At 37.9% G+C, this 57,671-nt stretch carries 61 protein-coding genes and 1 rRNA gene (1 of these 62 running past the window's edge); 27 read left to right on the top strand and 35 right to left on the bottom strand.

All coding sequences use genetic code 11. The features are described 5' to 3' along the window. Nucleotides 1-177, top strand: the 3' end of a protein-coding gene (locus tag MNY27_RS06415; protein ID WP_346392017.1) for a hypothetical protein. The gene continues 204 nt to the left of window position 1, outside the view; only the last 177 of its 381 coding nucleotides appear in the window; the start codon falls outside the window, past its left edge; the stop codon is at nt 175-177. Between the two features lie 3 nt (nt 178-180). Here the strand turns inward: MNY27_RS06415 and MNY27_RS06410 are convergent, their stop codons facing one another. From MNY27_RS06410 to MNY27_RS06380, 7 genes are all read right to left on the bottom strand, one after another. Beyond that, nucleotides 181-1,578 (bottom strand): MBL fold metallo-hydrolase, encoded by a 1,398-nt coding sequence (locus MNY27_RS06410; protein WP_346392016.1) that lies wholly within the window; start codon nt 1,576-1,578, stop codon nt 181-183. A gap of 56 nt (nt 1,579-1,634) precedes the next feature. Continuing rightward, nucleotides 1,635-3,296, bottom strand: a complete 1,662-nt coding sequence (locus MNY27_RS06405) for a GMC family oxidoreductase (RefSeq protein ID WP_152184074.1) — start codon at nt 3,294-3,296, stop codon at nt 1,635-1,637. Continuing rightward, on the bottom strand, nt 3,289-3,783 hold the full coding sequence (locus MNY27_RS06400; RefSeq protein WP_152184075.1) for a gluconate 2-dehydrogenase subunit 3 family protein: 495 nt from the start codon (nt 3,781-3,783) through the stop codon (nt 3,289-3,291). The genes MNY27_RS06405 and MNY27_RS06400 overlap by 8 nt, the downstream gene beginning before the upstream one ends. Continuing rightward, nucleotides 3,764-3,949 (bottom strand): hypothetical protein, encoded by a 186-nt coding sequence (locus MNY27_RS06395; protein WP_152184076.1) that lies wholly within the window; start codon nt 3,947-3,949, stop codon nt 3,764-3,766. The genes MNY27_RS06400 and MNY27_RS06395 overlap by 20 nt, the downstream gene beginning before the upstream one ends. Nucleotides 3,950-4,030: 81 nt before the next feature. Further along, on the bottom strand, nt 4,031-5,782 hold the full coding sequence (locus tag MNY27_RS06390; protein WP_152184077.1) for an FMN-binding glutamate synthase family protein: 1,752 nt from the start codon (nt 5,780-5,782) through the stop codon (nt 4,031-4,033). Nucleotides 5,783-5,786: 4 nt separating this feature from the next. Continuing rightward, entirely contained in the window at nt 5,787-6,227 is a 441-nt protein-coding gene (locus tag MNY27_RS06385; RefSeq protein WP_346392015.1) for a DoxX family protein, read from the bottom strand. Between the two features lie 139 nt (nt 6,228-6,366). Then, nucleotides 6,367-6,615, bottom strand: a complete 249-nt coding sequence (locus tag MNY27_RS06380) for a hypothetical protein (RefSeq protein ID WP_152184079.1) — start codon at nt 6,613-6,615, stop codon at nt 6,367-6,369. A gap of 219 nt (nt 6,616-6,834) precedes the next feature. On the opposite strand from MNY27_RS06380, the gene MNY27_RS06375 reads away from it, so the two are divergent. The 3 genes from MNY27_RS06375 to MNY27_RS06365 are packed head-to-tail and all read left to right on the top strand — an operon-like array spanning nt 6,835 to nt 10,205. Further along, nucleotides 6,835-7,620, top strand: coding sequence for a DUF234 domain-containing protein (locus tag MNY27_RS06375; RefSeq protein ID WP_346392014.1), 786 nt, complete (start codon nt 6,835-6,837; stop codon nt 7,618-7,620). 3 nt (nt 7,621-7,623) lie between these two features. Further along, nucleotides 7,624-9,642: an EAL domain-containing protein gene (locus MNY27_RS06370; RefSeq protein ID WP_346392013.1), complete on the top strand. Its 2,019-nt coding sequence runs from the start codon at nt 7,624-7,626 to the stop codon at nt 9,640-9,642. Nucleotides 9,643-9,653: 11 nt separating this feature from the next. Beyond that, nucleotides 9,654-10,205 (top strand): alpha/beta hydrolase, encoded by a 552-nt coding sequence (locus tag MNY27_RS06365; RefSeq protein ID WP_152184082.1) that lies wholly within the window; start codon nt 9,654-9,656, stop codon nt 10,203-10,205. Here the strand turns inward: MNY27_RS06365 and MNY27_RS06360 are convergent. The 4 genes from MNY27_RS06360 to MNY27_RS06345 form a co-directional block, all read right to left on the bottom strand. Then, nucleotides 10,196-10,414, bottom strand: coding sequence for a hypothetical protein (locus tag MNY27_RS06360; protein ID WP_346392012.1), 219 nt, complete (start codon nt 10,412-10,414; stop codon nt 10,196-10,198). The two genes, MNY27_RS06365 and MNY27_RS06360, sit on opposite strands and share 10 nt — an antisense overlap. A 52-nt stretch (nt 10,415-10,466) precedes the next feature. Further along, a complete protein-coding gene (locus tag MNY27_RS06355) occupies nt 10,467-12,149 on the bottom strand; it encodes a diguanylate cyclase (protein ID WP_152184084.1) in 1,683 nt (560 codons plus the stop codon). Nucleotides 12,150-12,260: 111 nt separating this feature from the next. Continuing rightward, nucleotides 12,261-13,628 (bottom strand): ATP-dependent RNA helicase DbpA, encoded by a 1,368-nt coding sequence (dbpA, locus tag MNY27_RS06350; RefSeq protein ID WP_346392011.1) that lies wholly within the window; start codon nt 13,626-13,628, stop codon nt 12,261-12,263. A 3-nt stretch (nt 13,629-13,631) separates the two neighbouring features. Next, entirely contained in the window at nt 13,632-14,408 is a 777-nt protein-coding gene (locus MNY27_RS06345) for a TrmH family RNA methyltransferase (protein ID WP_188109467.1), read from the bottom strand. A 36-nt stretch (nt 14,409-14,444) separates the two neighbouring features. Between MNY27_RS06345 and MNY27_RS06340 the strand changes: the two genes are divergently transcribed. Continuing rightward, nucleotides 14,445-15,098: a response regulator transcription factor gene (locus MNY27_RS06340; protein WP_152184087.1), complete on the top strand. Its 654-nt coding sequence runs from the start codon at nt 14,445-14,447 to the stop codon at nt 15,096-15,098. Next, on the top strand, nt 15,091-16,233 hold the full coding sequence (locus tag MNY27_RS06335) for a HAMP domain-containing sensor histidine kinase (RefSeq protein ID WP_152184088.1): 1,143 nt from the start codon (nt 15,091-15,093) through the stop codon (nt 16,231-16,233). The genes MNY27_RS06340 and MNY27_RS06335 overlap by 8 nt, the downstream gene beginning before the upstream one ends. On the opposite strand, the gene MNY27_RS06330 is transcribed toward MNY27_RS06335, so the two are convergent. From MNY27_RS06330 to MNY27_RS06315, 4 genes are all read right to left on the bottom strand, one after another. Beyond that, complete coding sequence (locus MNY27_RS06330; RefSeq protein WP_246153833.1) at nt 16,214-17,455, bottom strand: HDOD domain-containing protein; 1,242 nt, start codon at nt 17,453-17,455, stop codon at nt 16,214-16,216. The genes MNY27_RS06335 and MNY27_RS06330 overlap by 20 nt on opposite strands. A 53-nt stretch (nt 17,456-17,508) precedes the next feature. Beyond that, nucleotides 17,509-18,096 (bottom strand): 2OG-Fe(II) oxygenase, encoded by a 588-nt coding sequence (locus tag MNY27_RS06325; protein WP_152184089.1) that lies wholly within the window; start codon nt 18,094-18,096, stop codon nt 17,509-17,511. Nucleotides 18,097-18,153: 57 nt separating this feature from the next. Further along, nucleotides 18,154-19,134: an iron-sulfur cluster assembly scaffold protein gene (locus MNY27_RS06320; RefSeq protein WP_152184090.1), complete on the bottom strand. Its 981-nt coding sequence runs from the start codon at nt 19,132-19,134 to the stop codon at nt 18,154-18,156. Between the two features lie 175 nt (nt 19,135-19,309). Then, nucleotides 19,310-20,533 (bottom strand): NifS family cysteine desulfurase, encoded by a 1,224-nt coding sequence (locus MNY27_RS06315; RefSeq protein WP_152184091.1) that lies wholly within the window; start codon nt 20,531-20,533, stop codon nt 19,310-19,312. A 212-nt stretch (nt 20,534-20,745) separates the two neighbouring features. Here MNY27_RS06315 and MNY27_RS06310 point away from each other — a divergent pair, with 212 nt between their 5' ends. The 16 genes from MNY27_RS06310 (at nt 20,746) to MNY27_RS06235 (ending at nt 32,699) form a co-directional block, all read left to right on the top strand. Then, a complete protein-coding gene (locus MNY27_RS06310) occupies nt 20,746-22,005 on the top strand; it encodes a 3-isopropylmalate dehydratase large subunit (RefSeq protein WP_152184092.1) in 1,260 nt (419 codons plus the stop codon). 63 nt (nt 22,006-22,068) lie between these two features. Beyond that, nucleotides 22,069-23,202 (top strand): OmpA family protein, encoded by a 1,134-nt coding sequence (locus MNY27_RS06305; RefSeq protein ID WP_152184093.1) that lies wholly within the window; start codon nt 22,069-22,071, stop codon nt 23,200-23,202. A 1-nt stretch (nt 23,203) separates the two neighbouring features. Then, a complete protein-coding gene (gene mobA / locus MNY27_RS06300; protein WP_152184094.1) occupies nt 23,204-23,782 on the top strand; it encodes a molybdenum cofactor guanylyltransferase MobA in 579 nt (192 codons plus the stop codon). 43 nt (nt 23,783-23,825) lie between these two features. Continuing rightward, nucleotides 23,826-24,296, top strand: a complete 471-nt coding sequence (moaC, locus tag MNY27_RS06295) for a cyclic pyranopterin monophosphate synthase MoaC (protein ID WP_152184095.1) — start codon at nt 23,826-23,828, stop codon at nt 24,294-24,296. Further along, entirely contained in the window at nt 24,277-24,552 is a 276-nt protein-coding gene (locus MNY27_RS06290) for a DUF493 domain-containing protein (RefSeq protein WP_152184096.1), read from the top strand. The genes moaC and MNY27_RS06290 overlap by 20 nt, the downstream gene beginning before the upstream one ends. 10 nt (nt 24,553-24,562) lie before the next feature. Then, the gene (locus MNY27_RS06285) at nt 24,563-25,591 is read left to right on the top strand and encodes a DUF6781 family protein (RefSeq protein ID WP_152184097.1); all 1,029 of its coding nucleotides are present in this window, start codon (nt 24,563-24,565) and stop codon (nt 25,589-25,591) included. 92 nt (nt 25,592-25,683) lie between these two features. Then, nucleotides 25,684-26,283 carry a DUF2231 domain-containing protein gene (locus MNY27_RS06280; RefSeq protein WP_152184098.1) on the top strand — a complete coding sequence of 200 codons (600 nt, stop codon included), beginning with the start codon at nt 25,684-25,686 and terminating at the stop codon, nt 26,281-26,283. A 5-nt stretch (nt 26,284-26,288) separates the two neighbouring features. Continuing rightward, nucleotides 26,289-26,429 (top strand): hypothetical protein, encoded by a 141-nt coding sequence (locus MNY27_RS06275; RefSeq protein ID WP_188109468.1) that lies wholly within the window; start codon nt 26,289-26,291, stop codon nt 26,427-26,429. Further along, nucleotides 26,429-26,698 (top strand): hypothetical protein, encoded by a 270-nt coding sequence (locus MNY27_RS06270; RefSeq protein WP_152184099.1) that lies wholly within the window; start codon nt 26,429-26,431, stop codon nt 26,696-26,698. The genes MNY27_RS06275 and MNY27_RS06270 overlap by 1 nt, the downstream gene beginning before the upstream one ends. Nucleotides 26,699-26,976: 278 nt before the next feature. Further along, a complete protein-coding gene (soxC, locus tag MNY27_RS06265; RefSeq protein ID WP_246153834.1) occupies nt 26,977-28,350 on the top strand; it encodes a sulfite dehydrogenase in 1,374 nt (457 codons plus the stop codon). A 2-nt stretch (nt 28,351-28,352) separates the two neighbouring features. Further along, nucleotides 28,353-29,498 carry a c-type cytochrome gene (locus MNY27_RS06260; RefSeq protein WP_152184101.1) on the top strand — a complete coding sequence of 382 codons (1,146 nt, stop codon included), beginning with the start codon at nt 28,353-28,355 and terminating at the stop codon, nt 29,496-29,498. Between the two features lie 19 nt (nt 29,499-29,517). Then, nucleotides 29,518-29,970 (top strand): thiosulfate oxidation carrier protein SoxY, encoded by a 453-nt coding sequence (locus tag MNY27_RS06255; protein ID WP_188109469.1) that lies wholly within the window; start codon nt 29,518-29,520, stop codon nt 29,968-29,970. Between the two features lie 45 nt (nt 29,971-30,015). Continuing rightward, nucleotides 30,016-30,330: a thiosulfate oxidation carrier complex protein SoxZ gene (soxZ, locus tag MNY27_RS06250; RefSeq protein WP_152184103.1), complete on the top strand. Its 315-nt coding sequence runs from the start codon at nt 30,016-30,018 to the stop codon at nt 30,328-30,330. Nucleotides 30,331-30,494: 164 nt separating this feature from the next. Continuing rightward, nucleotides 30,495-30,935, top strand: a complete 441-nt coding sequence (locus MNY27_RS06245) for an MOSC domain-containing protein (protein WP_152184104.1) — start codon at nt 30,495-30,497, stop codon at nt 30,933-30,935. 56 nt (nt 30,936-30,991) lie between these two features. After that, complete coding sequence (locus MNY27_RS06240) at nt 30,992-31,948, top strand: hypothetical protein (RefSeq protein WP_346392010.1); 957 nt, start codon at nt 30,992-30,994, stop codon at nt 31,946-31,948. Nucleotides 31,949-31,958: 10 nt separating this feature from the next. Continuing rightward, a complete protein-coding gene (locus tag MNY27_RS06235; protein ID WP_152184106.1) occupies nt 31,959-32,699 on the top strand; it encodes a DUF4395 domain-containing protein in 741 nt (246 codons plus the stop codon). Between the two features lie 6 nt (nt 32,700-32,705). Here MNY27_RS06235 and aroC read toward each other — a convergent pair whose 3' ends face one another. From aroC to MNY27_RS06195, 8 genes are all read right to left on the bottom strand, one after another. Beyond that, a complete protein-coding gene (gene aroC, locus MNY27_RS06230; protein ID WP_152184107.1) occupies nt 32,706-33,779 on the bottom strand; it encodes a chorismate synthase in 1,074 nt (357 codons plus the stop codon). Beyond that, nucleotides 33,779-34,459 (bottom strand): ribonuclease III, encoded by a 681-nt coding sequence (gene rnc / locus MNY27_RS06225; RefSeq protein ID WP_152184108.1) that lies wholly within the window; start codon nt 34,457-34,459, stop codon nt 33,779-33,781. The genes aroC and rnc overlap by 1 nt, the downstream gene beginning before the upstream one ends. Before the next feature lie 12 nt (nt 34,460-34,471). Then, entirely contained in the window at nt 34,472-34,900 is a 429-nt protein-coding gene (rnhA, locus tag MNY27_RS06220; RefSeq protein WP_152184109.1) for a ribonuclease HI, read from the bottom strand. Beyond that, nucleotides 34,875-35,921: a tetratricopeptide repeat protein gene (locus MNY27_RS06215; protein ID WP_152184110.1), complete on the bottom strand. Its 1,047-nt coding sequence runs from the start codon at nt 35,919-35,921 to the stop codon at nt 34,875-34,877. Before MNY27_RS06215 ends, rnhA begins: the two co-directional genes overlap by 26 nt. Next, nucleotides 35,921-36,388, bottom strand: a complete 468-nt coding sequence (locus MNY27_RS06210; RefSeq protein ID WP_152184111.1) for a hypothetical protein — start codon at nt 36,386-36,388, stop codon at nt 35,921-35,923. Before MNY27_RS06210 ends, MNY27_RS06215 begins: the two co-directional genes overlap by 1 nt. Nucleotides 36,389-36,486: 98 nt before the next feature. Continuing rightward, complete coding sequence (locus MNY27_RS06205; protein WP_152184112.1) at nt 36,487-37,551, bottom strand: YeiH family protein; 1,065 nt, start codon at nt 37,549-37,551, stop codon at nt 36,487-36,489. Between the two features lie 551 nt (nt 37,552-38,102). Next, nucleotides 38,103-39,548, bottom strand: coding sequence for a cytochrome c oxidase accessory protein CcoG (gene ccoG, locus MNY27_RS06200; protein WP_152184133.1), 1,446 nt, complete (start codon nt 39,546-39,548; stop codon nt 38,103-38,105). A gap of 19 nt (nt 39,549-39,567) precedes the next feature. Further along, entirely contained in the window at nt 39,568-40,203 is a 636-nt protein-coding gene (locus MNY27_RS06195) for a recombinase family protein (protein WP_152184113.1), read from the bottom strand. 201 nt (nt 40,204-40,404) lie between these two features. On the opposite strand from MNY27_RS06195, the gene metH reads away from it, so the two are divergent. Next, nucleotides 40,405-43,887 carry a methionine synthase gene (gene metH / locus MNY27_RS06190; protein ID WP_152184114.1) on the top strand — a complete coding sequence of 1,161 codons (3,483 nt, stop codon included), beginning with the start codon at nt 40,405-40,407 and terminating at the stop codon, nt 43,885-43,887. Here metH and MNY27_RS06185 read toward each other — a convergent pair whose 3' ends face one another. The 7 genes from MNY27_RS06185 to glmM form a co-directional block, all read right to left on the bottom strand. Continuing rightward, entirely contained in the window at nt 43,888-45,396 is a 1,509-nt protein-coding gene (locus tag MNY27_RS06185; protein WP_152184115.1) for a YifB family Mg chelatase-like AAA ATPase, read from the bottom strand. Nucleotides 45,397-45,476: 80 nt separating this feature from the next. Then, nucleotides 45,477-46,007, bottom strand: coding sequence for a peptide deformylase (gene def, locus MNY27_RS06180; RefSeq protein WP_152184116.1), 531 nt, complete (start codon nt 46,005-46,007; stop codon nt 45,477-45,479). Between the two features lie 16 nt (nt 46,008-46,023). Further along, nucleotides 46,024-47,079, bottom strand: a complete 1,056-nt coding sequence (locus MNY27_RS06175; protein WP_152184117.1) for a GGDEF domain-containing protein — start codon at nt 47,077-47,079, stop codon at nt 46,024-46,026. A 12-nt stretch (nt 47,080-47,091) separates the two neighbouring features. Further along, nucleotides 47,092-47,682 carry an ATP-dependent Clp endopeptidase proteolytic subunit ClpP gene (clpP, locus tag MNY27_RS06170; protein ID WP_152184118.1) on the bottom strand — a complete coding sequence of 197 codons (591 nt, stop codon included), beginning with the start codon at nt 47,680-47,682 and terminating at the stop codon, nt 47,092-47,094. A 1-nt stretch (nt 47,683) separates the two neighbouring features. After that, nucleotides 47,684-48,979, bottom strand: coding sequence for a trigger factor (gene tig, locus MNY27_RS06165; protein ID WP_346392009.1), 1,296 nt, complete (start codon nt 48,977-48,979; stop codon nt 47,684-47,686). Nucleotides 48,980-49,028: 49 nt separating this feature from the next. Next, complete coding sequence (lspA, locus tag MNY27_RS06160) at nt 49,029-49,484, bottom strand: signal peptidase II (protein ID WP_346392008.1); 456 nt, start codon at nt 49,482-49,484, stop codon at nt 49,029-49,031. Next, nucleotides 49,477-50,817: a phosphoglucosamine mutase gene (glmM, locus tag MNY27_RS06155; protein WP_346392007.1), complete on the bottom strand. Its 1,341-nt coding sequence runs from the start codon at nt 50,815-50,817 to the stop codon at nt 49,477-49,479. The genes lspA and glmM overlap by 8 nt, the downstream gene beginning before the upstream one ends. Nucleotides 50,818-51,023: 206 nt before the next feature. On the opposite strand from glmM, the gene rpsT reads away from it, so the two are divergent. Then, a complete protein-coding gene (gene rpsT, locus MNY27_RS06150; RefSeq protein ID WP_152184122.1) occupies nt 51,024-51,284 on the top strand; it encodes a 30S ribosomal protein S20 in 261 nt (86 codons plus the stop codon). Nucleotides 51,285-51,296: 12 nt separating this feature from the next. Beyond that, a complete protein-coding gene (gene prfA, locus MNY27_RS06145) occupies nt 51,297-52,364 on the top strand; it encodes a peptide chain release factor 1 (protein ID WP_152184123.1) in 1,068 nt (355 codons plus the stop codon). 11 nt (nt 52,365-52,375) lie between these two features. Here the strand turns inward: prfA and dapF are convergent, their stop codons facing one another. From dapF to MNY27_RS06130, 3 genes are all read right to left on the bottom strand, one after another. Continuing rightward, the gene (gene dapF, locus MNY27_RS06140) at nt 52,376-53,134 is read right to left on the bottom strand and encodes a diaminopimelate epimerase (protein WP_346392006.1); all 759 of its coding nucleotides are present in this window, start codon (nt 53,132-53,134) and stop codon (nt 52,376-52,378) included. A gap of 104 nt (nt 53,135-53,238) precedes the next feature. Further along, nucleotides 53,239-53,835, bottom strand: a complete 597-nt coding sequence (gene coaE, locus MNY27_RS06135; RefSeq protein ID WP_346392005.1) for a dephospho-CoA kinase — start codon at nt 53,833-53,835, stop codon at nt 53,239-53,241. Beyond that, nucleotides 53,835-54,383, bottom strand: a complete 549-nt coding sequence (locus tag MNY27_RS06130; protein WP_152184126.1) for a spermidine synthase — start codon at nt 54,381-54,383, stop codon at nt 53,835-53,837. Before MNY27_RS06130 ends, coaE begins: the two co-directional genes overlap by 1 nt. Before the next feature lie 195 nt (nt 54,384-54,578). On the opposite strand from MNY27_RS06130, the gene MNY27_RS06125 reads away from it, so the two are divergent. Next, a complete protein-coding gene (locus tag MNY27_RS06125; RefSeq protein ID WP_152184127.1) occupies nt 54,579-54,779 on the top strand; it encodes a DUF2892 domain-containing protein in 201 nt (66 codons plus the stop codon). After that, complete coding sequence (gene purM / locus MNY27_RS06120) at nt 54,779-55,777, top strand: phosphoribosylformylglycinamidine cyclo-ligase (RefSeq protein WP_346392004.1); 999 nt, start codon at nt 54,779-54,781, stop codon at nt 55,775-55,777. The genes MNY27_RS06125 and purM overlap by 1 nt, the downstream gene beginning before the upstream one ends. A 154-nt stretch (nt 55,778-55,931) precedes the next feature. On the opposite strand, the gene MNY27_RS06115 is transcribed toward purM, so the two are convergent. After that, entirely contained in the window at nt 55,932-57,143 is a 1,212-nt protein-coding gene (locus MNY27_RS06115; RefSeq protein ID WP_346392003.1) for an outer membrane protein transport protein, read from the bottom strand. A gap of 418 nt (nt 57,144-57,561) precedes the next feature. After that, a 5S ribosomal RNA gene (gene rrf, locus MNY27_RS06110) occupies nt 57,562-57,671 on the bottom strand; the annotation flags it as partial.

The following is a 57,671-nucleotide window of genomic DNA, read 5'->3' as shown; positions in this document are numbered from 1 at the left end:
GATTGTGTACTTCAAGCCAGAACGACAAAAGCAACCTATGACTGCGTGAGAGACCCAAAAACAAAGAAAATGATACTGAAGTGTGGAGAAGGTAAATGTGGAACCGCCATGAAAGCACCAAAACCTGCAATGAAATGTGGTGTCGGTAAATGTGGTAGTGGAGAGAGTGGTATGTAAGACCTAGAGTATTATCTTCTCTCCATAGGCAACAATATGTGCATCAAGCTGCAACTTCTCTTTGAGCACTTTTTTAAATATTTTTTGGGTCTCTTTTTCACCATGGACTAAAAAGACTTTTTTAAGCTCTTTCATATTTGAAATCCATTTAATGATGCCATCTTGGTCTGCGTGGGCAGAAAAACCGTTAATGGTATGAATAGAAGCTTTGACAATAATATCTTCACCAAATACATTGATCCACTGCGCACCCTCTACTATCTCTCGTCCCAATGTTCCCTCAGCTTGAAAACCTACAAAAACAACAGCATTTTTCTTATCCCAGATACGATGTTTAAAGTGGTGTGTAATCCGTCCACCGTTACACATTCCACTACCGGCAATGATGATAGCTTTACTTTTAATATCATTTATACCTTTGGAAGCTTCCGGAGTTTCGGTATAGACAAGTGAGTTAAAATTAAAAACCGTACCATCCTCTTTAACATTTTCCTGACACTGTTTGGTAAGTTCCTGAGCATAGTTTCTGTAGACTGCTGTAGCTCGTGTTGCCATCGGAGAATCAAGAAAGACTTTACACTTTGGCAACTCACCACTCTTATACATCTCACGTAACAGACAGAGCAGCTCTTGTGTCCTCTCCACTGCAAAAGAGGGAATCAAAACGTTTCCGTGAGAATCCAAGGTCTTTACTATTACATCTTTAAACTCCTCAATTGTCAAAGAGATAGGCTGATGTTCTCTGTCTCCATACGTTGTCTCTACATAAAGTGCTTCGGTTTTACTACACTTCTGTAAATCCGGAAGTACAAGTTGATTGTTGTTACCAATATCACCAGAAAAGACAATCGTATGCGAATCCTCATCCTCCATATAAGAGAGCTCTATAAAAGCAGAGCCCAAAATATGTCCGGCATTTCGGTAGATAAAGCTGACACCCTCACACAGTTCATAATAGACATCATATTCTGGATTAATCCACTCTATCATCTTAAAAGTTTTATCGACATCAAGTGGTTCATAAAGAGGTTTGGAGAGTTTTGTCTCTCTCCCTTTTCGTAGTGCTTTTCTATACTTTGTCTGAAAATCTTCACTCATGATTTTTGCACTGTCCAGCAAAATAATCTCTGCTAACTCCATCGTTGCTGCAGTAGCATAAATCTTGCCCCCAAAGCCCTCTTTGACAAGTTTTGGAATACGTCCGACATGATCAAGGTGTGCATGTGTTACAAGAAGGTAGTCAATCTCTTTGGCATCAAAACCAAAGGGTTTTTCATTCATCTCCTCCTCTTCGCCCTGAAACATGCCGCAATCTATCAAGATTTTCACATCACCGATTTGTAAAAGATGACATGAGCCTGTTACTTCCTGAGTCGCTCCATAAGAGTGTACGGTTGCCATAACTATTCCTTAATTATTCTGCATAAAATAATTATACTCCCTCTTTCATTAATGGGCTATTGTTTTACATCAAGTACTTTTTTTATGGCATCTGCTACACGAAAAGAGTTCGCATAAATCGTCCATGTATAAGGGACACTTCCCCCTGTTGGCATAAAAGAGGCATCTGTAACATAAAGGTTCTCTAAGTCATGTGCTTTGCAGTTTTTATCTAAAACGGAACTTTTTGCATCATTACCGAAACGGCATCCCCCTGCAACCAAATTTGGAGGTGGAGAAGCCGAGATATCATAATCTATCTCTACAGCGCCCATCTCACGCAGTACTTTTACGGCCTTTTGTGCCAAATATTCACCGACTTCTAAATCATGTGGATGTCCATAGAGATTAATCACACCAACGGGCACACCATACTTGTCTTTTGCCTTCTTATCAACACTTACAAAACACTTATCTGTCGGCAACCAGTCATTAAAGACCTCAAAGGTTAGTACCCGTGAAGTAGTAAGACGTTTTTGCACTTTTTTAGCCAGTGCCTCACCCCACATGAGATTGCCATGATTATCATAAACCTCACGCATGACACGAGAAATAATATTTTGATGCTCAAAGAGAAAATCTATAGTTCCCCCTTTTTGCTTTCTCTTGCCATCTTTATAATCGTACCACTGTTGCAGACTTCGGTTAAAAAAAACACCCACTTCCATCAGCTCTTTTTGTTGTGCTTGCGTAAGCTTTTCAAATACAAAACGCCCACTGCCGCTTCCCCCGGCAGAGAAAATAAGGTTTTTCCCGACCTCTTTGCTTGAATTTGCCAAACCATTTGGGAAAAACTTATTTGTAGAGTTCAGTAGCAGTCGTGAGCTCTCTATCGCCTGTGCTGCCAAAACAAAGATCTTTGCTCGTATGACATGGACAGCTCCCAACCTTGTTTTATAGTAAGCTTTCCTTACTCTTTTGTCATCACTCTCCAGTTTATAGACAAAAGCATCCGTAATGATTCTCGCTTTACACTTCTGCAGCAGTGCTGCCCTTGCACTCCCCTTTGCTCCACTTGCACAACCATAAGAGCCACAAAAGTTAGAGTAGTAACAGCCATTACGTGAGAGAGCATTTTGAGAAAGAATGGCTCGCGGTGTCGGTATCGATTCAAATCCAAGCTGCTCACATGCCGCATCAAACCATTTAACTGCACCATTGATAGTAAGTTCCAGATATGGAAAATCTACACTAGAGCGCGGTTCCTGCTGAGAATGATTTACAACTCTTCCACTCACACCGATAATCTTTTCTACTTTTGTATAGTAAGGTTCCAAATCTTCATATGATATCGGCCAATCCACTACATTGGCACCTTCTATCGCACCATAAGTAGAAAGAAGTTTAAAATCATTTGGCTTAAGACGATGAAAATAACCGCTCATCAGATTCGATGAACCTCCAACCATATTCCCATTCCAAAAACTCCAATGATACTCCCGTCCATCATAACGTTTGTATGTACCATCTTTTTGATACTCATTGATGATATGAAACTCATCTTCAAGTTTTGGAGTAAAGATATCTCTGCGTGAGACAGCAAGCTCATCCTTGTTAAAATCAGCTTCGGTATAATTTTTTCCTTTTTCAAGTACTACAACCTCAAACCCAGCAAGACTTAGCTCATAGGCAATTGGTGCTGCTCCCGCACCACTGCCGATAATACACACATCAACCAAGGTAAGGCTCCTTCGGTCGTGGCAGGCCACCTGTAAACTTCAGCCATTCCCAACCGGCTTGCTTATTGTTCCCACCATATACAGGGTCTCCAAGCATTGCTTCAAACATATAACCCATCACATCATACAAAAAGCTCTCTCCCCATTCTGTTTTAGATATTATCTGCAAAATTGCTTCTCGCTCTTTGGATGAAAGCTTTTTATACTCTTTCTTGTATCCTATTATTGCCTCTTCATTAAGCCACTTAATACCGTTTTTTATAAAGTCTTTGTCTGCTTTGGAAATTTTTGGATGGTTAAAAACAACAGTCATATATGAAGCTGTTTCAATGCCAAGTGCTTGTGCTTTAGGAAAGAGGTCTTGGTGCAATACTCTCAGTGTCTCGATAGGTGTAGTTACTCCAAACAAAGAGCATCCGTCCATCAAAAACAGAGCACCAAATAAAAAACTCGATTGTAAGAATCTTCTACGAGAAAAGGTTGTCAAAGAAGGAACCTTTTTTCTTTGGAGTATAGGCTTCTATTCCCTCATCCACAAAATCAGGATCACCTTTTTCAAACTCTCTCTGCGAGACTTTTTTTATATGTTTTTTCGGTTTTGTTTCTACATAACCGTTATCTTTTGAGCTCATGACTCCATAAGGAATACACATAACATCCTCCTTTTTCTTTTCTTAACTCAATTATACAAAAGTTTTGTGTATCTTCTGTGTACTTACCATCCTACAGCAATATTAATCGACAAGTGCTTCTACAAAATAACAGTCAACATCCATATAGGTCTTTCCGGTCTGATCCTTAAAAATCAGTTTGCTTTTGTCAAGTTTTGCAAGTTCATCAACACCGACAACTGCTAAAAGCTGTCGTATTCCTGCTAAGAGCTGTGCATGATATGAGGCAATGTTTCTTGCTTTTTTCTCAACTAAAAAAGAAGCACGTTTTTTCTTATCTTGTGTAGCAAGTCCAACAGGACAGGATCGGCCATATGCACCTGAACACTCACGCGCTCGTATACATCCGGCACTCATCATAAAAGCCCTTGCAATCGCTACATAGTCAGCACCAAGCCCAAAGAGTACGATAGCATCATCCGGAGTAAGTACTTTCTCACTCGCAATAATTTTCACCTTCTCTCTAACACCTGCCTCATGCAATGCACTCTCAACGATATAGAGTGCTTTTGCTATTGTCATACCTACACTCATCATCATCTCTAAAGGTGCTGCACCACTTCCGCCATCGCCACCGTCAATGGTTAAAAAATCAGGATAGGCATCAGAGTTCTGCTGCACTCTTTTTTGAATGAGACTTGCATACTCTGCAAAGTTCTCTTTGGATGAGATGACAATTTTCACACCGACAGGTTTGTCGGAGAGTTTTTTGAGCCTGCCTACAAAATCAAATAGCTCCTCCAAGCTGTTTGCAAAGGGAAATTTATTTGGAGAGAAGAGATCTTTATGTGCCTCTACACCACGATAATACGCTATCTCCTCACTCACCTTCTCTGCTAAAAGTCTCCCACCTGTCTGTTTAGCACCCTGTGCCATTTTTATCTCAGTCATACGGCAAAAACGCATTGTCTTTTTATAACGCTCTTCATCAAAGTTACCATCAGTATCTCTGACACCGTAAAGACCGCTTCCAATTTGTAAAATAGTATCAGGAATATCATCGGGGATTTCAGAAGGAAAAACATCAAGAGGTGCACTCCAGTCCACTCTGTAAAAAAGTATCTCTTCTTTGTCAAAAAGATAGCTGTCAGCAGCACCACAGAGGACTACCATATGTCTGTAGACTTTTTGTGCTATTGCACCGTTAAGCAAAAATTTTAAAGTTTTATAGACACTTTTGGCAAAAAACGTACCCTCATATATCTCAAAAAATTTGCACTCTCTTGTATATTTATGAGTGTATAAAAAGTTTGAAGTAAAACCGCCTTCTCCTGTGTTGATAGGAAATCTACCAAGATAAGCTCCCTTTGTAAAAGCTCGTGTTCCCTCAGGTGAGATTGCACCATCGCTCATAGCACTTCTGCCAAAAACAGAATGCGTTACAAAAGGCTTTGGAGAGTTTTCTCCAAAAGTAACAGAAAAGTTATTACTGACATCTTCGGTATTTAAAACACAGTTGGCATTTTTAATGGCAAGTCGTGCACTCTTTTGCGGTTGTCCCGGGGAAAATGAAGCGTAGGCAGATCTTCTCTCAGCTGAATCATAAACCCACTTAACCTTATCAAAGGAGTCATAGAACTGTTCATCTCCAAAATATTGTCGCATTGGATTACGCAAAGCATAAAAGAGATAGCGCAATCTTCCGATAAGCGGATAGTTGATAAGCAGTTGATTCTCTCTTTGAATATATCTATCATAGATAAAAATTACAATAGAGAGAGCCAGAATGAGAATGACAAATGCCTTCATCAAAAACATCATAATGGGAAAATTGATATGTCCTATCTTATGTGTAAACTCTACTAACTCTTCCATCTACTTAGCTTTTCTCTCCAAAGATAATTCTGTCAAGTGAAAATCTTCCCGCACCGTGTGCTATAAAGATAATCAAAAAGAGCATATAGTAAAGCGGTATCTCAAAACCGTTATTACCTGCCTCAAAACCATTAGGAAGGTGTACAGTTACAATAGCCACTATCATAATAACAATCAGTGGAATGGAGATAAGACGTGTCAAAAATCCAAACGTTAAAAGTACTACACCTGTTATCTCTGTAGTTGCTGCCATATAAGCATTGAGCGTTGGGAAAGGTATACCGATAGAGCCAAACCATTCAGCAACAGAGCCTATATCACTCCACTTCATCATAGCCGGTTGGTAAAATCCGTAAGCAACAACAAGCCGTGCTAGTAACAAACTGACAGACTGCAGATACTCGCTCAAACGGGAAAACTCTAAATAAATTTTTTTGATATTCATAATAAACTCCTTCGTTTATAAAAGATAAGTCTACCTTTTATTTGTGTAGGAAGTGTGTAGAAGATTTTTAGAAGCAAGGTATAGACTTCTTGCTTATCTATAATTATGCAAGAAGTCTAATAGGGGAAGTAATATAACTCTATTTGTTACCGCCACATTTACCGACACCGCACTTCATAGCTTTTTTCTTTGCTTTTTTTGCATCGCCGCACTTTTTCGCCTCTGCTTTATCCATTTTAGCACCACACTTCATCTTCTTAACCGGCTTTTCCATTTTAGAACCACATTTTCCAGCTCCACACTTCATGCCCTCTGCACTCGCAGTTGTTCCAAATCCTACAAAAAAAGCCGCTGCTAAAAGCATTGCTGCTACATTTAATCTTTTCATCTTCTCATCCTTTGATTTTAAGTTGAACAAGTGTAACACAAAATAAGAAATATTTATGTGACACTTGTTACATTGGAACTATTTTATAGAAATAGTGTGTAGTATTTGTGTAATGGTGTATAATTAGATAATTTATTTAAAGGCTTCCCTATTCTATCAAAAAAAGAGACTCTTCAAGAGCAATTCAAAAACTTTTACAAAGAACACAAACCAAAAAGCATGGAAGATGCAGTAGAGAAATTTGCCATCTTTGGAGGTGTTTCCTGGGGGGAAATCGATACTTCCAAACCATCTTTTGAGCTTATTGAGAAGCTTATTTTGGATGATTACTCCTACATTCGTAACGATATCAATGAACTTACAGATGGGCAACCACTTTACCACTCTATTCTCACAGCTATTGCACTGAGTGATGGTAAAGCTCATGCGGTCTATAAACGTGCCCATGTTGAAGAGAGTGTTGGAGAAAAAGCAGTTGAGACGCTTCTTGAGCGTGGACTTATTCGGTTCAAACGCTCTAAAGGTGCAGATGACAGATTTAGCTTTACGTTGCCCTTTTTACGTTTTTGGTTTGCCTTTGTATCACCTCTTTTTAAAGGGATTCGTGATGGAGAGTACAAAGAGGTAAAAGAGCGTTGGCAAAGTTACGAAAATGAGTTTACCCATCCTGTTTTTACAGAGCTCTCACACGCACTTCTGCGAAAAAAACTCAAAGATGACTCCATTATGGAGATATCAGAGTATTGGAAAAATGATGGTCTTACACTCGACATCTATGCGAAAACAAAAGGCAAAAAGCGTATAATCGGCTCATGTAAATATACAAACTCCAAAATAAAAAAGAGTGAACTTTCAAAGCTTGCAGAACTTGCACAAAAAGCAAATATTGATGCCGATATGCTTGTTATCGTTGCTAAAACAGGTTTTTCAAAAGAGCTAAAAGCACTCAAAAATGAAAACCTAAGACTCTATACACTCAAAAACTTTAAAGAACTACTGGGCTAAAGAATGAAGCTTTTACATAAACTTTTACTTGGATATATTCTAATTATTATTTTTATTGGTTCCTTTTCAACGCTATTGCTAATCTATACAATAGACAAAAACTCCTCTTATCTTGTAGCATACAGAGAAAGAGAAACTACCTCCTTTGTAAAAGTCCTCAATGCTGTTATTCTTGAAAAGAACAAACTTAAAGATACACAAACTATTCAAAAGCTTTTTGATGAAACAGTAGAAAAACTTCCTCATGTAAAACGTTTAACATTACATGTACAAAATCCTGAAAATGGGCATTTTAAGCCTATCGTCAGTACTGTTAGAAAATATTTGCAGATACCTTCTCATCAAGAAGATATTGATGCAATACTTTATAAGAAAACAACACTTTTATATGAAAAGGGTAAAAATGGAGGACAGTTACTTGATATAACCTATCCCATTACTGATAACAATCTCAAAGCTATAGCAGCAATAGGGGCTACTGTTTCACTTTATGAATCAGACAAAGTTCTTGCGAACGCAATTCAAAAAATGAAAGAAGATACGCTATACAACATCCTTTTAATTATTATGACTGCTTTGATTCTCTCCCTTATTATCGGTCTACTTGTTATACGTAAAATTATCTCCCCTTTACATACTTTAAAAAATGCTATTGGATCTTTTTCAAAACAAGAGTTTACTCCAATTGAAATAGCTTCCAATGATGAAATAGGAGAGTTAGCAGCCACATTTAATATTATGGCTGATGAACTTCATATACTGTACAATTCAATGCAAGAACAGATAGATATAAAAACAAAAGAACTCCAAACACTATATCTTGTTGACTCACTAACAACTCTGCCAAATAGAAATGCCCTTTATGAAGATATGAAAAAATTCTCATCTTTTCATCTGGCAATTTTAGATGTCGCATCATTTAGAGATATTAATGACTCCTATGGTGTTGATATAGGGAACCGTGTTTTACAAGTTTTGGCACAAAAAATAAAATTCTATCTTGATAATACACAACTTAAGATATATCGACTTGGTGGTGATGAAATAGCCATTATCAACTATGAATATAATGCAAAAAAGTTTGTTCAAATTATCCAACAGCTTATTAAAAGCCTTGAGCATGAAACAATTTACTTTGAGGATAAAGATCTTGAAATTAATGTTTCCCTGCATGCGGGAATATCTTTAAATCAAAAGTCTGCACTTGAACATGCCAATATCGCTTTACTAGAAGCTAAAAAAAGCTATGTTGATTTACGTGTTTTTAATGAAAAAACTCATACTGAAGATATACAAATACAAAATTTGAAAATGATTAAAAAAATTAAAGATGCTGTTAATCATGATAATTTTATAGCCTATTACCAGCCTATTCTTAATAAACAAAAAGAGATTGTTAAATACGAAGCACTTGTACGCATGCAATATAATCATGAAATATTATCACCTAGCAGTTTTATTGATATTGCTAAAAAAACCAAGTATTATAAATATATTACACGTAGTATTATCGCTCAAGCTTTTCAAGAGTTTAAATCATCAACACTCTCCTTTTCGATAAATATATCAGGGGATGACCTTATCAACCAAGAAACATTTGGTTTTATCCAGTATCATTTAGAAAATTTTTCAGATACTTCTCGTGTCATCTTTGAAATTGTAGAGAGTGAAGATATTCATCATCTTCCAAACCTTCAAAAATTTATTGCACTCATAAAAAAACATAATGCAAAAATTGCCATCGACGATTTTGGGACTGGTTACTCTAACTTCTCTTATCTCTTAGATTTAGAGCCTGATTATATCAAGATAGATGGCTCTTTAATTAAAAATATAGATCACGATGACAAGTCTTACAATATAGTAAAAACAGTTGTATCTTTTGCCCATACACTTAATATCAAGGTTATTGCAGAGTTTATTCACTCCAAAGAAGTACTTGCAGTTTGTGAAAGTTTAGGTATTGATGAGTTCCAAGGATACCTCTTTGGTGAACCATCTCTTACAATAGTCTCAAAATAAAGGATCTTCTCATGTATAAAAAAATTTTACTGCTTCATGGTTGGGGAGGAAGTGATTTTCCTCATTGGCAGAGCTGGCTTGCAGGTGAATTGGCACGTGATTATGGCTGTGTAAATTTTTTGCGTTTTTGGGATTTTGACAATCCTAAACTTGATATCTGGTTGCGTGAGCTTCAAGATGCACTACAAGATTTCAGACCCGACATTGTTATCTGTCACTCTTTGGCAAATACACTTTGGTTTCATCTTTGTGCGAAAAAAGAGCTGCGTGAAATAGAAAAACTCTACCTGGTTGCACCACCTAGTTTGAATTGCACTATTACAGAATTAAGTGAATTTTTTCCTGTAGATATACCGCCAAATCTTTATGCCAAAGAAACACTGCTTATTACCTCAACAAATGACCCTTATATGACCCAAAAAGAGGCAAATGATTTAGAGAAAAAGCTAAACATTCCTATGAAAGTTATACAAAACGGTGGTCATTTAAATGCAGACAGCGGTTATGGTCAGTGGGAGTGGATGCTTCAAGAGTTAAAAGCTGTTACCACATCTCACGCATAGATATCAAGTTGATTGCTACTGAGAGTCGGTTTTACTTCCTGTTTGAGTGATTCTTGCACGATTTTGGCTTTTTGCACTGTTTCATTTTGGGCATTGAAGCCTTGCGAACTATTTTTTGTATTATCATCTTTTACAGAATTAGGGTCTAATCTCCCTACCTGCATAGAGCTAGGATATGGAGATTGAAATGTATACTGTGCCACTTTCATATCATCCTCCTTTGTGCCTATATAAAAATTATAGCACAAAAATCATAAAAAATTAACCGATTATATACTGATCTCTTCCATTATGCTTCGCCATATAAAGTGCATTATCCACTCGTTTAAAGAGCTCTTCATAGTCATCTCCCTTTTTATATGTTGTCAAACCAAATGATGCTGTAATCTTTGGAACAGGTGAAAATACAACTTTAGCTATTTTCTTTTGCAATTTTTCAACTAAGTGCACCAACCCCTCTTTATTGGTATAGTTAGCAATAATAATGAACTCTTCTCCACCCCATCGTGCTACAAAATCATCCTCTCTTACATTTTTCTGCAGAACCTTGGCAAATCTTTTTAAAACTTCATCACCAATCTTATGTCCATAATTATCATTAACAAGTTTAAAAAAATCTATATCAACAAGTATCAATCCAAACTCACTACCATAGCGCTGTGCGCTTTTTATCTTTCTTTTAATCGTTTGCAAATACTCACTACGATTATAAAGGGAGGTTAAAGCATCATGTGTTGAGAGATTTTCCAACTCTTTTGTTGTCACTTTGACAAGATGGGTCAAAGCTTTTTTAATAGGGTCAAAATCTTTCGTATCTACAGTAATTAACCTCTTCTCTTTTAAGCTCTTTTTAGTCTCTGAAAGCAGCATAAAAGTAGTAGTGACATTTAAAAGCTCTGCTATTTTTCCTGCGTGAAAATACTCTCCAAATGTGAAAAAACCAACCGTAGGAGCAAGTGATTCCAAAATATTTATCTCATCCCTCAGCTTATCTTCCAGCAGTGCCTTTCTTGCGGCACAAGAGTAGATATAGACAGCTTCGGCGGCTTTTGTTTTAATCTTTTCAAAATATTCATAAAGATTATCTGTCAACTCTTCAATATTTGCAAAACTAAAGCGAACACTATCCCCTACATCAAATTTTCCTGCATACATCAAAGCATGATTCTCTGTAACAGCGACAGGATCCCTTGCCACCAAAACACCCTCTTTATCTAAGAGTAATGGAAAAGCCATACAGGAAGCCGGAAGATTGTTTACAACATCATCACCAAGATACTTTCTATACACATCAATAATCGCAATACCATCAAGTTCATAAAGAGTAGAACCGTCTGCTTTTGTAACACTCATCTCTTTGCCAATAGGAGTCCATTTCAATATATAATCACTATTAACGAAAAGTTCATCCCCACTCAGTGTCGCTATAACGCAACCGTTGTCACTATACTCTTTTTCTGTGAAAACATATGTTTGCTTGAAGCTTTTATCTGCTGCTCGACCACCTGCAATAACAATGTCAGGAGCCATCTTATAAATATCTTTTAGCAGTGTTTCTGCATCACTTTTAAGCCCATCACTAAAAATTATCATTGCCTTTGTATTATCACTTAAAAGCTCTTTTTGAATATCTTCAAGATGGAAATTCTTGTCTAATTGATAGAGTTTTGATTTTATGGATGTCTTGTTAAATATACTAAATGAGAGTGTCACCGTATTATCATACATTGCACCATTACAGATTTCACCACTTGTTGTAGTACCAATAATATTGGCTTTTGGTAGTCTTTCTTTAACTACTCCAGCTAATTCCAGACAATACTCTGCATCAACAATACCACTGAATATCTGAACAAAAAGCCTCTCTTCTTTTTCTAGTTCATGAAGTTCTATAAATCTTTGAAGCTCTGCTTCATTTGTATATACCGTGTTATAACTTGTCACAGACTCTCCTTTTATAAGGGAATCTAAAAGATATCCTTAGATCTTATAGACTATTATATCATTCAAGCAACATAAAAAAACTTAAAGTATCACATTTTGCCTCATAGATTTTTATAATGTCCAAACCGAAAATTTACGGTTTTTAATTTTTCCACTTTTTAAATACTTAAATGCACGATCAATATCATCACTTGCCACAGCTACATAAGCTTGCCTCTCATAAATATCTATCTTACCGATTGAACTACCTGCAAGCCCTGCTTCACCACTCAACGCTCCTAAAATATCCCCAGCACGCAGTTTATCTTTCTTACCGCCTTCAATCACAAGCGTTACAAACTCCGGCGTCATCTCAAAAGAGTCCACTTCTTCTATATCACTAGCATCAAGAAACTGCCGTTTTGCCTCCTCTTTATACTCTGCTACTTTTTCCTCTTCAAAGTTCTCATAAAGTGTAAGTGCAACTCCTTTTGCACCGGCACGTCCAGTACGTCCTATACGGTGTGTATAGGTCTCTTTTGTATGTGGCAGATCATAATTGACTACCATGGAGAGTGCTTTGATATCAAGTCCCCGAGCTGCAACATCCGTTGCCACCAAGATAGGTGTTGAGCTGTTTGCAAACTGTACAAGTACATCATTTCTCTCATACTGTTCCAAATCCCCATGGAGTGCAAGCGCATCTATCTTGCGTGTAACAAGTTTCTCTGAGAGCTCTTTTGCTTCGAACTTTGTATTGGTAAAGATAATGACATTTTTTGGCTTTGTACTGCCAAGCAGATTAATCAGTGTACTCAGCTTATCATCAGTTTTGTAAAAAAGCTCCTCTATATCATTTGGAGTTTCTTCTGTTGTTGTTTTGATATGCAGCGCATTATCCAAAAGTTTGTGTGCAACTGCTTTAACCGCATCATCATAAGTAGCAGAAAAAAGAAGTGTCTGGTGATATCGGGGTAAAAACTTCATTATCGACTCTACCTCTTCCATAAAGCCCATATCAAGCATTCTGTCTGCCTCATCAAGTACAAAAGTATTCAGATCTTCTAGTGATAGACTCTCTTTGTTCAGGTGTTTGAGCACACGTCCGGGAGTTCCGACAACTATGTGTGCCTGATGAGAGAGTGAACCGAGCTGTTTGCCAAAGGACTCACCACCCGTGAGCATCAAAATCTTGATATTATGTGCAAATCGTGCCAAACGGCGCAGCTCTTTTGCCACTTGGTCTGCAAGCTCACGTGTAGGACAGAGCACCAAAGCCTGCACTCTAAATTTTTTCACATCCAGATTATGTAAAAGCCCAATACCAAAAGCAGCTGTCTTGCCACTGCCTGTTTTGGCTTCTGCCATGATATCCCTGCCTTCTAAAACAGCAGGCAGTGCCTCTGCCTGAATAGGTGTCATCATTTTATAATCAAGTGTATCAAGGTTTTGAAGCATTGCTTGCGTGAGGGGAAGTTTTGAGAATTTTGAGAGATTCATATTTTATCTTTTTTTGAAATTATACATCATTATTGAAGCTGCTATGGCAACATTGAAACTTTTTACATCTTCTTGCATCTCAATATTTACGACTTCATCACATAACGCTAAAATATCTTCGGCTATTCCAAAACCCTCATGACCCATAATAAGCACCCATTTCTCTGCTGTTTTTACACAAAAGAGCGGCTGGGAATTCTCTGTCACCTCTGCCGCATAAATTGTATACCCTAACTCTTTCAATGCTTTTATGCTCTCTTTTATATCTTCATAAACATGAATCTTGAGCATTGCGGCATATCCCATCGAAACACGGAGTGCTCTTCTGTTAAAAGGATGTGGTGAGGTTTTTCCAAGCATTAAAGAGTTCACGCCAAGTGCTGCCATACTCCGTGCAATCGCTCCGACATTCTCACTCGATGTGATGTTATCAAGCAGTACAATATTATCATCCAACTCCTCTAAATTAACATCAACCGGGCGTTTTGCATGCATCATACAGTTATGGTGGATCTTGTGTCCTACGATCCTGCTCATCTGCTCTTTACCTGCTTCATAAAGTAAGGGAACCTCACGTGAACCTATCAATGCTTGATACATTTCAAAATATTCACGTGTAGCTAAAATGCTCTCTATCTTGATATCTGTTTTTTCTAAAAGAAGATTCACTACCTTCGGCGAGTCGGCAATAAAGCTCCCGTCATTTAATATTCCTTTATCACGCAGTGCATGATACACTTTTAGTCTTTTATCTTCAATATTTTCTATAGCTACTCTCATAATGGCATTATATATTATTATGATAAAATGGTTCCTATGAAATTACTACTTATGGAAGATGACCCCGTTTTATCTGATATTTTGCTTGATTTTCTGCGTGAGAGCTGGGAAGTTGATTATGCTTTTAATGCCGAAGAGGTTTACGAACTGCTCCAAAACAAACAGTATGACCTTTTTATCTTTGATATCAATGTAACAGGGCAAAACGGTCTTGAACTTCTGCAAGAGTTACGCTCTTTTAGTGATACCACACCTGCTATTTTCATCACAGCTTACGCTGATACAAAGCACCTGCAAAAGGCTTTTGATGTCGGTGCCCACGATTACATCAAAAAGCCTTTTGCTCTTGAAGAGTTGGCACTGCGCATTCAAAATACAAAACGCCTCTTTCACATAGAAGAGAGTGATACCTTGCTCATTACAGAAGGTATCTACTTCCACCCACAGACAAAAGAGATTCGTAAAGAAGATAAATCTATCACTTTAGGCAATAAAGATGCTCTTCTACTGAGTTATTTTCTCAAAAACAGAAAAAGACTTATCTCCAATGAAGAGCTTATACAAAACATCTGGGACTTTGACTCCCTGCCAAGTGATGCAACACTCCGTTCACATATCCGTACTCTGCGTGAAATCATAGGGAAAGAGAAGATAAAAACCATTCGTGGAGAAGGCTATCTCTATGAATAAAATCACAAAAAAATCTTTCTACTCCTTTTTGGCACTCTATCTTGTCAGCTCTTTTATCTTTCTTACCCTTGCTGCTTACTGGTTTTATACCTCACAGGTTGCCATGGAGAAAAATGCCAACTTCTACAAGATGAATCACATAGCAGACCTTGTCAGTGCCGAGGTAATTCACGCACAAATGGAAGAGAGACCGTTTAAATTACAAAAATTTGAGCGTGCTGTTGTAGGCCTTTATGACAAAGAACATAAACTTCTCTATGGTATGAGTGTTCAGGATGTCGATTTTTCCAATGATTTTTATATGAAAGAGGGCATCTTTACCCTTGTTTCTCAAAGGACAGCAGGACATCTTGATGTACAGTATGTAGTTGTACAGAGTAATGAGTGTGTCAAAAATGTAGAGAAGATAAAAAACAAGATTGCCTATGCTGTCATTATCACAGCTATCCTTATTATTCTTATCGCTATTTTTCTCTCCTATATCTTTTTAAAACCCATCAAAGAGAAAATGGAAGAGATTGAATCTTTTGTAAAAGATACTACCCATGAGCTCAATACTCCCTTAACAGCTCTTATGATGAGTACCTCACGCATAAAATCAAAAAAAGAGTATGATGAAAAAATTGTCAAAAACATCTCTATCAGTACAAAACAACTCTATGATATCTATGCCTCACTCAGCTTTTTGAGCTTTGATTCCCAAAGTGAAGCAGCGCAAAAACTTCGATTTGACAATGTCATAAAAGAGGATATTAATTACTTTAGCGAACTTTTAGAGAAAAAGAACATTCAGCTCAAAGCCAATCTTGAGCCTTGTGAGATTACTATTGCTCCGACAAAGTCTAAAATGCTTATAAACAATCTCTTAAGCAATGCTATCAAATATTCAAAACCAAAAACTACCATATCCATTACAACGACAAGTGACTCTTTTATCATTCAAGATGAAGGTATTGGCATAGAGAAAGAAAAGCTAGATTTGATTTTCCAGCGGTTTGTCCGTGCAAACTCTTATGCAGGAGGATTTGGGGTGGGTTTAAATATCGTAGACTCTATTGTCAAAGAGTATGGCTACAAAATTGAAATAGTGTCTGAGAAAAACAAAGGTACAACGATTACGCTACACTTTCGTTAGTATTTTCAAGTTTTGCGACCTCTTCAATACAACTCACGATAATATTTTTGATTCTGTTGGGTGCAAGCTTATACTTCATCTCAAAATCTACAATTGCATTGATATCCATATGCTCCATACTGCGAACCACTTTATAGATATCACCAAAAATACCCTTCTGTTGTAAGAGTGCCTCTTCAACCTCATCGGAGATATTGATATTTTCGAGTATCTCTTCAAGTGGCATCGAAAAAAGCGTATCCATCAACGAGAGTACTCCAACCATGTATGCTTCGCCTAGCATATTTGACCTTGCATCCGGTCGTATCTCTTTTAAAATCCTCTCCATTAACTCCGTTCTGTTTTTTACCATCAGCATCAAAGGCGATATCTCAAAATTTGAAGCAACCGACTTGGAATAGATCATCAGCATCAGCCATTTTGCAAGCTGAATTCTTCCAATGAGCACAATAATATGATGAATAGAGGAGATTTTTTTTCGAAACGAAAATGCTGCAGAGTTGATAAACTGCAGAAGTTGCACCGTAATTTCAGGATTTTTCTCAAACTCGTCTGCTGCTTCATCAATGTTTCTGTCTTCCATCAGCATATTGTAAAGCCGTAGTACCGCCATACGTGTCGGATTGTACTGTGCATTTTCTATGATTTTTGGCTGTGCGAAGAAATAACCCTCAAATGCATCACAGCCAAAAGCTTTTGCCTTCTCATGTCTCTTTTCATCTTCTATCTTCACACCAATGATTTTTATACCGTTGGCATGCAGTTTCTCCATGCTCTCTTGTATACCCTCTTCAATAAATACTTTACAGTAGGTAAAAGTATCTAACACAGATATATACTTCTCAAATACTTCGTCATTGAGTTTTATATTATCTATAGCCAGAATATAGCCCTTTGTATGGAGTTGATGGAGTCGTTCAACGACCCGTTCATTCATTGCAACATTGCTAAAGATAGAAAAAACAAAAAACTCCTTTGGAATTGAAAAAATAATATCATTCAGCAGGAACTTCTCATCTATTTTGACAAAAGCCCTTTTATCTCCAAGCAGTTGTTTCGTACCGAATTTATTGAGTACACTGCTAACGACAGCAGCACTTGCATATCTGTCATTGTCTATTTTGGTACTTTTTGGAGAATCCCGATAGAGTATCTCATAGGCAAAAATATTAAAGTTTTTATCTAAAATCGGTTGTCTTGCAACATATACATGTTTTATCATTTTTATATCCTATAAAAACATTATACAACATTTTTTTATTAGGTTGCTAAAATCTATTTGTCTATGCGATACCATCCTGCAATTGAATAACGGTCTTTTTTTGCAATATCAACTGCGTGAGGGAACTCTTCGCTCATAAATACAACGAGAGTATTTTGCTTTGGAAGTACTTTTTTGATGAGCTTGTCCTCTTTATCATAGATGAGCAGTTCTCCACCATCTCTCTGATTCCACTCCTCATTGAGATAATAAACCGTAGTGACAACTCTGTTTTTGGAGTTCTTAAAAGCATCAAGATGTTTTTCATAAAAATCACCCTTTTCATAGTGAGCAAAGTGTGCTTCGTAATATGTAAGACCAAGGAACAAAGAGCGATTGAGATACTCACGCAAGCCCGATGCAAAAGTAAGAAATTCACTCACACTTTCGCCATCTTCATCTAGCCAGACTATCTTATCACGACGCCTCTTTTTATCAAGATGCAAAGTATTACTGCTTGATATGCCTGCCTCTTTATAGTTCTGTTGTTTTTGTGCTTTTTGGAGTAGTTTTTGTGAAAGCTCTTTATCTAAGGCATCTTCAATAATAATATAACCCTCATTTACAAGAGCATCGGTAATTTTTTCGTAGAGTATTTCCATACAGGAAGTTTACACTGACACCCCTACGGGTGTCAAGTAAAAAAGAAAAAGGAGCTGTTAGATTGGTAAAACTCTGATTTTTGGAGAGAGTTTTTCTTTGAGCGTTGACTCGATTGCATAGAGTGTACCTGTAGCAGATGAAGCACAACCGTTACATGCACCAAGATATCTGATATAGATATCGATATAGTCATCATTTTTCTTAATATCGATGATTTCCATATCGCCACCATCCATGATTAAGAACTGACGAACATTCTCATCGATTACTGCATCAACAGCTTTGATCTGCTGAACAAGTGTCATCTCTTCGAAGTTTCCACCACCAGCTGCTTGCGCATCTGCCGCTGCTTTCATCTTCTCTTCATCCATCTCTTTGCGTGTCTGTTCCAAGATATCAACAAGGTAGTATTCTCTGTCTTCATGACCACCCGGTTTGATACAAGATTTACAAAAGCCACCTGCTTTTGTGTAGTCTGTGATCTCTTCAACCGTTTTAAGGTCATTGAGACGAATTACCTCTTGGATAGTACCAAGTGATACACGAGCACATTCACAAACAATGATCTCATCTTCAAAGCTCTCTTCATCAACACCTAGGTAAAGTGAAGCTGCTTTTTTGATAACATCATACGCCATAACAGAACAGTGCATCTTTTGCGGTGGAACTGCCGGAGTATCCGGATCATCACGCAGTGCTTTTTCAACATCAATATTTGTGATTTTTACTGCTTCTTGAACAGTTTTACCAATACAAAGCTCTGTCATAACATCACTTGATGCGATAGCAGTACCACAACCAAAAGATTTAAACTTAGAGTTTACAATCTTGTCTGTTTTTGGATCAACTTCCCAGTAAAGTCTTACTGCATCACCACAGCTCTCAGCACCAAAATCAGCAACAATAAGCTTGTTACCATGTGCCTCAGCTTCCTCAGGAGTAATCTCTCCTTGGTGTTGTGGGTTATTCATTAAGGTTGTTACTTTATTTGAGTACGCATCCCATAAAGAAGCGCCTAATAAATCATCTTTAGCCATAATATTCTTCCTTTAAATTTTTTCAAAATTTTAAGGGAACCTTTTTATCTTATTCCCTTTTTGTCACGTCAAAGGAAGCAATTCCTTTGCCTACGCTAACGATTGGTTTCACTCTAAAGGGCACTTACATCCTCAGCGGAAAGCTCACGCGACTAGTCACTTTTTAATAGTTTAATTAATGTGCCATATGGTGAGGAATGTGACATTCACCTGCTTCACCACCTGGAGTTGGTTGCACTTTTGCAAATGAGCTAGAAATCGCTCTTAGACGTGCAACTGCTTTTTTAAACTGCTCTATTGTGTAGTCAATCTCTTCATCTGTTGTAAAACGAGAAAGAGAAAGACGAATACCTGTGTGAGCCAATTCATTATCAGCACCGATTGCAAGCATAACTGTATTTGCTTCGAGGTCTTCTGAAGCACAAGCAGAACCAGTTGAAGCTCCAATCATTGAGTTGTTCAGATCCCAAAGCATACCTTCACCTTCAACCCCACGGATCGAGATTAAAATAGTATTTGGTGTACGGTTCTCACGTGAACCAACTACAAAAGTATCACTCAGCTCTAAAAGAGCATCTTCTAAACGGTCACGTTTTTCTCTGATTTTTGCCATTGTCTCTTCGATGTTTGTAGTAGCAAGCTCTATCGCTTTACCCATACCAACAATATATGGAACATTGAGTGTTCCTGAACGACGATGACCCATCTGCTCACCACCATGAAGCAGCGGAGAGAGCGCTTGAGAATTTTTAATGTAAAGTGCCCCTATTCCTTTTGGACCATGGAACTTGTGAGCTGACATTGAAACAAAGTCAACATGAACATCTTGCAGATCAACAGGAATCTTACCAATAGCCTGAACACCATCAGAGTGGAAAAGTACGCCATTTGCTTTACAGATTTCACCAATCTCTTTAATAGGAAAGATCATCCCTGTCTCATTACTTGCCCACATAACAGAAACAAGTGCTGTTTTGTTTGTAATAAAACTCTTTACAACATGCGGCTCCACAATTCCCTCTTCATTAACAGGAAGGTAAGTAACCTTTACACCTTGCTCTTCTAACCATCTACAAGTAGAAAGCACTGATGGATGCTCTACCTCTGTTGTAATGATATGGTCTTTTTCACCACCAACGATTAGATCATTAAATACTGATTTTAAAACCCAGTTATTTGACTCAGTCGCACATGAAGTGAAAACGATATCATCATCATCACTGGCATTCAGTGCAGTATATACCTGATCTATCGCTTTTTTTAAGTAAGGGTGTGTTGCCGTACCAAACTTATGAAGTGAACTAGGATTTCCGTAAAGTTCACTAAAAAATGGTTGCATCACTTCTACTACTTGTGGATCACACATCGTAGTAGCATTGTTATCTAAATATACTTGCATATTTACCTCTTTAAATTTAAGAATGATTATCACTCTTTTTAAATAAGACAATTTTTGTCCTCTTTTACTTATGACATGATAATAGCTTTGTCATTATGATTAGCTTAAGCCTAACTGAGTTTATCTTTGGCTTAAGTTTTTTATGCAGTTATTCTTAAATTGCACTATGCTATAATCGCACAATTATTAATACTATAAAAGGTTTACATACTATGGGTCAAACTATAACTGAAAAAATATTTTCTGAACATGTCGGTCACGATGTATATGCAGGTGAGATTGTTCGCTCACCTATCGATATGGTTATCGGAAATGACATTACTACGCCTATCTCTATCAAAGCTTTTGAAGAGAGCGGTGCAGCATCTTTGGCAAATCCAGACGGATTCTCAATTGTACTGGACCATTTCATCCCTGCAAAAGATATCGCTTCGGCAAATCAGGCAAGAATTTCTCGTGATTTTGCAAAAAAACATAATCTTAAAAACTTTTTTGATGAAAAAGATATGGGAATCGAGCATGCACTTCTGCCTGAAAAGGGTCTTGTAGTTCCTGGTGATGTTATCATCGGAGCTGACAGCCACACTTGTACACACGGAGCTCTTGGAGCATTCTCAACAGGAATGGGTTCAACAGACCTTGCATTTGCAATGATTACAGGAGGCAACTGGTTTAAAGTTCCTGAGTCTATCAAAGTAGTACTCTCTGGTAAACCTGGAAAATATACAACAGGAAAAGATATCATCTTAGAGATCATTCGTATGATTGGTGTTGATGGTGCACTTTATAAGACATTAGAGTTTACAGGAAGCACGATTGAGCATCTTAGTATGGATGACAGATTTTCTATGTGTAATATGGCAATCGAAGCAGGTGCTAAAAGTGGTATCGTTGCATATGACGACATTACAAAGGAGTTCTTGAGCGATAAAGATTTGGCACGTGAGCCTCGTATTCACTACTCTGATGATGATGCCTCGTACTCACAAATTTTAGAGATCGATGTTGCAAACCTAGACCCGGTTATCGCGTATCCGTTCTTACCATCAAACGGTCACTCAGTTGTTCAGGCAGTTGCAGACAAGATCAAAGTAGATCAGGCCTTTATCGGAAGCTGTACCAATGGTCGTTTGGCTGATTTAAAAGTCGCAGCTGAAATTTTAAAGGGCAAAAAAGTGCACCCTGATGTCCGTCTTATCGTCACACCGGGAACACAAAAGATCTTGCGTGAGGCAAATCACTTAGGCTATATCGACATCATCGTCGATGCAGGTGGTGTTGTTAGTAACCCTACTTGTGGTGCTTGTCTTGGAGGATACATGGGGATTTTAGGTGATGGCGAAGTAGCAATCTCTACAACAAATAGAAACTTTGTCGGTCGTATGGGCTCACGCAGTTCGAAAGTCTACCTTGCCAACTCGGCAGTTGCTGCAATCTCTGCGATTACAGGCTATATCACAGATCCACGATAATGAGCTCACCCAAAGCTCATTATTCTATGTTATAATTTTGTTATCACATTTTAAGGACAATTTATGAAACGTTTACTTTTACTCCCTGCACTACTTTTTGGCAGTGCTTCGTTTGCAGTTGATGCAAGATATGAAATCTCTCCAATGATAGGCTACAACCTTGCAGAAGGCAATGTTGGCATCAAAGGTGATGACCATTACTTAGGTGCTCTTGAACTACAGTACAACTATAAAGATTCAAAAATTTCTCCGGAAATCTCTGTTCTTTACTCTCCAAGTGCAGACTATGATGGAGGCGGAGACACTTCTGTAACTCGTCTTTTATTAAATGGCGTTTATGCATTTGACAAAGTAGGCAAAATCACTCCTTTTGCAAAAGCCGGTCTTGGTTATGAGTTTGTTGGTACTGAAGTTCCAAATCAAAATGAAGATGGTCTTGTACTTGATGCTGGTGCCGGTCTGAAAGTTCCATTTGCACCATCTTGGTCATTCAAAGCAGAAGCACTTTACCTTGCAAAAGTAAGCAGTGCACATAATGACAATGCAGACAATAATCTTGTCGCAATGCTTGGTCTTACATATACATTTGGTGCGACACAGACGAAAGAGGTTCCAAAAGAGGAAGTTGTTGAAGAAGTTGTAGAGGAAGCAGTTATTGTAGCGCCAAAAGAGATAGATAGCGATGGCGATGGTGTGTATGATGCACTTGACAAATGTCCAAATACTCCAGCAGGATCAACTGTAGGTGCTGACGGATGTGCAATCTCTTTAGATGATGATAATGATGGTGTTTTAAATGAAAATGATATCTGTCCAAATACACCTGCCGGTGAAGCAGTAAACTCTGATGGTTGTCCAGCAACTGTAAACCTTCATATTAATTTTGAGAACAATTCGGCAGAAATTCTTTCAAGCTCCAATGCAAAACTTGACAAATATGCAGATTTTCTGAAAAAGCATACAAACTACTCTGCAAAAATTGTAGGCTACACCGACAGCAGAGGGAGTGAGAGTTACAATAAAAAACTCTCTCAAAGACGAGCAGCTGCTGTTATGAAAGCATTGGTCAAAAGAGGAGTAGACCCTTCTCAACTGAGCGCTCTTGGAATGGGTGAAGCAAATCCGGTTGCTAGCAATGAGACTGCAGAAGGCCGTGCAAAAAACAGACGTATTGAAGCAGAGTTGACACGTAACTAATATGCTTACAATTCCCTGTGTCATCTTTGCAGGTGGCAAAAGCTCACGGATGGGAGAAGACAAAGCACTTCTCCCCTTTGCGGGCCACTCTACATTAGCAGAGTATCAATATACAAGACTCTCAAAAATCTTTCAAACTGTTTATATCTCATGCAAAGATGCTTCTGTTTTTCCTTTTGAAGCAAACTTTATCGAAGATGATAAAAAAAGTGATGTATACGCACCAACGGCAGGTTTTGTAGCAATCTATAAAGCCATCCCTGATGAGCGTTTTTTTGCAATCAGTGTTGATTCTCCCTTTATAGATGAAAACATCATCACAAAACTGCTCCATTGCGATAGAGATAATGTTGATGCTACCATTGCAAAAACCCCTGAAGGTATACAACCACTCTGCGGTATCTATCACAGAAGTCTTGAAAAAACTTTTCAAACAATGCTTGATGAAGAGAACCATAAGCTTGGACTTTTACTCAAAAATGCAAAAACAGCCTACTGTCTCTTTGAAGAGAGAAAATCTTTTTTAAATATGAATCACCCTGAGGATTATAAAAAAGCCCTCAGCCTTATACATTGTTAACACCTCTTTGCTATAATAGTAAAAAAGCAAAAAAGATATACTTATGAACCTAACACATTTAGATGAAAACCAAAGACCTAAAATGGTCGATGTCAGTGAGAAACAAAACACAACCCGCGTTGCTGTAGCAAGTGGTATTATAGAGATGAGTCAAGATGCCTATGATGCCATTGTAAGTGAAAAGACAAAAAAAGGTCCCGTTTTGCAGACTGCTGTAATAGCGGCGATTATGGGAACAAAAGAGACAAGTAGGCTCATCCCAATGTGCCATCCACTCAATCTCAGCGGTATCAACTGTGATATTGTGGAGCTTCCAAAACTTCCTGGATTTAAACTCACAGTCACTGCAAAACTTACAGGACAGACCGGAGTTGAGATGGAAGCGCTCACTGGAACATCTATCGGACTTTTAACTATCTATGATATGGTAAAAGCGATTGACAAGGGAATGATAATCAGAAATGTGCAACTAGAATCCAAATCAGGAGGAAAAAGTGGAGACTTTAAACGATAAGCTTGAAGGTAAAAAACTCGAACTGGAGTACCCTTGTAACTGGTGTTATAAAGTAATAGCCAGTGAGAGAGAAGCACTGCAAAATGCTATCAAAGATGTTATTAACGAAAGAGAGCACAAATTAAGTGACTCTAACAAATCAAAAACAGGCAAATATATCAGTATGAATCTTGATTTGCTTGTACATAATGAAGACGATCGACAATTTATCTATGATGCTCTAAAGAAACATCAACATATCAAAATGGTACTGTAAGGAGTTCATAATGGAATTAGAAAAACTACAAAAAGCATACAACAAACGCTATAAGAGTATTGAAAAAAGAGTAACTACTGCTTTTCGTGATGCCCAAATAGATGAAGAGCATCTCTCCCTTGAAGATATAAAAGCAATAGCAAACCTTATTATAGAAAAAGAGACACAGAATCTAGAAAATGATGTTGAAAAGCTTTTGGCACAAAAAGAGGCAATAGAGCGCGCACTAGAGAAAAAGTCTGAAGAGCTTCAAGAGAAAAAATATGAAGTATTTAATGCGCTTGAAGAGGAGTTCAAAGCTGACAACTCGCTTCTTGTAAAACTCCATCAGATAAAACTCCAATCAATTGATCTGTATGACATTCTCTCAGAGATGGTAGAGTCTACGATCATTACCGCACTTGAAAAAGACAGAGACGGTGATATTACAGAACCAGTAAAAGAGGTAATCAAAGAGATCACATTTGAATCTATCAAAGAGGGCTCACTCAATACCATTCGTGTGAGAAAAATACTCTCAACTATTTTGGCCTCTGCTATAGATGTATCAGAAGCAACACCAAATCGTGCCGATGAAATTTTATCGGCAACGCTCAAAGGTATGCGTGCTGGACTTATTCAGTCCATTGACAGATTTAAAAAACGCCTTGCTTATATGCCGGTAGAAGCAAAACACATCCTTATAGAAGATTATGACACGATCATAGAAGATCTGCATCAGACCGATACGCTCTTTGCTCAGGTTGTGGTTACTCAAGCAAGTGAGAGCTCACAAACGATTCGAAAAATTCTTCTCGATATAAACAATGAGATGAAATATGACCTCGAAGAGCTTGTACATATCTCTAAAGAGACAGCTGAAGTGATGAAAGAGCGTTTCTCATCATTTGCAAAGCTTGCAGTCAAAAAAGCTGATTCAGCACTCAACTCTCCAAAAGCGAAAGAGGCAAAACGTATGGGAATCCAAGCGTTCACAGTTGCCAAAGAGGCTTTGGGAAATGCTATTAAATCAGCAAAAGATGTTATAGATAAAAAATAGCTTAAAATAACAAATTATTATATTAAACTAAAATATCATTTCAATATTTTTAATATAATATTTGCAAAACACTAAAAATAAAAGGACATCTAATGATGATACATCCAGCTTCCGTTCACTTTGCTATGGTTTTACCTGTTGTAGCAGCAACTTTTGGTTTAATCTATCTGGCAACAAAAAAAGAAGGAATGTCAAAAATAGCAGCACGTACAACCCTTATCGCAGCACTTGCTATGATAGCAGCCTGGTATACAGGAAATCAAGCAGGACCGGAGATATTTGATTATCTCTCCAAAGAAGGCAAAGAAGAGCTTCTTGAACATAAATCTCTCGGGCTCTATCTTGCTATTGCAATGGGCGTTATTGCACTTCTGCAAATCGTAGGATGCAAACTTAAAAAATTCGGTCTTGAAGCACTTGCGATTATTCTGCTTATTGGAGCGATGGCAACAACCTTTTTACAAGGAAAACATGGTGGAGAAATAGTTTACAACTATGGTATGCCTTTTAAAGCTTACCTGATCGAAGATACTCTTAAAGAGGCTGTTGCAACGGCTGAAGAGTCTGAAGAGGATGACGCAAAAGTTGAAGCGTATGAAGATGCAATAGATGAAATTAGTACAATTTCTGAAGAGGTAGATGCAATCTATGGAAATACTCATGAAGATGATGATGAAGAGGATGATGAATAGCAGCAATGTCTACACAAATCGATAAAAGCGCACAAACTGCAATGCAAAAGGCATTAGAAGCCTATAAAAAGGATAAAAGCTCTGCTAAAGAGTTTTATCCTTGTTCACAGGAAATCTCACTCTGGCTCAAGGAGAAAAAGAAGTAATGCAGATACTCTGTACAAATAGTTTTGAGAGACAGCTTAAAGCACTCCTTCAAGAGTATGCCAAAGAGGATTTTTCAGCGACTAAGAACTATAAAATGTATCTTGATACTATCATTTTAAATATGCCGACAAAAGTTAAAAAGTTTAAAAAATCTATCTACTTTGATGAGGAAAATATTAAAGATATTGAACATCAAGGTCATATCATCCCCTTCTATATTGACGAAGAAACGGGTAATTATATCATTCTCGGAATTGTAAAAAAATAAGTTTTTTTCATATTAATAAGCTTATATTATTATAAAAATTACCTTTTAAAATATTAATAATTTTTATATTTTCTCTGAGTTACAAATTGAAACACGCTTTCTTATTTATACTTCGATTATCACATTTTTATCTCACAATTTTGTATAATAAACTCTGATATATATTTATTGTTAAGCAAAAAATGGCATAATGCCATAGTAAAACTCTTTGTATCTGTAAAAATTTTACAAAGTGAAATAATATAAATATGACAAACAATCTTATTAAGGAGAAAATTGTGGATATTAAAAAATCTCAACAAGACTTAGACTCTTTTGATACAAAGAGTTCAAGTGTTGACAGAAGAGAGTTTTTAGCAAAATCGGCAGCACTTTCTGTGACTGCTCTTGCTGGAACATCTCTTCTCTCATCAAACGCAAAAGCAGATGATCCAGCTATTGTTGAACCTACAGAGTGGGGAACAAAATGGGGTGATCCTGTAACAAAAAACCTTTATGGTATGCCTTCTAAGTATGAGCATAATGTAACAAGAAGATATACAAAGCTTCTCGCTTCTGGAAACTTCAGAGCATCTATCGCAGTTACTCCTATTCAAGAATCTATGGGTATCATCACGCCAAACGGTCTTTTCTTCAGTCGTTCTCACGGTGGTGTTGCACATATCGATCCAAATGAGCACAGACTCATGATTACAGGGTTGGTAGAGAAACCTCTTGTGCTTACTATGAAAGAGCTCAAGCGCTATCCGAGTGTGACACGTACGCACTTTATTGAGTGTCCTGCAAATGGCGGTCAAGAGTGGAGAGGTCCACAATATAACTCAGTACAGTTTGCAAAAGGTTTTATGTCTTGTGCAGAGTGGACAGGTGTTTATATTAAAGATATCCTTAAAGACCTAGGGGTTAAACCAGATGCAAGATGGATGCTTGCAGAGGGTGGAGACTCTTCTAAAATGGGAAGAACTATTCCTATGGAAAAAGTTTTAGATGATGCAATGATTGTTTGGGGACAAAATGGTGAGGCATTACGTCCAGAACAAGGATATCCTATCCGTCTTCTTGTTCCAGGTTGGGAAGGTAACTTATGTGTTAAATGGCTACGCCGTTTAGACTTCGCAAGTGAGCCTTGGTACTGTAAAGAAGAGACTTCTAAATATACAGTTTTAAAACCTAGCGGAAAAGCAATCCAGCACTTCTATGCAAATGAAGTGAACTCAACAGTAACTTCTCCATCTCCAGAGATTGATTGGTCAGATTTAAAAGATGGTGATATTGTAGAAATTGAAGGTCTTGCATGGTCTGGTATGGGTACTATCACTGGTGTTGATATCTCTTTTGACGGTGGAAAAACATACAAAGAAGCTAGCCTTAAAGGTTTAGTACTTCCTAAATGTTGGACTCGTTGGAGCTATGTCCATACGTATAAAAAAGGAGAAGAGTTACTTCTTACTTCTCGTGCTATGGATGATGCAGGATATATTCAACCAACAATCGATCAAGAAATCGTAAAAGTCGGTGTTGAAGCTGTTTATCACAGAAATGCGGTTGAGACTTGGAAAGTTGAAAAAGATGGTAAAGTAACTCACGTTGAAGTACGTTCACAATTGGACCGTAAAGCAAATGGTGAGTTAGTTATCGAAGGGAAGGCGTAATAATGTTTAAATTAAATAAAAAATTATTAATATCAATTTCTGCAGCAGCGGCTCTCTCTTTAGGTCTCTCTGCATGTATGGAAAGTGCTGCACCAGCAGGTACAAATGCACCTTCAACAGCTTCTATTGACGGTGGTGTTATGTACCCTGTAGTCAATGGAAAAACTGGCCCGTATTACGTAAACGAAAAAGCACATAATGCTGGTATCAAGTTCGGTCGTACTCCTACAGAAAAAGAGTATGAAGAGTGGAACTCTGATGTTATGGCAGATGGATCAGGTTTACCAGAAGGTGAAGGCTCTGTTGAAGAGGGTGAAGAGGTTTATGAATCTAAATGTGTAATGTGTCATGGTGACTTTGGTTCAGGTGGCGGTGGATATCCGTCACTCTCCAAAGGAAATGCTTATGAGCTTCATGAGACATTAACTTACCAAAGAATCAAACCAGACACTGATGGTCCTGTACGTGTATTTGGTACATACTGGCCACAAGTAAGTACACTATGGTGGTACATTAAAGATGCTATGCCGCATCCACTAACTGACTCTTTAAGTGATGATGAAGTATATGCACTTGTTGCGTATATCTTAAACATCAATGAGATGGAAATCGACGGACAAGAAGTTGACGATGAGTATGTACTAAATCGTGAAAAATTCTTAAAAATCAAAATGCCAAATGCAAATGGTTTTGAACCAAACATCGCAGGTCCAAATGGCCCAGAGAATGTACGTAAATACTTTGCAAATCCAGATAACTTTGGTGCTGTAAAAGTGAAACCGTCTGAGCGTTGTATGACAAACTGTCAAGAACCAACTGCAAAAGTTGTATATATCCAAGGTGCAGGGATCAGTGATTTCCATCCACCACTTTCAGCTGTACGTGACCTTCCAAAAGAAGAAAACACTGCATTCAATGCTGAGAAGGTATATACTGAAAGCTGTGCAATGTGTCACGGTGCAGATGGTATGGGTGCTCCGGTAGTAGGTGATAAGGCTGCATGGTCTGCTGTTTTAACTAAAGGAAAAAATAAAGTTTATTCTAATGGTATAAATGGTATAAATGGCATGCCTCCAAAAGGTGGTGCTGATTTATCAGACACTGACTTTAAATCTGTTGTTGATTATATGATCAGCAAAAGCAAATAAATTCAATAAAGGAAAAATTATGGAAAGAAGACAATTTTTAAGTATGACTTTAGGTGCTGTAGCGTTAGCTGCGGTTCCTGCAAGTGTTAGAGCAGAAGATTTCAGAAAATCAAAGCCAAATGTATGGACAGCACACACTGTTGATGATGCTATTAAAGCTATGTATGGTTCTACTGCATTAACTATGGAAGGTGTTAAGCTTACTGCTCCAGATGTTGCAAGTAACGGTGGCGCTATTCCTGTTGATTTTTCAACTGACAAAGATGTTAAAACTATCGCTGTTTTCCAAGATGCTAACCCAGAAGCTGCAGTACTTGTAGTTGAGCCAAACAAATATAGTGTAAACAAATACTCTATCAAAATCAAAATGGCTAAATCTGGTACTATCACTATCGTTGCTGAAGGTAAAGACGGAAAACTTTACGCAGCTAAGAAAACTTTAGATGTTGCACTTGGTGGATGTGAAGGTTAATCCTTTCCATTTCTAAAATTAACAAATAAATATTAAGGAAATAAAATGGCTGGTATTAAAGTAAAAGCAAAATTAAAAAATGGTGTAGTTAATGTTAAAGCTATGGCTAAACATGCAATGATGACATACAACATGGCAGAGAAAAAAACTGGAAGCAGAGATAATGCAAACTTCATTACGCATATCAGTGCAACTGTAAACGGTGAAACTGTATTTGACATGTCAACGTCTCAGTTCTTATCTAAAAACCCTATCTTTAAATTCCAATTTAAAGGAATCGGTAAAAAAGGCGACAAAGTAGAAATGCTTGCTGTTGACCTTAAAGGAAAAACTTACAAAGGTAAAGGTAAAATCAAATAATCTTTTGATTTTACCCTCTTAAAAGAGCAAGCATACATGCTGCTCTTTACCAACATACATTTTTAACCTCTTAATCTTCATACACTCTTTTTTCAAGTTCTATGTGCTCCTCAATGACTAGTAGATTTTGAAAAAACAGTGATATAAATTACAATGGACAGACAATGCAAGGAAAAGTAGTAGCACTCTACATTACAAAAAACGATGCCGATAAAACAAGAGAGAGACCCTCTATAATAGATCTAGATGAGAATGGCATTATCGGTGATAAATTTTATGCAAAAGATATGCAAAGAGCAATTTTAATCACAGCAACCGACAGTTACAAACTCGCAAAAGAGAATGGTATAGATATCACTGAGGGCTCTTTGGGAGAAAATCTTCTTATAGACATAAACCCATATCATCTGCTTCCGGGAGAGAGGTTGAGTGTTGGTGATACACTTCTAGAAATCACTCAAAACTGTACACTCTGCAAAGGGCTCTCGACATTAAACTCTCAACTCCCAAAACTTCTCAAAGATGACAGGGGTATCTTCGCAAAAGTCGTCAATGGACCTCATAGAATAAAAACAGGAGATGAAGTCAAAATACAAACTTATTAATATATAAATAATATTAATAATGCTACAGTTATACAATTTATCAAAGGGGCTATATAGTGGAAAGACTTTTATTACGATTTATTATAACTTTTGTGAGTATCTTTGCTTTTACTTTGCATGATGCTACAGCGAAAACATTACAAGATGTTCAAATTTATACTTCTGCAAACAGCAGCGGTACCATAACTACAAAGAGCATAGAGGCAGCTTTTGATACAGTAGGCTTAAGTGTCGCCGGTAATAATAATATGAACATACCTTTTGAAAAAAGGTTTAAAAAGAGACACTATAAGGTCTATAATCTTGCTATGTTTATGAACACTGATCTTACATATAAACTTCTTAAAAAATATCCTTCTTTTGGGGCTCTTACACCTTTGACAATGTCTATTTGGGAGGACAGCAGTGGTAATATGAACATCGCTACACTTACGTATAACGGCATGGCACGAGCAACAAAGATACCTCCAAATGACAAAGATTTACGTGCATACGCTGCTCTTGTACATAAAGCGTTGAGAAAAGCAATGCCAAATGGACACTTTAAAAAGATGTTTACAAAACCAACGCATCAAAACAGATCTTTTCAAATAAACTTCACATCCGAAGTTGAGCTTGAAGATGATGCAACTGTCGAAGATTTCATTGAAGATTTTGAGAGTGAATTTGAAGGAGAATTAGAACCACTTGGTTTCTTATTTCCAAACTATACAAATGTTCAGGAAGAGATTTTCGATGATTATGAATACAATGCGTATGATTTTTACCATACCTACTCCATTTGTAAATTTGATGTAATCTACCCTGTATCAAAATACCATCCAGAAGCCGGTGCCTGGGCACCTTGCTCTTTTTATCTTTATAAGAAAAAAGGCGAAAAAAGTATGCATATGGGCTTTTTAGGTGTTGAGAACTGGATTACAACACTAGATATAAAAGATAGACAATCAATAAAGCCGCTCAAAGAAGCACAAGGTATGATTGTAAAAGTTTTAGATGAAATAGCACAATAAAAGGATAGATTTGAACCTACAGAGTTTTTTATGGGAATATGGAGAAAAAGTTCCCGGTTACGATGTTACTGTCATCAACGAAAGAGAAGCACGGGCAGCAGCAGGGATTCTTGCAACACTTGGAATGATTGTAATATTTGTGGGTATAGGATACAACCATATTATCGTTGCGCGCGTCTATTTGGCATTTTTATTTATCGATTTTACAGCAAGGGTTATAAGCCCTACATACTCCCCTTCTCTACTACTGGGAAAATTTATTGTCCGCAATCAAAAACCTGAATATGTAGGAGGCCTACAAAAGCGCTTCGCATGGACACTTGGCTGGATAGTATCCTGGCCTATGCTTTACTGGTTTGTGCTACACTGGGACATTACCTTTTACAAAGTCATGATCTGTGTACTGTGTCTTACGCTGATGACTCTTGAGAGTGCCTTTTCTATCTGCGTGGGGTGCATGATATACAAAGCCATCACAAGAGAAAATGCGAAACATTGTCCGGGTGGAGTATGTGAGATTCGTCAAAAAGAGCCTATACAAAAATTTAATCCTCTGCAGGCAACTATAGCTGTAATAACGACAGTTGGGCTTATTATAGGGATATATCTCTTTCTTGCAAAGACAGAGTCAAAAACATTCTTTGGGGCTTTTTTACATGAAGCAGTACTCACCAAAGCACAACTAGAAAAAGAGAAAGAAGAAGCTTATCAAAGAGAGTTGGAAAAAGAGTTTGGAGATGATGACTTCTAAACTCTTCTACTGATAATACTTTACAACTCCATCCATACGTGAGCCCATATTTAAAAGCAGCATATCAGCGATAACAAGTGCTGCCATAGCTTCACAAACAATAGTACCGCGAATGGCAACACAAGGATCATGACGACCTTTAAGGGCAAAATCAACCTCTTCATTATTTGTTGTTATCGTATGCTGTTCTTGAAAGATAGAAGGTGTTGGTTTAAAGTAAACATTGAGCACAATATCATCACCATTACTAATGCCACCCAAAATCCCTCCTGCATGATTAGACTCAAATCCATCGGCACGGATCGCATCATTATTCTCTGATCCAAGCAGACGTGAGCTAAGCACTCCATCACCAATCTCTACTGCTTTTACAGCATTGATTCCCATCATTGCATCAGCTAAAACACCATCAAGTTTATAGTACAGTGGCTGTCCAAGTCCAACAGGAACACCTTTAATAAGTACACGAGAAACACCTCCAACAGAGTCATGTCTACTCTTTGCTTCGAGTATTGCTGCTTTTTGTGCCTCTTCTACTTTTGCATCAAGTGCATAGATAATGCTCTCATTCACCCTTGCATAATCATACGACTCTGCTTTAATGCCATGAACTTCACTAATACCACTGAGTACTTCAATGCCAAGAGAGCGCAACATCAGTTTTGCAATCGCACCTGCTGCAACACGAGCCGCAGTCTCACGAGCCGAACTTCGCCCGCCACCACGATAATCACGCAAACCATATTTATGAAAATAGGTAAAATCTGCATGCCCAGGGCGAAAAATATCTTTTATATTTGAATAGTCACGCGATTTCTGATTCGTGTTATAGATAATCATCGCTATTGGCGTCCCTGTACTCTTTCCTTCAAAAACACCACTGAGTATCTCTACTTTGTCAGCCTCTTTACGAGCCGTTTCAAACTCACTCTTACCCGGTTTTCTACGATCTAGCTCACTCTGAATAAAAGCCTCATCAATCTCTAATCCTGCCGGCACACCATCTAAGATACATCCAAGTGCCTTTCCGTGAGACTCTCCAAATGTAGAAAATCGTAATTTCATGCCAAAACTGTTCACTATTTTTCCTCTTTTAATATATCAACTGCCAATTTCGCAGCCTCTTGCTGCGCTATCTTCTTACTCTTACCAATTGCTCGTGCGTACTCTTTATCTTCGATATATACTGCTACTTCAAACTCTTTTTTATGGTCAGGTCCACGTGAGGCTATAACCTTATACTCCGGAGTGATCCCAAAGCGTGCCTGCGTGAGCTCTTGAAGTGTTGTTTTAAAATCTCTAAAGAGTGAATCTAAAGAGATCTCTTTATGATTTTCTTCAATAAGTTTGATAGCTATCTCTTGGACTCTCTTGAGACCGGCTTCTAGATAAATGGCCCCCATTATCGCTTCAAAGGCATTGGAGAGCAGCGATGATTTCTCACGTCCGCCATTATTGTCTTCCGCATTGGAGAGTAGTATATAATCCCCAAGATTAAGAGCACGTGCCAATTTATCAAAACCTGTCTCATTGACAAGAGATGCACGTATCTTTGAGAGTTTCCCTTCATCAGAATCTCGAAACTTTCTAAAAAGATACTCGCCTACCACAAGGTCAAGTACCGCATCTCCTAAAAACTCCAAGCGCTCATTATCGTAGGGCTGTTTATAACTTTTATGTGTCAGCGCTTCGATAATGAGCTTTTTGTCTTTAAACTCGTATCCTAACTTCTTCTCTAATGTCTCTATGTTTTTATGCATATTGTCCTCATTTTACAGTGAATCCTTCGCTTTTTGAGCTGCATCACGAGCTAGTTTGTCACAACGCTCATTCTCAATATGTCCATCATGTCCACGCACCCAAATCGCATGAATCTTATGTGGTTTTGACACCTCAACATACTCTCTCCACAAGTCTGGATTTTTCACTTTTTTAAAATCTTTTTTTATCCAGCCATCAAGCCACTCATTGATACCCTTAACAACATAAGAAGAGTCCGATACTATATCGACATCACAAGGTTCTTTTAAAGCTTTCAGCCCTTCAATAACCCCTTTTAACTCCATTCTGTTGTTTGTAGTATGAAACTCTTGGCCACTAAGCTCTTTTTCTTTGTCTCCATAGCGAAGAACGACGCCATATCCTCCAGGACCTGGATTTCCAAGAGCACTGCCATCACTGAAAAGAGTTATTTTCTTCACCAAAATCCTTTGCATAGTCTCGACTTAAACTCCACTCTACCATTGCCGTATCAATGGCATGACACGAGCTACAACGACTAAATGCAAAAGGGGCAACACTTTTACAGCTGCTGCAGATATACTCAAAGCTCAGTGTTGCATTTGCTTTTGCATCAAGTTTAATTAAAAGATCAAACTCAAAAACAGAACTTCTGTCACTAAGCTTGACATCACCACGAGCACTGTAAAGCTCACGCAGAAAAGAGTTTTGTGAAATTATATCTAAATTCAGATCCTTTCTATCGCATCTCCAAAGTACTTCCGTGAGTAACTCACTCTTTGAAATATCCAAGTTTTCCCATGCTTTTTTAGGGTTCACTCTAAAGAGATACTCAAAAATAAGGTAACTTAGATAGTGGTTTTGCTGGTAAATCTCTAAAAGTTTTTCCACCTTTTCCTGCTCATCTGTCACATCATCACTGAGTATTGCAAGAGCCTGTAGATATGCTCGCTCCAATGCGATATCTTCATCTAGTTCATCAAGTGGTTCTAAAACTTCTAATGCAGACTGATAATCTCGCATATATTCATACACCAAAAGTAAGTAGTGCAGTGCTTGCGGCGTACGGGGGCTTGATTTGAGTATCTCTAAAAAGATCTGCTTGGAACGTTCTAAGAAACCAGCTTTAAAGTAGGTTTTTCCGAGTAAAAACATTGTCTCTCTCGTATTAATACTTCCTCCAACATTGAGTATCTCATTGTATATCTCTATACTCTTTTCATACTCTCCGTTTTTATAATAAGAGTTTGCGAGTAACAGCCATGACTTTTCAGAAAGCTCTCCACTTGAGATGAGTACCTGCAACTCATCTTTTGAAGGGAGTGTTTTAAACTGTCGTAAAAATCTGTCTAAATGACGAGAGTCTTGCGTACGCTTATAACGCCCCCACCAATAGGAAAAAAAAGTGATGATGAAAATAATGGCAAAAAAGATAATAATAGAAAAAAGTGGGTCACGAAATTCAATAAAAAACATATCCATTAATCATACACCACTATGCCATAATCATTTTTCAAGTTATAAAAAGTACAATCGTGCGTAATCTCCAAATCTTTCATCCGTCCGAGTTGAATAAAAGAGTTGCGTGAGACCTGTATACCGTTTTCACGAAAGAACTTACGGATATTTACGAACTTTACATCTTCTACAAACTTGTACTCAAACTCCCTGTGTAGCTTCATCTTATCGGTCGTGAACAGATGTTCATTAACATGCAGTTGGTCTGATGCGTACTTGATTGGCAGATATCCTGAAAGGTCTGTCAAAATCTCTTCTACATATTCATGTTTTTTTGGAAGCGTATTTTTTTGAATAAAAATGTACTTGTTGTTGAGTTTTAAAGTTTGTGTATTTCTCCAGTATTTATAAGCAGGATTGGAGACGCCAAGTTTTGCATAAACTTCACGCCATAGCCAAAAAGAGTTAAGGGTGTTGGGAAGTGCTGACATCTCTTTTTAGCTCCTTTATTAATCTCTTAGAGTAGATTATATACTCTTTTTTCCTAGAGTTTTCTAAAGTGCTAAAAAGAGTCCTCTTTTTAGACTTTTTAAAAAGCAGCCGTTACAAATTTTGTAACAACAAATCCACCTGCAATAAGCCAAACAAACATTGCTCCGGCAGTATAAAGCGGTGCAAGACCAAGCCCTTTAAATTTTGAGAAGATTGTTCCCATACCAAGTGCTGTCATCGCCATTGTTAAGAGGAATGTATCTATCTCATTGATAACACTTACTATATTATGCGGAACCAGATCTAAAGAGTTAAATCCTGCCATACCGATAAAATAAACCGCAAACCATGGGATAACAAGTTTTACACCACTTGTAGCTCCACCAGTTTTTTTCGCTTGCATTGAAAGATAGATGCCAAGAACGATAAGCATCGGTGCAATCATAATAACACGTGTCATCTTTACGATAACTGCAGAGTTAGCCATCGTTTCAGGAGCACCTGGAACAGAAGCAGGAACAGCAACAACCTGTGCCACCTCATGAATCGTACCACCTACATAGATACCAAACTGCTCCGGTGTCATATGTAAAAACCCTGTTGCAGGCTCGATAATCGTTGAATAAAGTACCGGATATAAGAACATTGAAATTGTACCAAAGAGAACAACCATAGAAACAGCTACTGCAGTTTTATGTCCTTCAGCTTTGAGTACCGGTTCTGTTGCCAAAACTGCAGCAGCACCACAAACAGAAGCACCACTTGCCGTAAGCATTGATGTGTCTCTGTCCATTTTAAAAGCTTTGATACCAAGATATGTACCTAAGATAAAAGTCGTTGAGAGCATAATAAGTGATACCATAAAACCACTCATACCCACTTCCATAATCTGTTGAAATGTAATTCTAAAACCATAAAACACGATTGCAAAACGCAGAATCTTTTTACCAGAGAATGTAATACCTGTTCCCCATTCGCTAGGGATATGATTATGAAGTGTATTTGCATAAAAGATACCTAAAACAATACCGATTACGAGTGGAGAAATCCCAAGAGATTTTACAAATGAAATTTGTGCAATCGACGTTGCAGCAGCTGCAAAAATTGCAACAAAGATGATACCAGAAATAGTACCTTTTCTATTTTCCTTTGAAAATGCCATTATTTACCTTTGTAGAAATTTATAAACGAGAGGTGCAATTATAGCAAAAAATTATTTATCTTGGCTTTTGACCTCTATATTACTACAACTCTAACAACTACTCTTTGCGGCTGTAGTGCTTTTTTCATTTACAAGATATGATTTAATCGCTCTTGCTCTTTACTTTGCAAGTCAAGATTTTTAAAGCAAAAGGTTATACCCGCAATTCATTAAGGGAAAAGAGTGAAGCATTTGCATCATTTGTATTACTGATAACTCTCATTGATTTTAAATGAAAGCGCTCCATCGTCTACCTGAGTGTATGCCTTAGCTTCCCTTTTGTATAGAGCATCCCTTGTTTATTGACGCATAGCGATGCTTTGGCATTTATCTCATTTTCCAAAGTTTTAATAAGTTGTGATTTTACAATGACTGGAATGAAGAAAAACCCAACAAAAGGATAGGCTAGAAAAAGATAAGAGAGGTATTTTATGAATTTAACAAACAAAGCTAAACTTCATTAGTTATAGTATCTAATGAAGTTTAGCTAATTTAGTGTCAAAGTAGAGTTATTACTTTGTAACTCCTAAAACACTCTCTTTTGGGAAAACAAATGTAGAGTGACGTAATACGGAGATTTTTTCACTCGGTTTACCATCTTTGTTCAGTGCATATGCATGGATAGTAATAGGAATGATAGTATCTTTTCTAGGGTCATCTACTAACATCTCTGTTGTTCTGAGTGTAACGATTTTTTTCTTTTTCACACCAGGTACAACTCTAAATGGTTTTGAAGGTTTCACAATTTTGATTTTACCTTCCATACCTTTTGGCGGAATAACTTCAAAGAAAAATTCCATTGGCTCATTCTCAGTATTTTGCAATAAGAAGATATAAGAGTTATCTACCGTAAACTTATCAGCTGATTGATGCTTGATGGAGTAGAGTCTTGTCTCTTTGTTGATATTTAAAAGCATATGCTCTTTTGTACTACCCATAAAGCCCAAGATAATACTGATACCTACAAGAAGCACCATATATGCAATAACTTTCGGACGGAAATATCTTGTTTTTCCTTTTCTCTCAACAATCTCATACTCACTCGACCATGTAACAAGAGACGGTTTGCCAAGTTTACCCATAACTGTCGTACATGCATCTACGCACTCAAGACAGTTGATACACTCAAGCTGCAGACCTTTACGAATGTCAATATGTGTCGGACATACCGTCACACACTTCTCACAGGTCGTACACTCAGCTTCAGGGTCAATTGCCTGCAGGTCTTTTTGTTTCGTGACAAGTTTATGATGCTCTTCATCATAGATTTTACCACCACGGTGCTCATCATAGATAGCCATAACCGTATGTTCATCATAAAGAACTGACTGCACACGAGAATATGGACAGACATAGATACAGAAGTTCTCTTTTAAAAATATAATGTCATATATCAAAAATGCCGCAACACCTACAACAAAACCAATCATAACCATATGATTACCAGGATTGTTCAAGTATTTAAAGAAATCTTCCGGTGGAATGAAGTACCACATAAAGTCTGCACCTGCAATAAGTGCTAAAACAGTCCAAATTAAAATAGCGATTACTTTTTTCGCTTTGTTTTCAGGTTTGGACATATCCGGCTCTTGCTGCTTGTTCCCAATACGCTTGCGCAGCTTTAAAAGTTTTGTCTCAATCAAATCACGATAGATGACGCGAAATACTGTTTGCGGACATACCCATCCACAAAAAACACGTCCTCCAAGAACCGTCATACCAAAGATACCCAAGAAAAGTATCATCAATAAAAACGGCATCAAATAGAGCTCTTGCATATCAAACTGAACAAATGCAAGATGGAGTTTCATCTTATCAAAACTTAAAAGGAAAAAATGATTTCCGTCTATCTTAATCCAAGGCAAGACTAAAGAAACAACTGTTGCCAAAGCATATACGTAATAACGCTTTATTCTCCATGGAGTAGGTATCTTTATACCTTTTTTCTCTTCACTCATATATAATTCTCCCAATTTATTATTTTGGACAGGTAATTGTGTTAATTACCTGCTCTTCTGCATCTTTTGGTGCTTCTGGCAGCAATGACCCAAATGCGACCTGTTTGAGTTCACGTGATTCGATATAATCCTTAAGTGAACTTCTACTCACATCTAAAAGTCTTGCCATTTCGCTCACACTTTTACCATCTTTTATAAATGCGATAATATCATTTATATAAACATCAAATTTTGAATTCGAGCGACTTCCTTTAGGTCGGCCAATAACCCTTTTGGACTCATTCTGCAGTTTTTGACGAAGTTGGTCCATCAATCCTAAAACGAGCATCACACTACTCTGTTGTGTCATTATAACAGATTGCTTGATAAAATGGACACTAAACTCATTTTTAAGTAAACATGAAAACATCTGAATCAGATCTTCCATGTTTGTTGTTAGCACCCATACATCATAAATCAGCAGTGTTGCTCTGTTTTTGGATTGAAAATATTTTGTCACTTCACCTCTTGCTTCAAGACGCTTGTTTTGTGAAGTGTAGTCAACGAACTCATCATCAATAACAAGGTTGTTTGAAATAGCATAAGAATTTATCAGCTGCAGCTGTTCATGTGCAGGTGCAAAATTCTTATCTGGTCTTATGTATGCAATTACCATTTAACGATTAAACCTCTCTTATTATTGATTTTCATCGTCATTATACACTATTTTGACGAATTAAGTCAATAGTTTTTTAGTTTATTTCGTCATTTTATCTATTATTTGTCTTAAAAGATTTATTTTTCATAGTAGTTACAGCAGTTTTTATGTCCTCATGCGATAAAATATCCTCAATATTTTAGAAGCAAAAGAGTGTCAATGACAACACAAGAGTATATCTTAGAGACTATAAAGAAGCGCCCGCTTATCATTGATGGAGCAATGGGTACACAACTCCAACAGCGTGACGATCAAATTCCAAAAGAGGCATGGGAAGGCAATGAAGGGTGTAATGAGCTCTTAAATGTTACAGCACCCGAGATTATGAATGATATCTTCAGTGCCTATCTTACAGCTGGAGCAGATTTTATCACGACAAATACTTTTGGTTCTTTTAGCTGGGTCTTGGATGAGTATCAGATTGGTCATCGTGCCTATGAGCTCACAAAGGCTGGAGCAGAGCTTGTAAAAAAACAGTGCCAAAAGTTCTCAACTCCCGAGCATCCACGTTTTTGTCTTGGCTCTATCGGTCCAGGAACAAAACTGCCATCACTCGGACATATTACTTATGATGAGATGTATGAAGGCTACACAGAGTTTTGTCTCGCCCTCATCGATGGTGGTGTAGATGTTTTTCTTCTTGAAACCTGTCAGGATCCGCTTCAGATAAAAGCTGCTCTTCATGCTTGTGAAGAAGCCTGTCGTCAAAAAGAGGTAGATATTCCAATTATGGTCTCTGTTACTATTGAGCTCAGTGGTTCGATGCTCATAGGTACAGATGCACAAACTATTGCAACTATCATGGAACCTTTTAACATCATCTCTCTAGGGTTTAACTGTGGAACAGGACCTGAGCAGGTTGAAAAACATGTTAAAACACTCTCCGAGCTTTGGGGGAAACCTATAAGTGTACATGCAAATGCAGGTCTGCCACAAAACCGTGGAGGTTACACCTACTACCCAATGGGACCAAATGAGTTTGCAGATAAGCAGGAAAATTTCTTAAAGTATGATGGTGTGAGCTTTTTAGGTGGTTGCTGCGGAACAACTCCGCAACACATCCGTGCTCTTGTTGACAGAGTTGCAAACATTACACCAAAAGCACCAAGTGGTTCTCAGGAGAACTCACTGGCTTCTCTTTTTAATACTGTTCCACTGATGCAACAGCCTGCTCCTCTGCTTATGGGAGAACGCTCAAATGCAACAGGCTCAAAAGCCTTCCGTGAGCTTCTGCTTGCCGAAGATTATGAAGGTACCCTCTCTGTAGCACAGCAACAGGTACGTGCCGGGGCACATGTTATTGATGTCAATGTCGGTTTTGCCGGTCGCGATGAGACAAAAGATATGAATGCCGTCATGGGGATGTACAACCAAAAGATTCCTATCCCTCTTATGCCGGACTCCACACAGACAAAAGGATTAGAGACCGCACTGAAAAACATCGGTGGTCGTCCAATTTTAAACTCTGTAAATCTTGAAGATGGTGAAGAAAAATTCGATGCGGTTTGCCAACTGGCTAAAAAGTTTGGTACTGCCCTCGTATGTCTTACTATCGATGAAGTGGGAATGGCAAAAACAGTTGAAAATAAACTCGCCATAGCTGAGCGTATCATCAAACTTGCAACTGAGCGTCATGGGCTTAAAAAAGAGGACCTTGTCTTTGATGTGCTTACCTTTACACTTGGGTCTGGTGATGAAGAGTATCTTGATGCCGGTATCAATACCATTGAAGCCATTCGTGAGCTGCGTAAGCGTCATCCTGAAGTTGGTACTACTCTTGGGCTCTCCAATATCTCTTTTGGTCTTGATAAAGATGCACGCCCATACCTTAACTCTATGTTTTTACACCACTGTCTCGAAGCAGGTCTGACATCCGTTATTATCAATGTTAAACATATCATTCCGATTAACAAAATAAGCAAAGAAGACCAAGAGATTTGTGACAACCTTATCTTTAATCGTGGAGAAGACCCGCTCTTTAAATTCATTGAGCACTTTAGCTCAAAAGAAGCTGTTGATAATGAAGCTGAAGATGCTGAATATCTGGCGATGAGCGATGAAGAGAAAATTGCAAAACTCTTGATGGATGGCGATAAAGATAGAATGATCCCTCTTGTTGAAGAGGTGCGTCACCGCATCGCTCCTGAAGTCATTGTCAATGAAATTTTAATCGATGCGATGAAAGTTATCGGTGAGCTCTTTGGTTCAGGACAGATGCAGCTTCCTTTTGTACTCCAATCTGCAGAAACAATGAAAAAGACGGTTGATTATCTTAACCCTTACCTACCAAAAGTTGAAAAAGAGGTCGATACAACTCTTGTCCTTGGAACGGTAAAAGGAGATGTACATGATGTTGGGAAAAACCTTGTTGATATCATTCTCTCTAATAATGGTTACAAAGTGAAAAACCTTGGTATCAAAGTAGAGCTTGAGCAGTATTTAGAGACTCTTAATGAGGGGCATGTTTCAGCCCTTGGAATGAGTGGGCTGCTTGTAAAATCAACACAAGTTATGCTTGAAAATCTTAAAACATTGGAAGAAAAAGGCATCACTATCCCGATTTTACTTGGCGGTGCGGCACTGACACGCAGTTTTATCGATGATTTTTGTCGTCCTGCTTACAGCGGTCCTATTTTTTACTGTAAGGATGCCTTTGACGGGGTTACTGCCATGAGCCGTATAGAGGCGGGCAATATGGACACAAACCTCCATCCTGATGCTCCTGAAATTGAGAAGAAAGAGGAAAAAGAGGTCATCATCCCTCCTTACGAAGAGATAAAAATGCCTTCACGTGAGGTTCCGATTCCAACCCCTCCATTTTGGGGACGCCGTGAGATAAAGCTCACACAGCAACAAGTAGAGATGGCCTTTAAGTGGATAAACCATAAACTTCTTTTTAAATCACGCTGGGGATATACATCAAAAGGTATGAGCAAAGAGGAGTATCAAAAACAGCTTGATGAAGTGGTCTGGCCGGCTTATGAAAAGCTCAAACGCCGCTTTATAGATGAACAGCTCTTTGAACCAACGATCCTCTATGGCTATTGGCCTTGTCGCAGTGATGACAACTCTCTACTTATCTTTGATGAGAGTGAAGGGTGGCACTCTGAGGATGAAATAAACCATGAGCCACTCAAAAATGTTATAGGGCGAGCAGAAGAGATATTTACTTTCCCAAGACAAAGAAAGAAACCGCACCGAGCTCTGAGTGATTATTTCCATGCAGACCGTCATGATGTCATTGCTCTTACCTGTGTCAGTGCAGGAAGCAAACTGAGTGAAGTTGAGCGTGAGATATATGAACGTGGAGACTATACAGAGTACTACCAATTCCACGGACTAGGAGTCGAGCTTGCAGAAGCACTTGCAGAGATTGCTCATAAACAGATACGACTTGATTTAAACATCGCAAAAGATGAAGGAAACACATTAGCAGATGTACGCATGAACCGCTATCAGGGAAGTCGCTACTCCTTTGGTTACGCAGCCTGTCCGGACTTAGAGCTTAATCGTCCACTCTTTAATCTTTTAAAACCCCAAGAGTTTGGTATAGAGCTAAGTGAAACCTTTCAGATTCATCCGGAGCAATCAACATCTGCATTAGTGGTTTATCATCCAGAAGCCACATATTATAATGTGTAACTACCTACGTCTATAAGAGAGTGCCTCTAAAAGGTGCTCTTTTTTTATACGTTCCGAACTATCCAAATCAGCTACCGTTCGTGCAACCTTTTGTACTTTTTTAATGCTCCTAAATGATAAACGAAAACGCTCAACTGCCATTTCCAAAGTAGTTGTTGCATCCTCATCCATTACACAATACTGCTCTATCGCATCATCATCCAGCTTAGCATTAAAGCTGTTTTGTCCTCTTTTTCTTGCAAATATATGTGCCTCAACAACTTTTTTATGCAACTCTTTGGAAGAATAACTTGGCTTATCATAAGACTTGACGTTTTGCATCGTCACAGAGATGTCAATACGATCCAAAAAAGGCTCAGAGAGTCTGTTTTTATATTTTTGAATCTCTAGCTCATTACATCTGCACTCTTTGTGCTCATCCAAAAGGTTAGCACAAGGGCATGGATTCATCGCTCCAACAAACAAAAAGTTCGCCGGATATTCCACTTTGGAATGTACACGTGAGATACGGATCTTATTATCCTGCATAGGCTCACGCAGAGCTTCTAGAACTGATTTTGAAAAATATGGCAGCTCATCAAAGAATAAGATGCCATTATTCGCAAGTCCTATTTCGCCGATGCGGGCTTTATGACTCCCACCTCCAAAAATAGAAGCAAGGGTAGAGCTGTGATGCGGATTTTTAAAAGGACGATGCGGTTTAAAGTCCGGTTCATTTCCTTCCAAGACCTGCAGTTTTGCAAAATCAAGTATCTCTGACATCTGCATTGGTGGCAAGATATAGCGAAGCCGAGAGGCTATCATACTTTTTCCACAACCGGGACTACCTTCTAAAAGCAGATTATGCATCCCCGCAGCTGCAATGAGTGCTGCACGTTTTGCCACTTCTTGACCTTTTACATCAATAAAATCCTCTTCATACTCTTTAACATAGTAATATCTTTTAGCACCCAGTTCATAAAAAGGGTACTCTATAGCACTGCTAGATACTGATGGCGTTATCTGCTTTTGATTTTTTAAAACTTCCATTGCCTCTTTGAGTGTATTCACTCCGTAAAAAGCAACATTTGGAATTTTAGAGAGCTTCTCTAATGATTCTGCCGGTACGATTACCTTACTTATCAAGCCTTGATTTGCCAAAGAGAGGATGAGAGGGTAGAGCTGTATGTTCTCTTTGACATCACCTGAGAGTCCAAGCTCACCAAAAATGAACCACTCATCAAAATCTTCTACTGCATCATTGAGCAAAATTAAAAGTGCGATGCTCAGGTCAAAATGAGAGCCTGATTTTGAGAGTTCACTTGGGGAGAGATTGAGTGTTATGCGTTTTGGAGGAAAAGAAAACTCATTACTCAGCAGTGCTGATTTTACCCGCTCTTTAGCTTCTGATATGGCAGTTGAGACCATGCCAACAATGGAAAAGGACGGTAAGCCTTTTGTCAGTGTTGCTTCCACCTCAACAACTTTGGCTTCTATACCTTCGTTTGTAGCACACTTTATCTTTTTCATACAGCAACCTCATTGTAGTTATCTGTATCTTAGTGGGTTTTTAAATTAACTTGGAGGAATATGACAAAATGCCATATTTATTATGCAGATTTTTTAGCTTTTCGCTCTTTTTGGAGTTTTTTATACTCTTTTTCAAACTTTTTACGACGTGCATAAGAGAGTTTGTCAATAAATAGGATACCATCTAAATGGTCCATCTCATGCTGAATCGCAATGGCTAAAAGCCCATCTGCTTCAAGTGTCTTAGTATTACCGTCCCTATCTTGATAGTTAATTGTCACTTTTTCATAGCGTTTTATATCTTCATAAAACTGAGGAACACTGAGACACCCTTCTTGATATGTCGTCTCACCTGACTTCTCTACAAGAATCGGATTTATAATTTCTAAAAGATTTTCAGGAGGCTGCTCTCCATCCTCATCGGGAATGTTTAAAATAAGCGCGCGAATAGGATGTGCTACTTGAATAGCTGCAAGCCCTATGCCGTTTGTATTTATCATCAACGGGTTCATTGCATCTAAAAGCTGATGAAGTTTTTCATCAAAAACTTTAACCTCTTTGGACTTCTCACGCAGACGTTTATCTGGATACTCTACTATATTTAACTTCATCTCTTAAAACTGTTTCCTATTTTCTAAGCGAAACTGCATAATCTGAATTTTTTAACTCATACGCTTTTTCTATACCATCTAATGCACTCACCACTATCTCTTCGACAGAAAAGTCCGGGTCGATGTCTGTTACACCAATTGAGATTTTCAGCTGAATCTCACGGTCTGCCAAGAAGAAGTTTGAATTTGAAACAAGTTCACACAGACGTTCGCTTGCTTTTTTCGCACTATCAATATCAGTATGTTTGAGTAGCATTGAAAAAACACCATTGCCATAGTGTGCAACTATATCACTACGTCTTGAAGTTTTCAGAAGTAGTCTTGCTATAGTTCTAACCATTAAGAGTACTGCTTTTTCATTGTTAACACTCTTTTTAAGTTCACGAGAAAGCTCTATCATAATGAGTGAACTTTTATGATGGAACTCTTTAATAAGCCCCATCTCCTGCTCAATCTTTGTTAAAAGATAGCGTTTATTGTAAACTCCAAACTGATTGTCAAAAATTGTCTCATTCTCTACATTTTTCACTATCTTGGCAGTAACATCATAGATAGTTCGCATCTGCATGCTTTGTGTTTTGAGTATTGTATTGAGTTTTGTTACATCATTCTCTAAGGTCGAAATGATTGCAAGTGCTTCCTGTGCTTCTGGTTTATCAGCAAGCTCTTGCTTTCTTTTTTCTAAGATCTTTGTCATCAAAGACATGTTCTTATAAAGATTAGCTGTAACTCCCAAGATGCCTTTTATAGAACTAAAGCCCTGCTTAAGGCTTTGTTCAAGTGCAATGGTGTTTTCATCTTCATCATTCTCTTCAAGCTCCAAGATAGAGTGAATCTGTTTGCGAAGATTTTCACTCTTATCTTCTAAAAGTCTGTCAAAGTAAAGTGAAAAGTTATTTGGTGTCGGTGGGAGATTATCTGCAGTGAGGGCATTTAAAACCTCTTTTGCATAGATTTCAATATCACTTGAGGGACTATCCATATCAAGAGCACTGATAACAGGCATATCTACATCAGAACTAGGTTCATCAATATTTCTACGACTCTTTTTTTTTCTTAATGTGCCTGCCATCTCTAACTCCTTCTACTCTTTGTCGCTCTTTTGCAAAACTTCATCAATCATACCATACTCTTTTGCTTCTGCGGCACTCATAAAGTTGTCACGGTCTGTATCAAGCTCCACTGTTTTTACATCCTGACCGGTATTTGCTGCCAAGATTTCATTGAGCTCTTTTTTCATACGAAGAATCTCTTCAGCCTGAATAGCGATGTCCGTTGCCTGACCCTGCGCACCACCAAGTGGTTGATGAATCATGATACGTGCGTGAGGCAGTGCATAACGCTTGCCTTTTTCTCCACTAGAGAGTAAAAAAGCACCCATAGACGCCGCTTGACCAATACAGATAGTCGCTACATTTGGACGAATGTAGTTCATTGTATCATATATTGCCATACCGGCAGTCACTACACCACCCGGAGAGTTAATGTAGAAGTAGATATCTTTTTCAGGGTCTTCTGCTTCAAGAAACAAAAACTGTGCAACAATTGTAGAAGCAACAGCATCATTTACTTCACCGCTAAGCATAACGATTCTATCTTTTAAAAGACGAGAGTAGATATCATAAGAGCGTTCACCACGCCCTGTTTTTTCCACTACATAAGGAATATAGCTCATATTATTCTTCTATCTTCTTGTTTAAAAGTGTAGTGAGAACTCTGTCCTCTACCATTGACATCTGAATTGCCGGAAGGTATCCTGCATCTTTATACTGATCGTATGCTTTTTGTGGATCTTGACCCATTTGCATTGCTTCAAAGTAGATAGTTTGCATTACTTCTTGCTCTTCAACTTTTACACCAAGTTTTGCTGCAAGTGCATCGATGATAAATGTTGCTTTTACACTTTTTGTTGCTTCATCACGGAAAGACTCACGTAACTCTTCAAGTTTCTCTTTGTTCTCACGCAGCTCTTTAATCTCATCTTCACTCATAGTAGAAGCTTTTTTATTTACTGCCATATCGATCTCTTGGTCAACAACAAACTCTGGAAGATCAAAGTCAATTTTTTCAACAAGTGCTTCTAAAAGTTTTGGTTTTAGCTCTTCATTGTAAAGTTTTGCAAGTTTTTCTTGCTCTAATGCTTTTTTCACTTCAGTTTTAAGTTCATCAACTGTAGCATCTTCTTTACTTAAAAGTTTTTGTGCAAATTCATCATTTACTTCTACTTCATCTTTAACTTTTATTTGGTTTACTTTTACTTTGAACATTGCATCTTTACCAGCAAGATCTTTAGAACCATAGTTTTCTGGGAATGTTACATTGATCTCTACTTCTTCATCACGTTTTACACCGATAAGCTGGTCTTCAAAACCTGGAATGAACTGACCTGAACCTAAAAGAAGTTCAAAATTCTCAGCAGCCCCTCCCTCAAAAGCCTTTCCATCAATAAAACCTTCGAAGTCGATTACTGCAGTATCACCTTCTCTCATTTTACGGTTACGTTTGATGTTTACTAATGGTGCTTGCCCTTCTGCGATCTCTTTGATTCTTTCATCTACTTCTTTATCTGTAACTTCCGGTTTTTTGAAGTCTGGTACCAAACTATCAACATCATCAAGATTAATCTCCGGACGCTGTGCTACTTTGATAGCTACTTCGATTTTATCGTCACTTTTGTCAAACTTAGAAATAGTCGGCTCACCGATTAAAGAGTCATTAGAAACATTTAACTCATCTAAACCTTTAGAGAGCACCTCACGCAATGCTTCAGCTTCTGCATCTTCAACAAGTTTTTGTCCATACTGCTTTTTAATGATTGCTACAGGAACTTTTCCTTTTCTAAACCCTTGAATATTTGCAGTTTTGCTTAATTGTTTAGCAATTTTTTCTACATTAGCATTTACCTCATCCATAGAGATTACTGCTTCGATCTCAGCATTTGCGCCATTAATTTTGTTTGCTTTGATTTCCATCAATTTCCTTCGCACTATATTATTTTGGGCAATTATACCAAAAATGTATTTAACTTTTACACCACTGTGGTTTAAAGTTTAAAATTAACAACCACACCACTGCCAAATCTATCATCACATCAGCGAAATTAAAAACAGCAAAATTAAATCCGCAGTGCCAATAGACCATATCGACAACACCCTCATGGATAAATCTGTCATAGATGTTTGAAAAAGCACCACCAAGAAGTATACCAACTGGCAGTGCATAGCAAATTTTTTGCAGATATATTACATAAATAAGAACACCCGAGACCAAAAGTAGTTGAATATATTTGAGATAGTCATCCAAAAATGCAAACATCGAAAATGCCACACCTTTATTATATACAAGTATCAAATCGATACAATCTGTGTAGTAGCGAAAACCTTCCACAAAGAGGGACTTTATATTTTGATCAATGATGAAAATACCGGCAAGTGCAAAAAGGAGTATTGCTAAAAGTCGTAGTGTGTGGTTAGTCATTGAGTGCTTTTTTAAAAAATGCCACAAGTGCATCCATTTTTTCTTCCATCAACTTGCTGTTTTTTGCTTCAAGCAGCACTCGAAGCTTATTTTCTGTTCCAGAGTAGCGAATTAATTGACGTATACCTTGCTTTTCAAGAGATGCTAACTCTTCATACAAACCTTCAATGCTATTGAGTGGTTTTTTCTCTTTTACTTGAATATTAACAAGTTTTTGCGGATAGAGTGAAAATGGACGCAGTGCCTCAGAAGCTTTTTTCTTTTTATCTATCAGAAGTGCTAAAACAGCAAGAGCAGAGACCAGACCATCTCCAGTCTTTGCAAAATCATGCAGTATCACATGTCCGCTCTGCTCACCACCAAAATTAATACCCTCTTTTTTCATAATCTCTAAAACATTCTTATCACCAACATCCGAACGATAGAGCTTGAGCCCGTGAACATCAAGATAATCATCAAGCCCTTTGTTGCTCATCACTGTAGCAACAATACCAGCACCTTGAAGCACACCTCTCTCATGCATATAGACTCCCAGTGAACCTAAAAGCTGATCACCATCAACAACCTCACCTTGCTCATCTATGATAACGACCCTGTCAGCATCTCCATCAAGGGCTATTCCCAAATCTGCTCTGTACTTGACTACTGCATTTTGCAGATCTTTTGTATGCAGAGCTCCACACCCTTCATTGATGTTAAAACCATCCGGTTTGTCATGCAATACTATCACCTCAGCACCAAGCTCTTCTAAAACAGTAGGACCTACTTTGTACGCAGCTCCATTTGCAGTATCGAGTACTATACGCATGCCCTGCAAAGTCATCTCTACAGGAAAAGAGTTTTTTAGCTGTACAATATAACGCCCGATAACATCATCGATACGTTTTGCTTTTCCTATCTTTTTACCAGTGACCTGTGCCTCACGCAGAGCTTCATCATCAAAGAAAATATCTTCTATCTTTTTCTCTACCTCTCTTGAAAACTTATCTCCACGTCCATCAAAAAATTTAATCCCATTATCTTCGAAAGAGTTATGTGAAGCTGAAATCATAATCCCCGCATCACAACGCATATTTTCCGTGATGAATGCAATGGCAGGTGTCGGCATCGGTCCTACTTCAACCACATCAAAACCAACAGCCGTAAGCCCACTTACAAGAGCATTCTCTATCATATACCCGCTTCTTCGTGTATCCTTGCCTACTAGAATCTTGCTTGTCACTGCGTGAGGCTTGAGATATATTCCCGCTGCCATCGCCAGTTTCATAGCCACTTCGGCACTTAAAAAACTCCCAGCCTCACCACGCACTCCGTCTGTTCCAAATAGTCTCATTTTTGCTCACTTTAATATTCAAAATCGTTCTGTTTGCACTAAGGTTCTAAAAAAGAGACTCAGACCGAATGGAGGATTCGCTCTCTTTTTTAGGAGCTTAGTGTAAACATTTGTAGTAATTTCGAGTATTTTACCACCCTTTAACTTAATTTTAATTATCTTTAAGCTATTATTGCGCACTTATTTCCCAAAAAGGACAAATTAATATGGCAAATCATAAGTCATCAATTAAGAGAATTCGCCAGACTATCGTTCGTACAGAACGTAATCGTTTCTATAGAACTCGTCTTAAAAACATTGTAAAAGCAGTACGTTCAGCTATCGAAGCTGGTAACAAAGAAGAAGCACAAGCAGCATTTCAAATCGCTAACAAACAGATTCACAAATTTGTTAGTAAAGGTATCCTTAAAAAAGAGACTGCAGCTAGAAAAGTAAGCCGTCTTCACAAAGCTGTAAACGCTATATAAGGCTAACACCATATGTTAGCAGATAAACTTACTCCGTTTATCAACCGCTATAATGAACTTAGCGAACTGCTAAGTTCACCTGATATAACTTCTGACATCAAAAAGATGACAGAGCTCTCAAAAGAACAATCTTCCCTTTTACCTATCGTTGAAAAAGCAAAAGAGTACAAAGCACTTATCGAAGAGATAGCAGACTCAAAAGAGATGCTAAGTGACCCTGAAATGAGCGATATGGCAAAAGAGGAGCTCAAAGAGCTAGAACCTCGTGTGCCTGAGCTCGAAGAAGAGATTAAAATGCTTATGCTTCCAAAAGATCCAAATGATGATAGAAACATCATCGTTGAGCTCCGCGCAGGTGCAGGTGGAGATGAAGCAGCTATCTTCGTAGGTGACCTCTTTGGTGCCTACACTCGCTATGCAGACCTTAAAGGCTGGAAGATTGAGATTATGAGTACATCACCGAGTGATGCCGGTGGCTATAAAGAGGTCATCGCACTCATTAAAGGTGATCAGGTTTATTCTCGGTTGAAATATGAAGGTGGGACACACCGTGTTCAACGTGTTCCACAAACAGAATCACAAGGTCGTGTTCATACCTCTGCTATTACAGTAGCAGTTATGCCTGAAGTTGATGATGTTGAGATTGAGATTAATGAAAATGATCTCAAAATCGATGTTATGCGTTCAAGTGGTTGTGGTGGGCAGTCGGTAAACACTACAGACTCCGCTGTTCGTATCACACACTTGCCTTCAGGTATCGTTGTAACAAACCAGGACCAAAAATCGCAACATAAAAACAAAGAAAAAGCGATGAAAGTCTTAAAAGCGCGTCTGTATGACCTACAGATGCAAGAACAACAGTCTGAAAATGCAGCAGAACGTGCCGCACAGGTAGGAACTGGTGATAGAAGCGGGCGTATTCGAACCTACAACTATCCGCAAAATCGTATTAGTGATCATAGAATCAACTTGACACTTTACCGTTTAAATGAGATTATGAGCGGTGGTCTTTTTGATGAGATCATCGAACCACTTATCGCAGATAATCAAGCAAAAGTTGTTGAAGCTGCAGGACTTTAGTCCTCACGCTTCTAAACTTCCCACTCCGTCTCAAAGGTCTTTTTCACTCGCCCTTTAAAAGTAATTGTTCTCTCATTCACACCAAGATAAAGAGTATCTCCACTTGTTGGATAAACTTCAATGTTATTTTGTACTTTACCCTCTTTGTAAGCTCTGTAAAAACAAGCTGCCATTCCAGTTCCACAAGCCAAAGTCTCATCTTCTACACCACGTTCATAGGTTCGTACACGAAGGTTGCCATCTTCAACATACATCACATTGACATTGGCATTATAGACATAACGAAGCTCACGTGCCTCTTCTATATCAAACTGAGAAATATCATCTGTAAAACGTACTAAATGAGGAACACCTGTATTTACCAGCCACCAAGAGTGACCATTAAACTCTATAGAGTCATCAATTATCTCAGGAGGAGTAAGCTCTGAGAGTACCATACCACTTCTGGGTGTATTGTCTGTCACTTCTGCATGAATAACACCTGCACCCGTGAGAAAGTCCATGACTGCAGGTGCAAGATTATTATTGTAAGCATAATGAGCACAAGCACGACTGCCATTACCACACATATCTGCATGACTTCCATCAGAGTTATAAAACTCCCACTCAAAGTCATACTCTGCATGAGGCACAACAACGATGAGCCCATCCGCACCGATTCCCTCTTGACGATGACAAAGCTCACGTGCCAAATCATAGCGCTCTTCTTTTTTATCGGCATGGAATATTACAAAATCATTTCCATTGGCACTATATTTTGCTACTCTCATCTTTGTCTCCTATTAATAAATCTCATATAATTTCAGCAAAGCTAAAATTATATTCAGTCACTAAAGCTTTGCCTATCGGCAAGAAGAGTTATTTCGACTCTTTTTTACTTATTATATATCTTTTTTATCTTCTCTACAAAGTTCTCTACTTCATTTTGCAAGTGTTTGAGATTTTTTGAGTTATCTATCACCCATGTTGCACGATCACGCTTCTCATCAATCGGTAACTGCGAAGCAATCCGCTTGCGTGACTCCTCCTCTGAGTAGCCATTTCGTTTCATAAAACGCTCCAACTGAATCTCACTAGGCGTATAAACAACAACACTATCTTTGATTGGATAGTTGGCATTTTCAAAAAAAAGTGGAATATCAATCAGATAGGGAAATTTAAAACTGTCCTGTTTTTCACTTTGACGCTCAATTTCTGCTTTTATCTTTGGATGCAGATATGCCTCAAGCATTTTTTTCGCATCTGCATGAGAGAAGATGAAAGATCCAAGTTTTGCACGGTCAACTTTTCCATTGGAGATATACTCATCCCCAAAAGTCTCGCGCACCCACGCTACCGAATCATCTAAAATCTTATGAGAGATACTATCGGCATCAATAACCCGCATTCCGTTAAGAGCAAGCAGGGAAGCAACAGTGCTTTTTCCTGTTGCGATGGAACCGGTCAGTGCGATAGCATACTCATAAGCCATTAGTTTTTAATGATACCTTTATATGCCTTACGCACATTGTTTCCCATAGCAAATGCAGCAGGGTGTACATCTGAATTATAATACTCTAATCCATCAAGCATATCAGCACGCTGTAGGATGATGTCCGCTGTTGGATGGTACTCTTTTGAAGCCAAAAGTGCCATCTCACAATTCCCAAGATTATATGGCATTACAATTTTTGCATACTTGCCTAAGATACTCATCAGGTTTTTATTCTCTTCTTCATTTTCAAGTGAGCTAATCGGCATAACAACAAGCCCTGTCTCATTTAAAACACGATTGATATGTGCTAAAACTGCCGCGTCTTTTTCAAGTTCACAAATCACTACATCACAAGCACCATCTTTTACCTCACGCAAAGCATTTGCATCTGCAGAGATTACATCACAGCTGATATCATCGATATGCTTTTGCACCTCGCTTACCAAAGGCGCAGCCTCACTACTGATTATAAGTACATTATTTGGCTCTTTATGCGTACATAGTGGTACATGTACCATCATTTCATTATATATAAAATCTTTCATTATTTTATTATCCTTATACTTTTAACTTATTAGTAAAATAAAATAAGAGGCTCATGATCGAAGCGAGGATTTGTTCTCGTTTTTATTTTACTAATAAGTTTCTGAAGTTGAAGAGGATTTTATCCACTTTTGGATTAATTTTACTTAATTATAGATATAATTACAACAAATTAATATAAATCTAAAGGTATCACAATGGATTTTAATAAAATCAGATCGTTTTGTAGAGTTTTTCGTATCATCCTGGGCATTGCCCTTATCGCTGCTGGTATTGTTACTGGTATCTACTGGTTCTATTTGGGAATTCTCCCTCTCATAGCCGGTATCGCAAACTTCTGCCCACTCTGCATTGTCAGCAAAAAATGTGACTTACCTCAAGATTCGGAGCAAAAATAATGAGTCAAATTTCCTATAAAGATGCCGGTGTCGACATAGACGCAGGAAACAACTTTGTTGAAAATATCAAACCTTTAGTCAAAAGTACAAAAATCTCGGGTGTTCTTGGTGGCATCGGTTCATTTGCAGGTGCATTTGAGCTTCCAACTGGATTTAAAGAGCCGGTAATGCTTGCAGCAACGGATGGCGTTGGTACAAAGCTCAAACTTGCAATTGATAGTGGTATTCACAATACTGTAGGAATTGACCTTGTTGCAATGTGTGTCAATGACCTTATCTGTAACTTTGGGACTCCAAGCTTCTTTCTTGATTACTATGCAACGGGCAAACTTGATGTAAATGTTGCTACAAATGTGGTCGCAGGCATAGCTGAGGGCTGCGTGAGAAGTGAATGTGCACTTATTGGTGGTGAAACAGCTGAGATGCCAGGAATGTACTCTGAGGATGATTATGACCTTGCCGGTTTTGCAGTAGGTGTAGCAGAAAAGAGCGAGATGGATAGAGTAAGCCTTGTTCGCCCTGGTCACAAGTTAATTGCACTTCCATCTTCAGGTCTGCACTCAAACGGTTTCTCACTTGCAAGAAAAGTTCTTTTTGAAAAAATGAATATGAAATTCGATGACGAGTTTAATGGAAAACCACTCATCGAAACTCTACTAGAACCTACAAACATCTATGTAAAGACATTTAAAGCACTTAAAGATGAGATAGTTGCAATGGCACACATCACAGGTGGTGGAATTGTTGAAAACCTTCCTCGTGTACTTCCTGAAAACTTAATGGCAGAAGTACAAAAAGATACCATCAAAGTACTTCCTATCTTTGAACTTATGAGTGAACACATCGACAGAGATGAGATGTTCCGTGCATTTAATATGGGTGTAGGAATGATTTTAGTTGTAGAAGATGCTAATGTCGATAAAGTTCTTGCAACTGCTAAAGACTCTTATCTTATCGGTGAGATAAAAGAGGGACCTCGCGAAGCGAAACTCGTTTAACTTTCACTTTCTACAATATTTGAGGCCTTTATGGGCTTCAATCACTACAATATATTCACAGTATTTTAAATAAAATAAGTTTTTGAAAGAGGAAAGAAGAGTGTACCGCCAAAAGGCGATACGCTAAAAAGAAAGGAGAATTTCTTTTTAGTGACTAGAAGTCAAATGTCAACTGTGCGCTTACAGCTGTTTGTGAGTGTTTTGTTGTAATATTTTGACCAACAAAGTTTTTATATGTTTCAGTTTTCTCCGGAGCATAGTTAAATGCCAAATCTACTGAAGTTTGCTTATTAATATTATATGTACCACCAATTGCATAGTGAGATTCTACAATACCAGGAAAACCTAAAAGATTAAAAGTATTGATAACACCACCTGTTAATCCTGCACTGTTTGGTGTAGCATTTGTTTGTTCTGAAATTGGACTTGAAGCATAGTTGTAACCTAAACGCAGTGCCCAAGCATCTGTATTATACTCATAGCCCAGAGAGATTACATTTTGATCATCCCATGCAAAATCTTCATATCCTTTTGCAGATGACCACTTTATTTGTTTATAATCAAGAGCAACAGTATGTTCACTCATCGCATAAGATACACCTATACCAAGCTCAGCAGGCGTAGATAATTTATCATTATTATATGCACCAGCACTGAAATTTCCAATTACGCTTGCAAAACCTTTATATTCCATATCAATTTTTGATTTGTAAATTGCACCAACAGTCAAACCATTCATTTCATAAGAAGCACCAATGTTATAACCAAACTTTAAATCTTGTGCAACACCCATACCAGTTGCTAATGGTGCTCCAGTATATACATAGTTAACATCAAGTGAACCATATTGTAAAATTGGTGTTACTGCTATACTGAAAGCATCCATTTTGTATGCCAAAGGAACACCAAATTGCATTAATTGAAGATTTGTAACCATATTCAATTGTGTACCACCTGCAGTATCAATTTTTGTATCACGATAATCAACACCCATACCACCGGTTCCCCACATACCGATACCTACATAAAAATTATCATTGATTTTTGTAGCTAAAGAAACTTCTGGAATAACATTCATATCAGCAGTACTTTCTGCACTCGAATCGCCACCACCTAAGTTATTTGTATTTTTAACATTCGGCATGAAAAGTGTACCACCGAAAGAAATTTCAGTTGATTCAACAGAAGTAATTAAAGCAGGATTCACTAAAGCTGATTCTGCACCATGACTCATACCGATTCCAGTTCCAGCCATACCACGAGCTTTAGCACCCATACCGATTAATGTCGCACCATTTGTTGCAAATGCAGAAGTTGCACCTAAAGCTAAAGCAGCTACTACTGCTAATTTAATTGTTTTTTTCATTTTCTCTCCTTAAGAGTTATCAAAATATTGAGATAGCGATAAAGCTATTTCGATTGCAAGCATTATAGGTGATTAAATTTTAAGTGAATCTTAAATGAAAAGTAAACAATATAAAAAAATATTATATTTGCAATTAAAATCACTTGTATTATAGGAAATAGTAGTTTTTTTTATAGTTTTTATTTATAAAAGTGGCTTTTAAAGAGGAAATATCAGTAAAAATGATAAAAAACATCATAAATTAAAAGATATCTTATAAAAAGGAAATTGTGATAAAAAAATAATACTGTGCAGTTTTGTAACATAATTGTCACATTCTAATCACAAAAATATATGAAAGAATAGTACTTAAAAAATGTAAAAAGAGTGTAAAAAGTAAAGTGATTAGAGATTTAAAAGGGGAAAATAATTGATCCGAACTAGGCAGCGACCTACATTCCCACACCTGAAAGGTGCAGTATTATCAGCGATGAGAGGCTTAGCTTCTGGGTTCGGAATGGGGACCAGGCGTTTCCCTCTCTCTATAGC

The organism is Sulfurimonas sp. NWX79 (genome assembly GCF_039667035.1).
GTDB classification, from domain to species: domain Bacteria; phylum Campylobacterota; class Campylobacteria; order Campylobacterales; family Sulfurimonadaceae; genus Sulfurimonas; species Sulfurimonas indica.
The sequence above is the reverse complement of the archived record's forward strand: the minus strand, read 5'-3'. Positions and strand labels throughout refer to the sequence as shown.

Bases quoted from the DNA above. Each gene is read 5' to 3' on its own strand.
- MNY27_RS06285 (WP_152184097.1), top strand. From the start codon at position 24,563: ATGGAATTAGAAAAACTACAAAAAGCATACAACAAACGCTATAAGAGT.
- clpP (WP_152184118.1), bottom strand. From the start codon at position 47,682: ATGAGCTATATTCCTTATGTAGTGGAAAAAACAGGGCGTGGTGAACGC.
- MNY27_RS06130 (WP_152184126.1), bottom strand. From the start codon at position 54,383: ATGAAAGATTTTATATATAATGAAATGATGGTACATGTACCACTATGT.
- MNY27_RS06260 (WP_152184101.1), top strand. From the start codon at position 28,353: ATGTTTAAATTAAATAAAAAATTATTAATATCAATTTCTGCAGCAGCG.
- rnc (WP_152184108.1), bottom strand. From the start codon at position 34,459: ATGCATAAAAACATAGAGACATTAGAGAAGAAGTTAGGATACGAGTTT.
- MNY27_RS06245 (WP_152184104.1), top strand. From the start codon at position 30,495: ATGCAAGGAAAAGTAGTAGCACTCTACATTACAAAAAACGATGCCGAT.
- prfA (WP_152184123.1), top strand. From the start codon at position 51,297: ATGTTAGCAGATAAACTTACTCCGTTTATCAACCGCTATAATGAACTT.
- MNY27_RS06280 (WP_152184098.1), top strand. From the start codon at position 25,684: ATGATGATACATCCAGCTTCCGTTCACTTTGCTATGGTTTTACCTGTT.
- MNY27_RS06275 (WP_188109468.1), top strand. From the start codon at position 26,289: ATGTCTACACAAATCGATAAAAGCGCACAAACTGCAATGCAAAAGGCA.
- lspA (WP_346392008.1), bottom strand. From the start codon at position 49,484: ATGACTAACCACACACTACGACTTTTAGCAATACTCCTTTTTGCACTT.
- MNY27_RS06385 (WP_346392015.1), bottom strand. From the start codon at position 6,227: ATGAATATCAAAAAAATTTATTTAGAGTTTTCCCGTTTGAGCGAGTAT.
- tig (WP_346392009.1), bottom strand. From the start codon at position 48,979: ATGGAAATCAAAGCAAACAAAATTAATGGCGCAAATGCTGAGATCGAA.
- MNY27_RS06125 (WP_152184127.1), top strand. From the start codon at position 54,579: ATGGATTTTAATAAAATCAGATCGTTTTGTAGAGTTTTTCGTATCATC.
- MNY27_RS06175 (WP_152184117.1), bottom strand. From the start codon at position 47,079: ATGGCAGGCACATTAAGAAAAAAAAAGAGTCGTAGAAATATTGATGAA.
- MNY27_RS06360 (WP_346392012.1), bottom strand. From the start codon at position 10,414: ATGAAAGTGGCACAGTATACATTTCAATCTCCATATCCTAGCTCTATG.
- dbpA (WP_346392011.1), bottom strand. From the start codon at position 13,628: ATGAATCTCTCAAAATTCTCAAAACTTCCCCTCACGCAAGCAATGCTT.
- MNY27_RS06195 (WP_152184113.1), bottom strand. From the start codon at position 40,203: ATGGTAATTGCATACATAAGACCAGATAAGAATTTTGCACCTGCACAT.
- MNY27_RS06335 (WP_152184088.1), top strand. From the start codon at position 15,091: ATGAATAAAATCACAAAAAAATCTTTCTACTCCTTTTTGGCACTCTAT.
- MNY27_RS06410 (WP_346392016.1), bottom strand. From the start codon at position 1,578: ATGGCAACCGTACACTCTTATGGAGCGACTCAGGAAGTAACAGGCTCA.
- MNY27_RS06345 (WP_188109467.1), bottom strand. From the start codon at position 14,408: ATGAGAGTAGCTATAGAAAATATTGAAGATAAAAGACTAAAAGTGTAT.
- MNY27_RS06255 (WP_188109469.1), top strand. From the start codon at position 29,518: ATGGAAAGAAGACAATTTTTAAGTATGACTTTAGGTGCTGTAGCGTTA.
- glmM (WP_346392007.1), bottom strand. From the start codon at position 50,817: ATGAGACTATTTGGAACAGACGGAGTGCGTGGTGAGGCTGGGAGTTTT.
- MNY27_RS06310 (WP_152184092.1), top strand. From the start codon at position 20,746: ATGGGTCAAACTATAACTGAAAAAATATTTTCTGAACATGTCGGTCAC.
- MNY27_RS06210 (WP_152184111.1), bottom strand. From the start codon at position 36,388: ATGTCAGCACTTCCCAACACCCTTAACTCTTTTTGGCTATGGCGTGAA.
- def (WP_152184116.1), bottom strand. From the start codon at position 46,007: ATGAAGTTAAATATAGTAGAGTATCCAGATAAACGTCTGCGTGAGAAG.
- MNY27_RS06320 (WP_152184090.1), bottom strand. From the start codon at position 19,134: ATGGCTAAAGATGATTTATTAGGCGCTTCTTTATGGGATGCGTACTCA.
- MNY27_RS06315 (WP_152184091.1), bottom strand. From the start codon at position 20,533: ATGCAAGTATATTTAGATAACAATGCTACTACGATGTGTGATCCACAA.
- MNY27_RS06325 (WP_152184089.1), bottom strand. From the start codon at position 18,096: ATGGAAATACTCTACGAAAAAATTACCGATGCTCTTGTAAATGAGGGT.
- MNY27_RS06365 (WP_152184082.1), top strand. From the start codon at position 9,654: ATGTATAAAAAAATTTTACTGCTTCATGGTTGGGGAGGAAGTGATTTT.
- MNY27_RS06380 (WP_152184079.1), bottom strand. From the start codon at position 6,615: ATGAAAAGATTAAATGTAGCAGCAATGCTTTTAGCAGCGGCTTTTTTT.
- purM (WP_346392004.1), top strand. From the start codon at position 54,779: ATGAGTCAAATTTCCTATAAAGATGCCGGTGTCGACATAGACGCAGGA.
- MNY27_RS06340 (WP_152184087.1), top strand. From the start codon at position 14,445: ATGAAATTACTACTTATGGAAGATGACCCCGTTTTATCTGATATTTTG.
- coaE (WP_346392005.1), bottom strand. From the start codon at position 53,835: ATGGCTTATGAGTATGCTATCGCACTGACCGGTTCCATCGCAACAGGA.
- MNY27_RS06395 (WP_152184076.1), bottom strand. From the start codon at position 3,949: ATGTGTATTCCTTATGGAGTCATGAGCTCAAAAGATAACGGTTATGTA.
- MNY27_RS06305 (WP_152184093.1), top strand. From the start codon at position 22,069: ATGAAACGTTTACTTTTACTCCCTGCACTACTTTTTGGCAGTGCTTCG.
- dapF (WP_346392006.1), bottom strand. From the start codon at position 53,134: ATGAGAGTAGCAAAATATAGTGCCAATGGAAATGATTTTGTAATATTC.
- MNY27_RS06330 (WP_246153833.1), bottom strand. From the start codon at position 17,455: ATGATAAAACATGTATATGTTGCAAGACAACCGATTTTAGATAAAAAC.
- MNY27_RS06185 (WP_152184115.1), bottom strand. From the start codon at position 45,396: ATGAAAAAGATAAAGTGTGCTACAAACGAAGGTATAGAAGCCAAAGTT.
- MNY27_RS06270 (WP_152184099.1), top strand. From the start codon at position 26,429: ATGCAGATACTCTGTACAAATAGTTTTGAGAGACAGCTTAAAGCACTC.
- MNY27_RS06370 (WP_346392013.1), top strand. From the start codon at position 7,624: ATGAAGCTTTTACATAAACTTTTACTTGGATATATTCTAATTATTATT.
- MNY27_RS06115 (WP_346392003.1), bottom strand. From the start codon at position 57,143: ATGAAAAAAACAATTAAATTAGCAGTAGTAGCTGCTTTAGCTTTAGGT.
- MNY27_RS06375 (WP_346392014.1), top strand. From the start codon at position 6,835: ATGGAAGATGCAGTAGAGAAATTTGCCATCTTTGGAGGTGTTTCCTGG.
- ccoG (WP_152184133.1), bottom strand. From the start codon at position 39,548: ATGAGTGAAGAGAAAAAAGGTATAAAGATACCTACTCCATGGAGAATA.
- MNY27_RS06390 (WP_152184077.1), bottom strand. From the start codon at position 5,782: ATGGAAGAGTTAGTAGAGTTTACACATAAGATAGGACATATCAATTTT.
- moaC (WP_152184095.1), top strand. From the start codon at position 23,826: ATGAACCTAACACATTTAGATGAAAACCAAAGACCTAAAATGGTCGAT.
- mobA (WP_152184094.1), top strand. From the start codon at position 23,204: ATGCTTACAATTCCCTGTGTCATCTTTGCAGGTGGCAAAAGCTCACGG.
- MNY27_RS06215 (WP_152184110.1), bottom strand. From the start codon at position 35,921: ATGGATATGTTTTTTATTGAATTTCGTGACCCACTTTTTTCTATTATT.
- metH (WP_152184114.1), top strand. From the start codon at position 40,405: ATGACAACACAAGAGTATATCTTAGAGACTATAAAGAAGCGCCCGCTT.
- soxZ (WP_152184103.1), top strand. From the start codon at position 30,016: ATGGCTGGTATTAAAGTAAAAGCAAAATTAAAAAATGGTGTAGTTAAT.
- rpsT (WP_152184122.1), top strand. From the start codon at position 51,024: ATGGCAAATCATAAGTCATCAATTAAGAGAATTCGCCAGACTATCGTT.
- MNY27_RS06205 (WP_152184112.1), bottom strand. From the start codon at position 37,551: ATGGCATTTTCAAAGGAAAATAGAAAAGGTACTATTTCTGGTATCATC.